Annotated in this window: 46 protein-coding genes, 3 pseudogenes and 1 riboswitch (1 of these 50 running past the window's edge); of the genes and pseudogenes, 23 read left to right on the forward strand and 26 right to left on the reverse strand. The window is 71.1% G+C overall.

The annotated features are described in order from the left end of the window. Window positions 1-316 precede the first annotated feature (316 nt). Entirely contained in the window at window positions 317-661 is a 345-nt protein-coding gene (locus P3T39_RS16320; RefSeq protein WP_280698387.1) for a hypothetical protein, read from the forward strand. A gap of 118 nt (window positions 662-779) precedes the next feature. On the opposite strand, the gene P3T39_RS16325 is transcribed toward P3T39_RS16320, so the two are convergent. The 4 genes from P3T39_RS16325 to P3T39_RS16340 are packed head-to-tail and all read right to left on the reverse strand — an operon-like array spanning window position 780 to window position 5176. After that, window positions 780-1817, reverse strand: coding sequence for a ketoacyl-ACP synthase III family protein (locus P3T39_RS16325; protein ID WP_280698388.1), 1038 nt, complete (start codon window positions 1815-1817; stop codon window positions 780-782). Beyond that, a complete protein-coding gene (locus P3T39_RS16330; protein WP_280698389.1) occupies window positions 1814-2482 on the reverse strand; it encodes an SRPBCC family protein in 669 nt (222 codons plus the stop codon). Before P3T39_RS16330 ends, P3T39_RS16325 begins: the two co-directional genes overlap by 4 nt. Then, window positions 2439-4163 carry a thiamine pyrophosphate-binding protein gene (locus P3T39_RS16335; RefSeq protein WP_280698390.1) on the reverse strand — a complete coding sequence of 575 codons (1725 nt, stop codon included), beginning with the start codon at window positions 4161-4163 and terminating at the stop codon, window positions 2439-2441. The genes P3T39_RS16330 and P3T39_RS16335 overlap by 44 nt, the downstream gene beginning before the upstream one ends. Next, a complete protein-coding gene (locus P3T39_RS16340) occupies window positions 4160-5176 on the reverse strand; it encodes a GlxA family transcriptional regulator (RefSeq protein WP_280698391.1) in 1017 nt (338 codons plus the stop codon). The genes P3T39_RS16335 and P3T39_RS16340 overlap by 4 nt, the downstream gene beginning before the upstream one ends. 658 nt (window positions 5177-5834) lie before the next feature. Here P3T39_RS16340 and P3T39_RS16345 point away from each other — a divergent pair. The 4 genes from P3T39_RS16345 to P3T39_RS16360 all read left to right on the forward strand — a co-directional run bounded on the left by P3T39_RS16345 (window position 5835) and on the right by P3T39_RS16360 (window position 11634). Beyond that, on the forward strand, window positions 5835-7691 hold the full coding sequence (locus tag P3T39_RS16345) for an alkaline phosphatase family protein (RefSeq protein ID WP_280698392.1): 1857 nt from the start codon (window positions 5835-5837) through the stop codon (window positions 7689-7691). A gap of 95 nt (window positions 7692-7786) precedes the next feature. Continuing rightward, window positions 7787-8125, forward strand: coding sequence for a hypothetical protein (locus P3T39_RS16350; RefSeq protein WP_280698393.1), 339 nt, complete (start codon window positions 7787-7789; stop codon window positions 8123-8125). Next, a complete protein-coding gene (locus P3T39_RS16355; RefSeq protein WP_280698394.1) occupies window positions 8122-10392 on the forward strand; it encodes a methyltransferase domain-containing protein in 2271 nt (756 codons plus the stop codon). Before P3T39_RS16350 ends, P3T39_RS16355 begins: the two co-directional genes overlap by 4 nt. A 177-nt stretch (window positions 10393-10569) precedes the next feature. Next, the gene (locus tag P3T39_RS16360; RefSeq protein ID WP_280698395.1) at window positions 10570-11634 is read left to right on the forward strand and encodes a cobalamin-independent methionine synthase II family protein; all 1065 of its coding nucleotides are present in this window, start codon (window positions 10570-10572) and stop codon (window positions 11632-11634) included. 91 nt (window positions 11635-11725) lie between these two features. Here P3T39_RS16360 and P3T39_RS16365 read toward each other — a convergent pair whose 3' ends face one another. From P3T39_RS16365 to P3T39_RS16380, 4 genes are all read right to left on the reverse strand, one after another. After that, a complete protein-coding gene (locus P3T39_RS16365; protein WP_280698396.1) occupies window positions 11726-12514 on the reverse strand; it encodes an HAD family acid phosphatase in 789 nt (262 codons plus the stop codon). A 458-nt stretch (window positions 12515-12972) separates the two neighbouring features. Next, complete coding sequence (locus P3T39_RS16370; protein ID WP_280698397.1) at window positions 12973-13914, reverse strand: NAD-dependent epimerase/dehydratase family protein; 942 nt, start codon at window positions 13912-13914, stop codon at window positions 12973-12975. Between the two features lie 745 nt (window positions 13915-14659). Next, window positions 14660-17011 carry a GH92 family glycosyl hydrolase gene (locus P3T39_RS16375; RefSeq protein WP_280698398.1) on the reverse strand — a complete coding sequence of 784 codons (2352 nt, stop codon included), beginning with the start codon at window positions 17009-17011 and terminating at the stop codon, window positions 14660-14662. A gap of 226 nt (window positions 17012-17237) precedes the next feature. Continuing rightward, window positions 17238-17600: a hypothetical protein gene (locus tag P3T39_RS16380; protein WP_280698399.1), complete on the reverse strand. Its 363-nt coding sequence runs from the start codon at window positions 17598-17600 to the stop codon at window positions 17238-17240. A 546-nt stretch (window positions 17601-18146) separates the two neighbouring features. On the opposite strand from P3T39_RS16380, the gene P3T39_RS16385 reads away from it, so the two are divergent. After that, window positions 18147-19082, forward strand: coding sequence for a universal stress protein (locus tag P3T39_RS16385; RefSeq protein ID WP_280698400.1), 936 nt, complete (start codon window positions 18147-18149; stop codon window positions 19080-19082). 411 nt (window positions 19083-19493) lie between these two features. Next, window positions 19494-20531 (forward strand): YncE family protein, encoded by a 1038-nt coding sequence (locus tag P3T39_RS16390; protein ID WP_280698563.1) that lies wholly within the window; start codon window positions 19494-19496, stop codon window positions 20529-20531. A gap of 64 nt (window positions 20532-20595) precedes the next feature. Here the strand turns inward: P3T39_RS16390 and P3T39_RS16395 are convergent, their stop codons facing one another. After that, window positions 20596-21186, reverse strand: a complete 591-nt coding sequence (locus P3T39_RS16395; protein WP_280698401.1) for a hypothetical protein — start codon at window positions 21184-21186, stop codon at window positions 20596-20598. Next, the gene (locus P3T39_RS16400) at window positions 21183-22619 is read right to left on the reverse strand and encodes an alkaline phosphatase family protein (protein ID WP_280698402.1); all 1437 of its coding nucleotides are present in this window, start codon (window positions 22617-22619) and stop codon (window positions 21183-21185) included. The genes P3T39_RS16395 and P3T39_RS16400 overlap by 4 nt, the downstream gene beginning before the upstream one ends. Before the next feature lie 419 nt (window positions 22620-23038). Here P3T39_RS16400 and P3T39_RS16405 point away from each other — a divergent pair, with 419 nt between their 5' ends. From P3T39_RS16405 to P3T39_RS16435, 7 genes and pseudogenes are all read left to right on the forward strand, one after another. Beyond that, window positions 23039-23251, forward strand: a complete 213-nt coding sequence (locus tag P3T39_RS16405; protein WP_280698403.1) for a hypothetical protein — start codon at window positions 23039-23041, stop codon at window positions 23249-23251. 129 nt (window positions 23252-23380) lie between these two features. Beyond that, window positions 23381-23767, forward strand: a complete 387-nt coding sequence (locus P3T39_RS16410) for an avidin/streptavidin family protein (RefSeq protein ID WP_280698404.1) — start codon at window positions 23381-23383, stop codon at window positions 23765-23767. A gap of 43 nt (window positions 23768-23810) precedes the next feature. Continuing rightward, on the forward strand, window positions 23811-24473 hold the full coding sequence (locus tag P3T39_RS16415; RefSeq protein WP_280698405.1) for a hypothetical protein: 663 nt from the start codon (window positions 23811-23813) through the stop codon (window positions 24471-24473). A 97-nt stretch (window positions 24474-24570) separates the two neighbouring features. Next, window positions 24571-28173 carry a hydantoinase B/oxoprolinase family protein gene (locus P3T39_RS16420; protein WP_280698406.1) on the forward strand — a complete coding sequence of 1201 codons (3603 nt, stop codon included), beginning with the start codon at window positions 24571-24573 and terminating at the stop codon, window positions 28171-28173. A gap of 87 nt (window positions 28174-28260) precedes the next feature. Further along, window positions 28261-28950 carry a response regulator transcription factor gene (locus P3T39_RS16425; RefSeq protein WP_280698407.1) on the forward strand — a complete coding sequence of 230 codons (690 nt, stop codon included), beginning with the start codon at window positions 28261-28263 and terminating at the stop codon, window positions 28948-28950. Window positions 28951-28987: 37 nt separating this feature from the next. Then, window positions 28988-30067 (forward strand): annotated as a pseudogene (locus P3T39_RS16430) (transposase); the annotation flags it as partial. Window positions 30068-30367: 300 nt separating this feature from the next. Beyond that, window positions 30368-30772 (forward strand): nuclear transport factor 2 family protein, encoded by a 405-nt coding sequence (locus P3T39_RS16435; RefSeq protein ID WP_280698564.1) that lies wholly within the window; start codon window positions 30368-30370, stop codon window positions 30770-30772. Between the two features lie 99 nt (window positions 30773-30871). On the opposite strand, the gene P3T39_RS16440 is transcribed toward P3T39_RS16435, so the two are convergent. The 3 genes from P3T39_RS16440 to P3T39_RS16450 all read right to left on the reverse strand — a co-directional run bounded on the left by P3T39_RS16440 (window position 30872) and on the right by P3T39_RS16450 (window position 33233). Then, the gene (locus P3T39_RS16440) at window positions 30872-31750 is read right to left on the reverse strand and encodes an ABC transporter substrate-binding protein (protein ID WP_280698408.1); all 879 of its coding nucleotides are present in this window, start codon (window positions 31748-31750) and stop codon (window positions 30872-30874) included. Window positions 31751-31854: 104 nt separating this feature from the next. Further along, window positions 31855-32610, reverse strand: coding sequence for an SDR family oxidoreductase (locus P3T39_RS16445; protein ID WP_280698409.1), 756 nt, complete (start codon window positions 32608-32610; stop codon window positions 31855-31857). Continuing rightward, on the reverse strand, window positions 32607-33233 hold the full coding sequence (locus P3T39_RS16450) for a TetR/AcrR family transcriptional regulator (RefSeq protein ID WP_280698410.1): 627 nt from the start codon (window positions 33231-33233) through the stop codon (window positions 32607-32609). The genes P3T39_RS16445 and P3T39_RS16450 overlap by 4 nt, the downstream gene beginning before the upstream one ends. 78 nt (window positions 33234-33311) lie before the next feature. Between P3T39_RS16450 and P3T39_RS16455 the strand changes: the two genes are divergently transcribed. Then, entirely contained in the window at window positions 33312-34151 is an 840-nt protein-coding gene (locus tag P3T39_RS16455; protein WP_280698565.1) for an NADP-dependent oxidoreductase, read from the forward strand. Between the two features lie 102 nt (window positions 34152-34253). After that, window positions 34254-34436 (forward strand): annotated as a pseudogene (locus P3T39_RS16460) (hypothetical protein); the annotation flags it as partial. A 202-nt stretch (window positions 34437-34638) separates the two neighbouring features. On the opposite strand, the gene P3T39_RS16465 reads toward P3T39_RS16460, so the two are convergent. Together P3T39_RS16465 and P3T39_RS16470 are read right to left on the reverse strand one after the other, a co-directional pair. Beyond that, window positions 34639-35499: a class I SAM-dependent methyltransferase gene (locus tag P3T39_RS16465; protein WP_280698411.1), complete on the reverse strand. Its 861-nt coding sequence runs from the start codon at window positions 35497-35499 to the stop codon at window positions 34639-34641. 135 nt (window positions 35500-35634) lie between these two features. After that, window positions 35635-36090: pseudogene (locus tag P3T39_RS16470) on the reverse strand (hypothetical protein); the annotation flags it as partial. Window positions 36091-36302: 212 nt separating this feature from the next. Here P3T39_RS16470 and P3T39_RS16475 point away from each other — a divergent pair. Beyond that, window positions 36303-36512: a hypothetical protein gene (locus P3T39_RS16475; RefSeq protein WP_280698412.1), complete on the forward strand. Its 210-nt coding sequence runs from the start codon at window positions 36303-36305 to the stop codon at window positions 36510-36512. A 193-nt stretch (window positions 36513-36705) separates the two neighbouring features. Continuing rightward, window positions 36706-39171, forward strand: coding sequence for a hypothetical protein (locus tag P3T39_RS16480; RefSeq protein ID WP_280698413.1), 2466 nt, complete (start codon window positions 36706-36708; stop codon window positions 39169-39171). 23 nt (window positions 39172-39194) lie between these two features. Here P3T39_RS16480 and P3T39_RS16485 read toward each other — a convergent pair whose 3' ends face one another. The 3 genes from P3T39_RS16485 to P3T39_RS16495 form a co-directional block, all read right to left on the reverse strand. Beyond that, window positions 39195-40418 (reverse strand): MFS transporter, encoded by a 1224-nt coding sequence (locus P3T39_RS16485; RefSeq protein ID WP_280698414.1) that lies wholly within the window; start codon window positions 40416-40418, stop codon window positions 39195-39197. A 419-nt stretch (window positions 40419-40837) separates the two neighbouring features. Continuing rightward, window positions 40838-41470 (reverse strand): DUF4360 domain-containing protein, encoded by a 633-nt coding sequence (locus P3T39_RS16490; RefSeq protein ID WP_280698566.1) that lies wholly within the window; start codon window positions 41468-41470, stop codon window positions 40838-40840. 137 nt (window positions 41471-41607) lie between these two features. After that, on the reverse strand, window positions 41608-42954 hold the full coding sequence (locus P3T39_RS16495; RefSeq protein ID WP_280698415.1) for a M20/M25/M40 family metallo-hydrolase: 1347 nt from the start codon (window positions 42952-42954) through the stop codon (window positions 41608-41610). Between the two features lie 836 nt (window positions 42955-43790). Further along, a riboswitch (cyclic di-AMP (ydaO/yuaA leader) is annotated at window positions 43791-43975 on the forward strand. Window positions 43976-43977: 2 nt separating this feature from the next. Here P3T39_RS16495 and P3T39_RS16500 point away from each other — a divergent pair. Continuing rightward, a complete protein-coding gene (locus tag P3T39_RS16500; RefSeq protein WP_280698416.1) occupies window positions 43978-44856 on the forward strand; it encodes a CAP domain-containing protein in 879 nt (292 codons plus the stop codon). 214 nt (window positions 44857-45070) lie between these two features. On the opposite strand, the gene P3T39_RS16505 is transcribed toward P3T39_RS16500, so the two are convergent. From P3T39_RS16505 to P3T39_RS16525, 5 genes are all read right to left on the reverse strand, one after another. After that, window positions 45071-45730: a hypothetical protein gene (locus tag P3T39_RS16505; RefSeq protein WP_280698417.1), complete on the reverse strand. Its 660-nt coding sequence runs from the start codon at window positions 45728-45730 to the stop codon at window positions 45071-45073. After that, the gene (locus P3T39_RS16510; protein ID WP_280698418.1) at window positions 45727-46932 is read right to left on the reverse strand and encodes a DUF58 domain-containing protein; all 1206 of its coding nucleotides are present in this window, start codon (window positions 46930-46932) and stop codon (window positions 45727-45729) included. The genes P3T39_RS16505 and P3T39_RS16510 overlap by 4 nt, the downstream gene beginning before the upstream one ends. Window positions 46933-47075: 143 nt before the next feature. Beyond that, window positions 47076-48095, reverse strand: coding sequence for a MoxR family ATPase (locus P3T39_RS16515; RefSeq protein WP_280698419.1), 1020 nt, complete (start codon window positions 48093-48095; stop codon window positions 47076-47078). 93 nt (window positions 48096-48188) lie between these two features. After that, complete coding sequence (locus tag P3T39_RS16520) at window positions 48189-48761, reverse strand: hypothetical protein (RefSeq protein ID WP_280698420.1); 573 nt, start codon at window positions 48759-48761, stop codon at window positions 48189-48191. Beyond that, on the reverse strand, window positions 48761-49699 hold the full coding sequence (locus P3T39_RS16525) for a DUF4129 domain-containing protein (protein WP_280698421.1): 939 nt from the start codon (window positions 49697-49699) through the stop codon (window positions 48761-48763). Before P3T39_RS16525 ends, P3T39_RS16520 begins: the two co-directional genes overlap by 1 nt. 497 nt (window positions 49700-50196) lie before the next feature. Between P3T39_RS16525 and P3T39_RS37570 the strand changes: the two genes are divergently transcribed. Further along, window positions 50197-50670 carry a hypothetical protein gene (locus tag P3T39_RS37570; protein ID WP_348534353.1) on the forward strand — a complete coding sequence of 158 codons (474 nt, stop codon included), beginning with the start codon at window positions 50197-50199 and terminating at the stop codon, window positions 50668-50670. A 218-nt stretch (window positions 50671-50888) separates the two neighbouring features. Here the strand turns inward: P3T39_RS37570 and P3T39_RS16535 are convergent, their stop codons facing one another. Beyond that, complete coding sequence (locus tag P3T39_RS16535; RefSeq protein WP_280698422.1) at window positions 50889-52481, reverse strand: DUF2079 domain-containing protein; 1593 nt, start codon at window positions 52479-52481, stop codon at window positions 50889-50891. 177 nt (window positions 52482-52658) lie between these two features. Between P3T39_RS16535 and P3T39_RS16540 the strand changes: the two genes are divergently transcribed. The 3 genes from P3T39_RS16540 (at window position 52659) to P3T39_RS16550 (ending at window position 55258) form a co-directional block, all read left to right on the forward strand. Next, window positions 52659-53060 (forward strand): GntR family transcriptional regulator, encoded by a 402-nt coding sequence (locus P3T39_RS16540; RefSeq protein ID WP_280698423.1) that lies wholly within the window; start codon window positions 52659-52661, stop codon window positions 53058-53060. A gap of 138 nt (window positions 53061-53198) precedes the next feature. Further along, window positions 53199-54155 (forward strand): ABC transporter ATP-binding protein, encoded by a 957-nt coding sequence (locus P3T39_RS16545; RefSeq protein WP_280698567.1) that lies wholly within the window; start codon window positions 53199-53201, stop codon window positions 54153-54155. After that, the gene (locus P3T39_RS16550) at window positions 54155-55258 is read left to right on the forward strand and encodes a hypothetical protein (RefSeq protein ID WP_280698424.1); all 1104 of its coding nucleotides are present in this window, start codon (window positions 54155-54157) and stop codon (window positions 55256-55258) included. Before P3T39_RS16545 ends, P3T39_RS16550 begins: the two co-directional genes overlap by 1 nt. An 81-nt stretch (window positions 55259-55339) precedes the next feature. Here P3T39_RS16550 and P3T39_RS16555 read toward each other — a convergent pair whose 3' ends face one another. Both P3T39_RS16555 and P3T39_RS16560 read right to left on the reverse strand, forming a co-directional pair. Next, window positions 55340-56737 (reverse strand): SufS family cysteine desulfurase, encoded by a 1398-nt coding sequence (locus P3T39_RS16555; protein WP_280698425.1) that lies wholly within the window; start codon window positions 56735-56737, stop codon window positions 55340-55342. Between the two features lie 115 nt (window positions 56738-56852). After that, window positions 56853-57671, reverse strand: partial view of a family 2B encapsulin nanocompartment shell protein gene (locus tag P3T39_RS16560; RefSeq protein WP_280698426.1) — the 3' portion only. It continues 591 nt past the right edge of the window; the window shows 819 of its 1410 coding nt (coding positions 592-1410); its start codon lies beyond the right edge, outside the window — the gene reads right to left on this strand; the stop codon is at window positions 56853-56855.

The following is a 57671-nucleotide window of genomic DNA, read 5'->3' on the forward strand; positions in this document are numbered from 1 at the left end:
TCCGTCGACGGCTTGACCTGCCCAGGGCGTGGCATCCAGGCACCTCCTGGACAGGCAGCCTACCAGCAAAGATCCTTAAGTCACTGGTATTGAGGTTAGGGAACCGGATTTCTAGGGGTGGGCGGGGTGAGAAGAACGATCAGGGAGACTCGGGCGGGACGTCACCTCTTTCCCGGAGCTCCCGGAGCTCCCGGAGTGAGCCGTCAACTTGCTGACACGCGAGGACGGTTGGGCGAATCGTTTCACCGGGTCGGGAGGTTTTACGGTGAACCCATCCGATTTCGGCATTCCTGCCCTGGAGAGGGAACTCCTGATCATGCGTCTTCGCAACGCAGCAGCGGCTGTCACTGCCGCCATCGCGCTCGTCCTGACCATGCCCACCTCGGCCAGCGCGGCCACCGGTGAGTTCACCTACAGGTGGAACGGCCCGACCGGCACGGTCCACCATGGCAAGCTGATCGACCCGGCGAGCCGGGAGTGCATCAACATTCCGGAGGTGGAGGACCCGGCCATCCAGCCCGCCCACACGCCGTGGAACTTCACGGACTCGACCGTCACAGTCTTCACGGACGTCGACTGCGACGGCGACTACTTCAGCCTCAGGCCGAACGGCGGGCACGCCTCCGACCGGTTGAAGTTCCGTTCGGTGGTGTTCTCCTGACCGGGCACTCCTGAGGCCGAACCGGGGTCCTGGGCTCGGCGACCCAGGACCCCGGCGGAGCGGTGCAGGAGGCGGCCGCCTCGGTGCTCGACCCGACAGGCCTGCCAACAGGGGACGTTCACACCGGTATCGGATGCTCCGTCCGCCCCGCGCCCCAGCGGATCGCGGCCGCCCCGGCGAAGTCGCCCGCATGGGCGAAACCGCCCAGCACCACCAGGTCGCCGTCCTTGACCTGTCCCGAGCGGATGGCGCGGTCGAGGACGATGGGGATCGCCGCGCCGAACATGTTCCCGCAGCTGTCGAACGTGTCGGGGTGCCGCTCCTCCGGCAGCCGCAGCGACTCCCGCCAGTTGCGCAGGAAGGTGCGGTTGGGCTGGTTCGTCACGAGCAGGTCGATCTCCGTGGTGGCGACCCCGAGCCGTCGGCACAGGTCCGCGACCACTTCGGGCACCAGGCGGTTGCCGCGCTCCAGGACCTTGGCGACGCTCTCCTCGCTGAAGCCGATCCGAAGCTGGGACTCGCCGGGCTCCCAGTACTTGCGGCCGTCGTCGAGCACCGTGGTCATATCGCCGGCGTAGTCGCCGATATGACGTGTCACCACGTCAAGCACGGGCGCGGCACCCGACGTGGTCACATAGCCCACCCCGCAGCCGTCACCGGGTATCGCGGCCTGGGCGAGCCTGCGTACGTCGGGTTGGGTGAACAGCTGGCCTGCGGCGCTCTGCGCGTTGCAGATGAGGGCGGTTCTGGCGTCGGTGCCGGTGAGGATCTGCCGGGCCAGCTCTAGCATGTGGACGAAGGAGGCGCACCCCGCGTTGGCCACGTCGATCAGCCACTGCGGCTTGAGCCCCAGACGCCGTGCCACCTCGGTACCGGCCCCTACGAACGGTGTGTCCGGCAGCTGGCTGTGCATCAGCAGGACGTCCACGGAGCGGATCTCGTCCGGTCCGTGCCGTTCGATGAGCGGCTGCACGGCGCGCTCGACCATGTCGACGTTGGTCTCGCCCGCCGCCACATGGTGCCGCAGCGGCGGGACCTTGAACATGGGGTTGTCGCGAAGCTTCTCCTCGGCGCCGGGGTACTCGGTGTAGAACTCGGCCGGGACCGGCTCGCCGGGCAGGTAGCCGGCGACATCGGTGAGGCTGACGGTGGTCACTGCGCCGCCGCCGGGCGGGGGGAGGTGCCGACCGGCAGGCCGTGGCGGTGGCGGTGCTCCAGGATCGCCTTCAGGTTCCCCATTTCCACCGTGTGGCCGGCGTAGAACAGGTCCCAGTAGTCGCCCACCCACGGCCGGTCCGGCCGGGGCGCCAGCTCGGGGCGGGGGTTCTCGTCGTAGTACGGGTGGCGGCAGTTCGTCCAGGTGATCACGGAGCCGGGCCGGTCGAACACCAGCTGCGCGGGGACGACCCGCATCAGGTACACCATCCAGAGCTTGTCGCCCTGGTCCCAGGAGCAGTGGAAGTCCACCGTCATGGCTTCCGGGTTGGCCACGACCTTGCAGTAGATGCGGGTCTTCTCCTCCAGCCGGTCGTCTCCGACCCACAGCCCGGGAGTACCGGTCGGGGCGAAGTCCCGCAGGCTGAACGTCCACTCCTCCAGGTGGTGCCCCTGCCGCAGATACTCGTAGGCCAGCTCCGGCGGACAGTCGACGTACTCCTGGATCGTGCAGTACTTCCCGTAGACCTCCTCGTGCGGGTAGGCGCTCCGGGTCAGCTCCGCGCAGCGGGCCACCATGTGTTCCAGTTCGGTGTTCTCCACCCTGGTCAGGCCGGGAATGTCAGCCAACATGTACTGCTCCGCCACGGAATGCTCCGCGCTCATGGGTGCTCTCCTCGCTCTCGGCCGACTCCCGGCCGGGGATGTTCAGGAAGGGAAGGAAGGGGGGTATCTCGGCGGGGTCGAAGTCCAGCGTGACGAAGGCCGGGCCGCTGCCCGCGTTGCTGCGCAGCAGCGCCGCCCGCAGCTGCGCACCGTCGTCGGCCCGGGTCACCTCCAGACCGGGGAACAGACCGGCCACACCCGCCGCGATGTTCGCCGGACGGAACAGATTGCTCGGATGCGGGGCGCCGAGAAACAGCTGCTCGCGGGTGGCGCACATGGCATGGGCGTTGTTGTTGAAGATCACGAAGGTGACGGGTGCGGAGTACTCGAGCGCGGTGTGGACCTCCATGCCGTGCATGAAGAACGCCCCGTCACCGGCGATCACATACGTCCGCTGCCCGGTGGCGAGCGCGGCGCCGATGCCGGCCCCGAAGGTGTAGCCCATGCCGCCCATGCCGACGGCGACGACGAAACGTCCGTGGCGTGGGGCCGGTAGCAGATGGATGGCACTTGCCCCGGCGTTTCCGGCGTCCACGAAGACGTGCGCGTCCGGAGGAAGCGCGGCCTCGACGGCAGCGACCGCCGCGCCGTAGGAGGTGGTGCCGGTGCCGGTGCGCGGGGTCGGCAGGGGCAGCGGGCCCGCGTGCGGTGGAGCCGGACGTGGACCGGGGCCGAGCCGGTTGGCCACCTTGCGCAGGGTGTCCCGCAGATCACCGCGGAGGGCGGTCCCGGGCACGAACGGTGGCTCGGGATCGACGCAGATCACCGGGATGCCGGACAGCGCCTGGTCCAGACCGGCACGGGCCATGGCCGGGAGCCGGGTGCCGACCAGGAGGCAGACGTCGGCCCGCAGCAGGCACTCCGCCACGTTCTGGTGCCCCATCACCCCGGCCACCCCCGCGAACCGGGCATCGCCGTTGTCGAACACGTCCTTGGCGTCCGGGGTGACCGCCACCCAGGCACCGAGTCGCCGCGCCACCTCGTCCAGTTCGGCCCTCGCACCGGACGAGGCCACGCCCTCACCGGCGATGACCAGGACGCGCCCGGCGCCACGAAGGACGTCCACCGCGCCGGCCAGGGCACGGGGTTCCGCTGTCACCACCGGCCGGGCCGGAGCCGGAACGGGAGCCGGGTCCCGGACCTGGAGCAGTGCCTGCTGCACGTCCTTGGGCAGCAGGAGCACCGCCGGTCCCTTGGGGTCGCACTGGGCCGCCGCGATCGCCCGGGACAGCAGCTCCGGGATCGAGTCCGCGTCATCGACCCGGGCACAGAACCGGGTGACCGGCTCGAACAGCTCCCGCGCGTCGAACGAGCCCGCCCTGCCGCTGGAATCCTGGAACGCCCCGCGCCCCTCCAACTGGGTGGGCGGCTGCCCGACGAGGGCCAGCACCGGCACTCGCGAGGCATACGCCTCCGCCAGTCCCGGCACCAGGTTCACCGCGCCGCCTCCCGAGGTGGCCGCGACGACGCCGATGCGTCCGGTGGCCCGAGCCTGCCCGTCCGCCATGGTGACGGCGGAGAACTCGTGCTTGGCCACGACGGTGCGGATCACATCCCCGGTGGTGTGCAGCGCGTCGTACAGGTCCTCGATGTTCGCGCCGCCGACACCGAACACGTGCCGGACGCCGGACCTGGCCAACTCCCTCGCCAGATAGTCGACGAGCCGGACCCCGGTATTCATACGGTGCTCCTGTCCGCCTGGTCGGGCCCCACGATGAGGCCGGACGGCGAGATGGCCTGGAAACGGTGGCGGTACTCGTTCGGGGTCAGCTCCAGCGCTCTGCCGAAGGAGCGGAAGAACGTCTCCGGGGCCGGAAACCCGCAGCGGCGGGCGATTTGGGCGACCGGCAGATCGGTGCTCTCCAGCAGCTTGCGCGCCCGGGCGATCCGCATCTGTTCGATGTACTGGCCGGGCGGCGTACCGACCTCGCGCCGGAAGACCCGGGCGAAGTTCCGCACGCTCATATTGGCCCGCTCGGCGATCTCGGGGACGGGCAGCGGCTGTTCCAGGTTCTCCAGGATCCACTCCTGCGCGGCGCGGATCGGTGCGCGGTCGGCGAGTTGGGCCTCCAGAATCGCGCTGAACTGCGACTGGCCGCCGTTCCGCTTGAAGAAGAGGACCAGGAACCGTGCCACCTCCAGGGCGAACGCCGCACCGTGGTCGGCCTCCACCAGGGCGAGAGCCATGTCTATCCCGGTGGACACCCCGGCCGAGGTCACAAACCGGCCGTCCCAGACGAAGATCGGCTCGCGATCCACGGTCACATCCGGGTACCGCTGGGCCATGTCCGCACAGAACGCCCAGTGGGTGGTGGCGCGCCGCCCCTTGAGCAGACCCGCCTCGGCCAGCAGGAACGCCCCACCGCAGACGGACGCGACCCGGCGCGATCTGGCGGAGGCCCGGCGGATCCACGAGACCAACTCCCGGTTCTCCAAGGCCTCCTTGAGGCTCCAGCCGCCGGGGACGAGCAGGGTGTCGATCGGACCCTCGCCCGCCTCCAGCGGCGCAGCCCCGATCTGCATACCCGAGCACGTCCGCACCAACGGCGCATCGGCCGAGACGAATTCGATCCGGTAGCCGGCATCCGACCCGGGGAGCTGCCGGTTCACGGTGTCGAACACCTCGATCGGCCCCGCTATGTCCAGTGCCTGAGCACCGGGATAGACCACCACCACAACACGTCGCTGAGACACCGTCACAGCCTGTATCCAGTAGGGGATGGCGGCAATGACGGCTTCCTGACGAATTCGGCCATGCATGGTGGCCGAGCGGCGGTGCACCTCGGTTGACCAGGCATGTTCACGGAGAGTCAGGAATGGGTGTGAGATGGGTCATGCCCTTGGCGGCGCCGCCCGGCCAGGGATCCGAACCGCGCCCGCCGAACGGCTCCTGCTCGGGCCCGTCGGCGGCGCGCCCCGTTGACCTGCGAATCCGCAGGTGCTGGCCTGGCCTGACGCCGCGCCGGGCCGACCGGCGCAGCGGCGGGATTCGCGGCGGGCGCGTCGATCGTGCCCCGGTGGGACCACGGCGCTGCACCCCGTGCCGTCCTGCCCGTGAATCGAGATCGAACGTCAAGGACCGGCGAGAGCGGCGAGAGCGGCGAGACCGGCGAGAGCGGGAGTTCGGGGGTGAAGCACGATGCCGTGCTGCGGTGAGATGCGCTACGCGTTCGTTCGTCGGTGCGACGAGTGGCGCGCCCGGCTCACCGAGAGGTGCGCACGGTGGGCCCGCGACGGCTCCAGCCGGTGTTCGCAGTGGAGGCGTGAAGGTTGCGACCGCTGTCGGCAGTGGGCACGCGAGGGCTCCCAGCGGCCCGGCGAGCTGGCGCCGCCGTCGTGGTTCCGGATCGCGATGCCGGCCGGCATCGCCTGGTACCAGGTCGTGGGCGGGGCGTGCCAGGCGTGGTACCGGTTGGCCGGTTGGGCGTGTCGCGGCTTCGCCTGGGCTCTGTACTGCGTGCTCACGGCCGTGTCCGGCGTCCTGTGGTGCGCGCAGCGAATCCGGCGGCGGCACTCCGACGGCCCGGCCGAACCCCAGGGACGGATCAAGCACATCTTCGTACTCGTCCTGGAGAACCGGTCGTTCGACCATATGCTCGGCGTCTCGACGGGGTCGGTCGACGAGGACGGCGGCATCCGTCCCGGAGTCGGCATCGACGCGCTGACCGGTGCACCGACGACGGTCGACGGGCCCCGGAGCCAGAGCAACAGCCATGCCGGCGCCGTCTTCCCGATCCGCGTCGGGGCGCCGTTCGTGATGCCGGTCGATCCACCGCACGAGTTCTGTGACGTGCAGTTGCAGCTCGCTTCGACCGCCATCGCCGGACGCCCTCATGACGACCGGTGCGCCTACTCGGGCGAATATCCGCCGCTCACCGTGGGGGGATTCGTCGAGACCTACGCCAATCAGGCAAGGGTGAAGAACAACGCCGCGGGCCTGGCCGACCTCGGCGCGGTGATGGCCTGCTTCACGCCGCAGCAGGTACCGGTCCTGAGTACGCTCGCCCGCGAGTTCGCCGTCTGCGACCGGTGGTTCTCCGCGCTGCCGGGCCCCACCTGGCCCAACCGCTTCTTCCTGCACGCGGCGACCTCGGGCGGGCTCGACCGCAGCCCCGGCCCCCTGGAGGAGGTCGGCTCCAAACTCGACGGCTACCACTTCGAGAACGGGACCATCTACGACGCGCTGGACGCCAAGGACCTCCCCTGGCGGGTGTACGCGGGGGACGCACTCCCTCAGGTCTCCGCGCTGGCCGGAATGGACCTGCCGACCCTGCTCACCCACTTCCACGGCCTGGACGACCTCGCCGACCACCTGCAGTACGCCGACTTCCCTGCCGCGTACGTGTTCATCGAGCCGAGCTACGGCCATGTGCTCACCCACGGCGCCGACTTCCAGTGCGGCAACAGCCAGCACCCCCTCGACGACGTCACGCGCGGCGAAGCACTCATCAAGTACGTCTACGAGTCGATCCGCCGGTCCCCGCACTGGGAGTCGAGCCTGCTCGTCATCACCTATGACGAGCACGGCGGCTTCTACGACCACGTGCCGCCGCCGGCCGCTGTCCCGCCGGGTGATGTCACCGACCCGGAGAACAACGCCCACGGCTTCCGCTTCGACCGGCAGGGCGTGCGGGTGCCCGCCGTCGTCGTCTCGCCGTGGGTTCCCACCCATCGCATGGCCGGAATCGACGGGCAGAACTGCAACCTCATCGACCACACCCAGTACGACCACGGCTCGCTGCTCGCCACCGTCGAGCAGCTGTACGGTCTGCCGGCGCTCACCCGGCGCGACGGGCTGGCCAACACCTTCGCCCACCTGCTGACCGCCGACGCCCCGCGCGACGCACCCCGCACGCTCCCCGACCCGGCCGTCTCCGGCTTCTCATGCGGGGAGGACGCTCCTGGACCCGGCGGGCCGCCGCTCGGCGGACCACCGCGCGCGGCCGGTGACGCCGCTGGCGCTGCAGCCGCGGAAGCCGCCGATCTGCCGCTCACGGCGACACTGCGCGGATTCGTGCAGACCGCCGCGATCCAGGAGGCACGGCTGCGTCCGGCGGAACGGGAGCAGGTCGGGCAGCGGGCCGGCTCCCTCGGGACCGTCGGGGAGGCGGGGCAGTACCTGGCGGATGTGAGAGGCCAGTTGAGCGGGCGCGGACTTCGCATCGCCGGTCCGCCCGGTGCCCCCGGGCGAGGAGAGCAGCCGAGCTAGACGCACGGTCCCGGGCGGTGTTCTTGGCGAACGCTTTCGCACACAATCCGTCAACAGTGAACACACAGGCCCTCGGAGGGCTTTTGACATGTCGCATGTGCCATTACACTGCGACGGACGGCAACGTACCAGTTCGGGTCTTCATGTCGTCCAGCGGGCTGGTCGCGGCCGGCTACAACACCGTCACCATCGACGACGGCTGGTCGACGATGCACCGGACCGGCCAGTCCGCCAACCCGGTGAAGACCTCGTACGGCTCGCTTCAGCTCTACGACGCCGGAGGCAACCCGGTCAGTGGTACCGACGGCACCGGCATCGACCCCACATCCGGTGACCTGATACCCGCCCCGGCAACTTCCCCTCGCAGACCGTCAATGGACAGACCGTCAACGGGATCCAGTACCTGGCCCGGTACGCCCACGGCAAGGGCATGAAGTTCGGCCTGTACGCCACCGACACGTACACCACCTGCCAGGGGCACCCGGGCAGCCTCGGCCACGAGGCCGCAGACGCGAACGACTTCGTCGCCTGGGGTGTCGACTGCGTCAAGTACGACGACTGCCCCTACGGTCCGCAGATCATCGGCCCCGACGGGCACAACTACTACACGCAGGGCGAGGGGGAGGAACTCACCGAGTCCGTCTACGCCCGGGTGCAGACCTTCCAGAAGGCGCTCGACGCGGCCTCTGCCGCCCAGGGGCGCCCGAAGGTCACCGTCGGCGTCTCCGCCCAGCCCGTGCACACGGGCGTGCCGTACCTGCTCGGTGCCGACGACCCGGCCCGCACCGACCCGGTGATCAAGGCGGCCGGGACGCCCGCCTTCCAGGCCCCCGGCTATGCGCCGACCGGCGTCTGGTGCGGCCAGGTCGCCAACCCGTGCCGGATGGGCGGTGATCGCGACAGCGAGCTGAGCGGCGTCCTCTACAACGGCCAGCTCCAGACCTCGCTGCGGTACCCGGCCAACGTCCGGCCCGGAAGCTGGAACGACATGGACATGATGTTCGCCGGCTGGCAGGACCCCTACGGCCTCTGGGGGACGACGGACACCTGCACCTGCCACAAGCCCTTCACCGACACCGAGTCGCGGACGGAGATGTCGATCCTGTCGATGATGGCCGCCCCGCTGATCTCCGGAGCGGACTTCCGCAACGCGCCCGACTCCGTCCACGGCGACGGTTCCGTGACGTGGTCCACCGGTCTCCCCGTGTCCGGCCTGGCCGTGTACGAGAACCGTGACGTCGTCGCGGTCGATCAGGACAGCCTCGCCAAGCCGGCCACCCTGGTCGGCGGCGCGCCGGGCAGCAGCACCGCACCGGTCGTGCTGAAGCGCCAACTCGTCGGCGGCGACACCGTCGTGCTGCTGGTCAACCAGGACCCGGACAACGCCCGGACCGTCGGCACCAGCCTCGGCGCCCTCGGCCTGACCGGTCCCGGTTACTCCGCCAAGGAGCTCTGGACCGGCACGACCGGTCGGATCACCGGCGACATCAGCGCCTCCGTCGCGCCGCACGGCGTCGCGATGTACCGGCTCACGCCCCTGCCGGCCACCGTGCCGGCGGCGATCGTCGGCGACGGCATGCACCACACCCTCGGCGCCGGCGGCACCGGGGGACAGGTCCTTGAGGTCTCCGGTACGTGCAGCTCCCCGTCGGCCTCCGTCGTGGACATCAACACCTCCGGCGCCTGGGCTCCCGCCCCCGGACGGAACGGGCGCGGGCCGAACCGGCTCCTCCGTCGGCCCGCGCGAGCCTCGACCGGATCCGGACATGAGGTCCACAGGCCTTGCACCGGGTTCTCCTGCGAGTGTTTCATCGGATCCGAATGGTCGCTGTATTCAGCGGAGGTGTCGATGAGTCAGGCCGATGACGGTCAGCAGCGTCCCGGGGGCGATCCGGGTGCCCCCGACACGTACAGCACCGGGGTGCTCAGCCATGAGCGGCCGACCGAGCTGAAGCGCCTGCGGGCGCTGGAACGCATGTCCGATGCCTGGACGCAGCGGGTCTTCGCGGAGCGGGGGCTGCGTGCCGACTGGCGATGCCTGGAGCTGGGAGCCGGCGCGGGAAGCATCGCCCGCTGGCTGTCCGCACAGTGCCCCGACGGCAAGGTCGTGGCGCTGGACATTGATACGCGCTTCCTGGATACGCGCGGCCCGGACGCCGGGCGGGCCCGGAACCTCGACGTCGTGCAGTGCGATCTGCGGGACGTCGCGTTCCCGCCCGCTTCCTTCGATCTCGTCCATGCCCGCGCGCTGATGATGCATCTGCCGCACCCTGAGGAGATCATCGCCAAGGTCGCGCGATGGCTGGCCCCGGGCGGCTGGCTGGTCCTGGAGGATCCCGTCAACTTCGCCACGGACTCCTCTCCGCACCCGGCCTGGCGGCGCATCATGCGCGCTCTGGAGGACACCCTGTCCGCCCAGGGAAGCGATCTGACCTGGGCTCGCCGCCGACAGCCGGCGATCCTGGCGGAGGCCGGACTGGTCGAACTCGGCCTCGCCGTGCAGCCGATGCTCGTCGGAGACGGCGGAGCCGTCGACGACTTCATGCGGCTCTTCTTCGAGCAAGCCGGCCCCGAACTGATCGAACGGAACAGGGTCACCTCGGAGCAACTGGCAGAGGGCTTGGCACTGTTGGACGATCCTCGGTTCCTGGACATCGCCCACTGCTATCTCATCGCATGGGGGCGCCGGCCCTCCGCGTGAGTTCCATGCACCCTCGACCCGGCATCGGAGACCGACGGAACGACCGTTCTTCGAGGTGGTACCCCCCGGGCGCCCGGCGGGCCGAAGTCCCTGCGCAGGATGGCAGACTGCCCGAGGATGGCCGGATGTTGCACTAAGTGATGCGCCGGAGGCGCAGTGTGTCGGTAGTCTCTGGGCATGACGATCGCCACCGAACCCATCGGGAGCCTCCCCCGCACTCCGGAGCTGCTCGCCGCTCTCCAGGAACACGCCGCCGGACGTATCGACGATGCGGCGCTGGCGGACCGGCAGCAGGAGGCTGTCAAGGACACCATCGCCCGTCTGGAGGATCTCGGCTCGCCGGTGGTCACCGACGGCGAGCAGGCCAAGACGAGCTTTGTGACCTACCCGCTGGAGGGGCTGACGAACCTGGACCCGGCAGGGGTCGTCATCCCCTTCGCCGACGGCCACATCAGGCAGCTCCCGCGCCTGACCGCCGGTCCGTTCCGCTACGGCAGGAACGCCGACGCCTATCTGACGACCGCTCAGGCGCATGCGACCGTCCCCGTGAAGCAGGCGGTGATCGCGCCCTCCGCCCTCAGTCTGGTCTATCCGGCCGAGGGCATCGACGGCTACTCCCGTGATCGGTTCCTCGCCGACCTCCTGGACGAGGCGGAGACGGATATCCGCCGCTGCCTGCGGGCCGGGGCCCACCAGGTGCAGATCGACTTCACCGAGGGCCGCCTGGCGCTCAAGCTCGACCCCTCGGGTGGACTGCTGGACTCCTTCGTCCGTCTCAACAACGAACTGCTGGGCCGTTTCTCCGAGGCCGAACGCTCCCGCATCGGCGTGCACACCTGCCCCGGCGGCGACCGGGACTCGACCCACAGCGCCGATGTCGACTACGCCCTGCTGCTGCCGCGGCTGTTCGCCCTGCGAGCCGGTGCCTTCTACCTGGAACTCGCCGCGGAGCCCGACCCGCGCCGGGTGCTGGACTTGGTCGCCAAACACGCGGATGAGGAGAGCAGGATCTACGTCGGCGTCACCGACCCGATCGACCCCCGGATCGAGAGCGCCCAACAGGTCAGGGACCGGGTGCTGCTCGCCGCGCAGTACATCGACCCCGAGCGGCTCGGTACCTGTGACGACTGCGGATTCGCGCCGTTCGCCGACGATGGTTCCACCTCCCGCGAGACCGCCTTCGCCAAGATCGCGGCACGTATCGAGGGCACGGCTCTCGCGGCAGCCGAGCTCGGACGCTAGGACGGACCGAAGCGCCTCACCGTGGCACTTCGGTCCGTCCTGCCCGCAGGCACACGGTGCCGCTGATCTGCGGCACCGTGTGCTCAGCGTGTCAGGGCAGGTAGTACATCGGGTTCGGGATCTTGAAGGTCCTCTCGGCGTGACCGCCCGACAGGTCGCTGTACTGGTCGCCGAAGTTGGCGACGATCTGGTAGCCCAGGCTCTCGATGTGGGCCCTGGTACCGGACTTGTACTGGATGACCGTACAGGTCGCGCCACAGGGCAGGTACGGCGGGGGAGTCGCCGTGTTCTTCAGGAACATGTGGGAGGGGTCCTCCGTGGCCGGGAATCCGACCGCGGCGAGGTTGGCCGTGGTGGCCGCACGCTGCGTCTCGGGACGGCCGGTCACGTAGAAGACCTCGTAACCCTGCTGCTTCGCCCAGCTCGCCAGCGTGTTCATCCCGAACACGGCCGGCATGGTCTTGGTGGCGATGTACTTCGCGTTGCCGGCCGGGTTGTAGACGAACGTCGTCTCCAGCTCGTAGTTGTACGTCGAGAGCGAGGTGTCGTCCACGTCGAGGACGATCGCCTTCTTGCCGCTGCGGTCGTGCCGTATCTTGCTCTCCAGGTACTTGTGTGCCTGGTTCTCGATCGACCTGACCTGCGCGGCGTAGTTGCTGTCCGGCGATGCCCAGTGCTCACCGTTGGCGTCCACCGTGTCGCCGTAGTAGGCCTTGATCTTGCTGACCTCGTCGGTCATGTTGGTGATCTGCCGGTCGGTCCGCGGCGCCGACGAGTCGGCGACCGCGAAGCCGCCGCCGGCCACCGCGCCGCCCACGACCACACCGATGGCGAGGGTGGAGAGCGTCTTGGAGCGGTTTTTGAGGGTCTTTCCGAGCATGAGGATCTGCTCCTTCTACCGCAGGGCGGAGGAGTGTGCTTCACCCGTAGCCGGTCTGGTGGCTACGGCGCCCCAGACCGTACGGGCGAGTAACACGGCTGGTCAAGGGGACTCTATGCGCGTCGTCTACGCGCGGTGCGCAGGGTATCGGAAATTTCCGGCAGTATGCCTCATTCCGCAGCCATCTCCGGCTCCGCCCGCACAGCCTGACGGACCATCAACTCACGCCGCGGGCGCCCACAGCGGCTGTGCGGGAGCAGTGAGCAGTGAGCGGCGAACAGGGCCCCGCGTCCTGGATCGCCTCACGGGCAAGGTCGATCAGAAGCCGGTGCTGAGGATCCGCCGGTACTGGTTCGCATCCCGCGCCCCCGGAAACCGGCAGGCCGTCCCCACGATCGTGACGTCAGCACGCCGCGCTCCTGCTGAACCCGTCATGGAATCCTTGGCCGCCGCAGATGTCATCCCGTGAGGGCCAGCCGCTCACGCCACCAGTCCACCGTCGCCTTGACCTGCTCATCGACGGGGGTGGCTCGTACCGCGAATTCAGCCTCGTAAGCGCTTGAATCGGCTACGAACGGACGGTCGAACTGGTAACGGATCTCCTTCAGTTCGCGGATCAGCGGGGAGAAGACCGACGCGACACCCAGCACGACCGGTGAGAGCCTGCGCACCGCGACCGGCCCCGTTTCCGACTGAGCGGCAAGGCGGTCGACCATCTCCCGGGTGGACAGCGCGGGCTCCGTCGGGACGTGCCAGGCCCGTCCCCAGGCTCGTTCCTCGCCCGCGACCTCGACCAGAGCCCTGGCCACATCAGGGAGATAGCTCCAGCTGTGCGGGGCGTCCGGATCCCCGAGTGTGGAGACCGGCTTGCCGCGCAGCACTCGTGGCACGACCCGCGCGGCCAGGTGCCCGCCATCGGTCACGCCGGGCCCGAAGAAGTCCGAGGCCCGCACCTCGGCCGCCTTGATACGACCCTGCTCGTGCAGTTTCTGCGCCTGCTCCCAGACGGCGGAGCGCACCCTGCCCTTGGGGCCGGTCGCCGCGAGCGGCAGCTTCTCGGTCATGGGACCGTCCACCGGACCGTAGCCGTAGAGGTTGCCCAGCATGACCAGGACGGCCCCGGTCGCCTCGGCCGCCGCGCAGACCGACGAGGCCAGCGGCGGCCATTCACTCGCCCAGCGATGGTAGGGCGGTGCGGCGCAGCTGTAGATCGCGGCCGCGCCCTGCGACGCCTCGATCAGTCGCTTGCTGTCTGTCGCGTCCAACGCGACGTGCTCGATGCCGGGCTCCGGGCTTCGGCCCGACTTGGTGACGACCCGTACCGAGTGACCCTGCTCGGCCAGCAGCCGAGCAGTGGCCGCCCCGGCGGGCCCGAATCCTATGACGACATGAAGGTTCACGCACGCACACTAGCGCGCGAGTGTGTGCTGCTCTTATGTCAGGTGTGCGCACCCCGGAGGCCGGCGACCGCCGGGCCTGACTGATCATCGCCGCCCACGCCCAGCCCCGCCTCGCCCGCCCGCCGAAGACCTCAGACGCCCCTGGGAACGGCCGCTGCCTCAGCGGCAGGCTTCGGAGACACCTTCGAGCCAGTCACGGATCGCGCCTCGCTGCTCCGGTGTGAACGCAGCTTCCAGTTCGGCTTCACGGCGGTCGACGGCGATGCGAGCCGCTGCCAAGCGCGCCCGCCCGGACTCGGTGACATAGATCTGGTGAGTGCGCCGATCGGACGGATTCGGGCGCCGTTCATGCTGATCGCACTCTCCGGAGCAGCCCTGCTGGTGACCGCCTTGCGTCCTACGCGAAAGCCCACGGATCCGGTACCGGAGCCGGCTGACATCCCGGAGTCAGCCGCTCGGTGACCAAGCCCCCCACCCGATCGAGGAGTCCGTTGGCAGGTGGGCGGTCCGAGGTGTGATTACAAATGGGAGAAGTACTCCTGCACTGCAACGATGGGGCTTGTCGAGAGTCCTGTCGGCTGCGCGGAAAGAAGCACTTCTCAGGTCGGCACCCTCGCGGCGAACGGGAAGCGGGCCCTGGCCGCGGGCTCCGCACCGCCCGTGCCGAAGTGCGCGAGTACGTATGGAAGTTGGCTCCATGGTCGCCGTCCCGGGCTCTGGACGCAGGTCCGCGAGCGGTGGTGCTTCAGTTCCCGGGCAGCCTTGCCGGGGCGGTGCCGAAGGACGGCGGCGCGTCCTGGGGTGTGCTGCCCCACGCCGGATTCGGGTCGGCGCTCAGGGCGTACTCCAGCCTGCCGCCGCGCAGGACGAACTCCTCACCCACCCAAGGGCGTTGCGAGCTGTGGCCGTCGGTCTTCAGTGCCTGGACGTACGGGGTGGCGGCAGAGGCGTTCGGTGCGCTGATGTCGAGGGTGGCGCCGTTGCCCCGGTGGATGGTGATGGCGGGGAAGAGGGGGCTGGCGAGGACGAGTTCGGCGCGGCCCGGTGCCTGGGGGTACATTCCGAGGGCTGCCCACACCGCCCAGGAGGACATCTCCCCGAGGTCGTCGTTGCCGACCTCGCCGTCGGGTGCATCGGAGAACAGTGTGGTCAACGCGCGGCGTACGACTCCCTGGGTCCGGTCGGGGCGGCCCGCGTAGTCGTACGCCCACGGGGTGTTGAAGGAGGGCTCGTTGCCCAGGAAGGCGTACGGGGAGGAAGGCCCGTCGTTGAGTTCGGTGAAGAAGCGGTCCAGTCGGGACACCACGGCGTCGTTGCCGCCCATCGCGTCGAACAGAGCGCGGTGGTTGTAGGGGACCATCCAGGTGTACTGCGCGGCGCTGCCCTCGACGAACCCGTTCTGCTGGCTGGGGCTGAACGCGGGCCAGCTGCCGTCCGCATTGCGTGGCTGGAGGTAGTGGCTGTCGCTGTTGAAGAGGTTGCGCCAGTTGTCCGAGCGCCCGAGGAAGGCATGGTGGGTGGCGCTGTCGCCGAGCCGGTGGGCGAGTTGGGCGAGGGCGAAGTCGGCGGTGGTGTACTCGAGTGTGGTGGCCACCGAATCCGGCGCCCGGTAGGTGTCCGCCGGCAGATAGCCCTGCCGGTCGTACAACGCGTGGCCGGGGCGTTCGCGGTCGTCCCTGCTGCCGTTCACGGCGAGCCCGAGCAGGCCCTGGGCGTCGAAGTCGGTGCCGCCGAACGCGTGGATGCCGGCGGCGATGACCGGCAGCGGGTCGCCGACCATGACGCCGGTGCCGCCGTCGGCCAGCGTCCAGCGGTCGAGGTAACCGCTTTGGGTGCCCTGGGCCACGATCGACTGAGCGACGTCCGAGGCCTCCTGCGGGGCCAGCAGGGCGAGCAGTTGTGCCTGCGAGCGGTAGACGTCCCAGCCCGAGAAGTCCGCGTACTGGACGTGCCCGGGGCGGACCCTGTGCATCAGGCCGTCGAATCCCGGGTAGCGGCCGTCGACGTCGCTCAGGACGCTCGGGTGCAGCAGGGAGTGGTAGAGCGCGGTGTAGAAGGTGCGGGTGTCCCCGGTGCTGCCGCCGCCGACGGCGATCCGGCCGAGCAGGCCGTTCCATGCCGTGCGGGCCGCGTCCCTGATCTCGTCGAAGCCGGCCCCGCCCTGCTCGGCGCGCAGGTTGGCCCGGGCGCCCTCGGCGCTGACGAAGGAGATGCCGACCCGGGCCGTGACGGTGCGGCCGGCCGACGTGTCGAAGGAGACCAGGGCCAGTGCGTCGGAGGCGGGCGTCGCGTCGTCCGAGCTCTCCCCGGCCGCGTACTTGCGCGTGGTGTCGAGTCTGCCCGCGGTGACGATGCCCGAGGTGGCGAACGGCCGGTCGAAGACGGCGGTGAAGTAGATCCGGTAGTGGTTGTCGGCACCGCAGAAGCCGCCGCTCTCGGTGTAGCCGGAGAGGGAGTCGGTGCCGATGGACACCGAGCCGCTCGCCTTGTTGAACGCCCTGCCCGCATCGACGGCCAGGGATGCGCGCCGGCCGGCCGGGTAGGTGAAGCGCGCGATACCCGAGCGCTGGGTGGCCGCCAGTTCGGTCTTCAGTCCGTTGCCGAAGGTCACGGTGTACGACCCCGGTGCCGCCGACTCGTCTGCGTGCGAGAAGTCGTAGTGGTCCACCGGATCGCTGCCCGCGATCGGCAGGAAGGGAACGTTTCCGTAGTCCCCGCAGCCCGCCCCCGAGAGGTGGGTGAGGCTGAAGCCCCTGATGCGGTGGTCGTCGTAGAAGTAGCCGCCGGGCTGGTAGGTGACGGTGTCGGGGCTCCACTGGAGCATGCCCAGGGGAGCCGCAGCCCCCGGGAAGGTGTTGCCCGCGCCGCCGCCGGTTCCGAAGTCGGGGCCGCCGGGTCTCGTGCCGACGAACGGATTGACGTACTGCGCCGGATCGCTGACGGTGGTTCGGCCGCTGCTCGGCAGCGGAGCCGCGGCCTCGGCCGGCGCGGCCGGCGCAGCCGTCACGCCTGCCAGCAGCGCCGCGCAGCTCACAAGCGCCAGGACGCCGGATCTCCGGAGCGAGCGGATGGACCACACGGTCCGCGAAACACCCATGCTGCCTCCTGCCGTCGGCCAGCGGTCGCCCTGGCGTGGTGGACGCATTGTGGGTCCGGGATCCGCAACGCCTGGACGGCGACAGGCCACAGGTACCCCGACCGGCCCAACCGGGGCCGGGCGGACGGGGTACGTCAAGCGGCCCGGCGAAGAGCGCGGCAAACCGGCGGAGACAGCCGGTACGGCATGGGTGACGGTCCGTCAGTCCGAAGGTCGCCCCGCCGCATCAGACGCGCTTGAGCTGCCACGCGTTGTTGTTGAAGCTGGGGACGGACGAGTAGCGGCAGCTGCTGCTGTAGTAGGAGCTCACCTGGACCCAGCCTGCGGGCGGGTAGGTGGAGGCGCAGGCGTTCACCACGGTGCCGACCGGGAGGCCGGTGAGCTGCTTGATCTGCTTCATGTTCGGGTCGAAGCTCGAACCGCAGCTGAAACTGTTCCACCACTGGACGTCGACGAAGCCGCTCGGGGTGAGCGTGCTTGCGCAGACGTTGGCCACGTCGCCGGGAGCGGCCTGGGCGGGGGACATGGTCAGGGCGAGCGTGGCGGTGGCGAAGCCGACGGCCAGACAGGCGGTACGCAGGCGGGTCATGGGTGGGGACTCCTTCTCGGGGCATCGCGCCGGTGGGTGCAGAAGCATTCCTAACGTGTCATGAGCATCACCGGCAGTAGCTTTCCGGCCCATGTCGACGTCGTGGGCGGGAAACCGCCGTCCCGCAGGGCTGCTGACGCGAGTCGTCCTTCCCCCTTTGCAGGACGCGGCGGGCGGATCCATAGTGGAGAGAGCTGATCAGCACGCTCCGCTCAGATGGAGCCGTCCCGGCGGCGAACACGTGCAGGCCGCCGAGACCAGTCGCTCCGCACAGACCGGAGCCACGCCGGCACGAGGGCGGGAGCCCAGTGGAAGCCGGCCGGGACCGCTGTCACGGCCCCGTGAATTTCTCTCCCCTCAAGCGGAGAGCAGAAGGCCCGGCCGTCAGAGCCGGGCCTTCGCCGTGAGAGCCGGGCCTCCGCCGTCCCGGGGACACTGGTTGAGCCTGCGGCACCGGGGTAGGCGATCAGGAGAGAAGGCCGATGGGCGCGTCATGCGGCGATGCCGCGTGCTCCTGCGTGTGTCCGGAGGTCGACGGGAGCGGTGATGACGTACTCGGGTGCCGAGATCCGGCCGGTTCTGGTGGGTGTGGGCGACCGTGAGGATGAGGAGTACGTCGTCCGCCAGGCGGCCGAGGAGGCCGTACGCCGCGGTACCGGCGTCCGGCTCCTGCACGTGGTGGACTGGCCGCCGCCGGCCGGCGCGGCGCTGTCTCCGCAGGTGGTGGCCCAGACCGTCACCGCACCGTACGTGCTGCTGTTGCAGGCCGAGTACCCTCGGGTTCCGGTGTGGCAGACCTGGGGATCGGGCTCTCCCGCGCCCCTGCTGGTCGAGAATGCCGAGGACGCCGTGCTGTGCGTACTGGGCCACCGCGGACATCGGGGCCCGGCCCGGCTCACCGCGGGTTCGGTGGCCCTGCACGTGGCCGGGCAGGCAAGCTGCCCGGTCCTGGTGGTGAAGCCCGAACGCGAGGCCGAGCACGCCGGAAAGGCCGGCGGGCCGGTGATCGAGCAGGCGGGACGCCGCACCGGGGTGGTCGCCGGTGTCGAGGGAACGGACCCGGCCGAGCAGGTCCTCGACTTCGCGTTCGCCGAGGCGCAACTGCGCGGCACAACCCTGGAGATCGTCCACGCCGACCACCGTCCGCAGGTGCTCCCGCCAGGGCTCGCGCCGCCCGAACAGAGCGACCTGGCCGGTATCACGAATGCCGAGATCCGAGTACTGGAGACCCGGATCGGTCCGCTGCGGGACCGGTACCGCGATGTGCAGGTATCGGTCAGGATCGAGCACACCGGCCCGGTGCCTGCGCTACTCGACGCGGGCCTCGGCGCCGCCGTGGTCGTGGTCGGCTCCCACGGCCGGACCGGAATCCGCAGGCTGATCATCGGATCGGTCAGCAGTGAGATCCTGCACCGGGCCGCCTGCCCGGTCATGGTGGTCCCCGCCGCAGGCCCGCCGGCCGGACACGGAGCCGACGGCTAGCGGACCTCACGGTTCCACCGGCCACTGCCTCGGCGCACCCGAACCACCCGGCCCGGTCTTCGGGGGAATCGCGCGCATGCCCGGCTACCCTTGCACAACGCGAGGGTTACTTGGACGGACCGACGCTTCACCCGCGGTGTCCCAGGCACCTGGCCGCGCCGCCCGCACCGTCGACGGCCTGCAAGCCCGCGCGCCGCGGCCGGTCATGATGTCGGAGCTCACTGCCTGATGAACACTCATATGCCTGCCCGTCGGCGCTGTCCGGCCGTGCTGTCCCTCCTGCTGGTCCTGTCCTTCCTGCCGGTCTCCACCGCCTGCTCCACCTCGACCCGCAGTGCGGCCCCTTCGCCCGCGGTCACCGCACCGGCCCCCGGGACCGTCCCTCCCGGCTCGCCGACCGCTCCCGGGGCCATGGCGAACCTGCTGCCCGGTATGCCGGAGCCGCTGGACCCGCACGACCTCTACGCCGCCGACCGGCCCGGCCAACTGGCGGACACCGTCCGGCAGTTCCCCTCCCGCGTGTATGTTCCCAACACGCGGTCCGACACCGTGAGCGTGATCGACCCCGCCACCTACCAGGTCGTCGACACCCTTCACGTCGGCCGTCAGCCGCAGCACGTGGTCCCCTCCTGGGACCTGAAGACCCTGTGGGTCAACAACGACCTCGGCAACAGCCTCACCCCGATCGACCCGGCGACCGGCAAGACCGGTGAGCCGGTCGACGTGCACGACCCCTACAACCTCTACTTCACGCCCGACGGCAAGTACGCGATCGTGATGGCCTCCGCCGACCGGCAACTGGTCTTCCGCGACGCGCACACGATGGCGGTCGCCAAGTCCGTTCCGGCCGACTGCGCCGGCGTCAACCACGCCGACTTCTCCCCGGACGGCTTGTACTTCATCGTCTCCTGCGAGTTCTCCGGCGAACTCCTCAAGGTCGACACCGCCGCCATGACCGTGCTCGGCAAGCAGAAGCTCCCCTTCAACGGGGCGATGCCCCAGGACGTCAAGATCTCCCCCGACGGACGCACCTGGTACATCGCAGACATGGCGGCCAACGGCCTGTGGGTGCTCGACGGAGACACCTTCGCCGCCCCCACCCTGCTGCCCACCGGCAAGGGCGCGCACGGCCTGTACGTCGGCCGCGACTCCAGGAGCCTCTACATCTCCAACCGCGGCGAAGGCTCCGTCTCCGTCCTCGACCTCGCCACCGGCAGACTTTCCGCCAAGTGGCACATCCCCGGCGGCGGCAGCCCGGACATGGGAGGCGTCTCCGCCGACGGGGCGGTCCTGTGGCTCAGCGGCCGGTACAACTCGGAGGTCTACGCCATCTCCACCGGCGACGGACGCCTGCTGGCCCGGATCAAGGTAGGAGCCGGACCGCACGGCCTGTGCGTCTACCCGCAACCCGGCCGGTACTCCCTCGGCCATACCGGCATCTTCCGCTGACCGCCTTTTCGCCACTCGGCGGGCGGGCCGCAGCCGTGGCGAAGCCGGCACCACGACGGGCGACTCAGTCGAGTTCGACCTCGAAGTCCCAGGTGGTCAGGGGCTTTCCGGCTTTGCCCCAGGTCAGCGTGGAGTGGCCGGCGGCGAAGGTCCCGGCCAGCCGGAGGACGGCGCTGTGCCCGGGGGTGGCCGTGGCCGAGGCCGTGTCGGCGGTGAGCGGGACGGTGCGGCCGAGTTCATCGGTGGCCGTCAGCGCGTCCGCGCTGAGAACGTCACTGCCCGCCGGGACCTGGAGCGTCACCGTGATGGTGCCCCTGGACTGCGTCGGCGGGGCCTTCCCCGGCGCGGGGGCGGGCAGTTCGAGGTCGGGGCCGGTTGCGGTGATCTGCCCCTGCTGCGGCCCGAGGTCCAGCCGGACGGCGTCGCCCATGGCAACCAGCTGGGCGTGGCCCGGGGAGGCGGTGGGCACGATCGGGGAGGCCGGAGGGGTGGGGATCGGCACCCTTCCCAGGTCCGACGCGGTGTTCTGCGTCGAGGAGCACGCGGTGCCCCCGGCCAGCAGGACGGCCAGCAGGACGGCAGCGGCGGCGGGACGGCGGCGGCCGAGGCCGCGCCCATCACGGGCGCGGCCTCGGCCGGTGGAGCGGTGGATCACTTGCCGGCTCCGATTCGCAGGCTGTCGTTCATGGCATTGGCACCGGTGAAGTCGGGCTCCAGCGCCGCGGGTTGGTCCTGCGCCTGCGCGGTGGTGGCGGAGTAGACGCCGTTGCTGCCCATGGCGGCGGGCTGCATCGCCCGGCCGCTCGGGTTGTTGTAGACGTCGGGGCCGAACGGGCGCAGGCCCGGGGCGGCGGCGTACCCGAGGTGGCCGTGGCCGTCGGTGCCGCCGTGGCCGATGTGGAAGAGGTCTTCCATGCTGCGCAGCCACGAGTAGTGGTTGTACGGCTGGTCGCTGATCGTGCCCGGCTTGATGTAGCGGGAGATCAGCACCGAGCCGGTGATGCCGCCGCCGGGGGTGGTGTCCTGGCCGAACGCCTGGTCACCGGGCTGACTGGTGTTGGGGCCCGGCAGCTCGTTGCAGCAGGCGACCACGGACTGGGCGGTGTCGGTGGGGGTGTTGAGCTTCGGGTCGCTGTTGCCGGTGTAGTCGGCGGTGGAGTTGCCGTAGAGCTTGTACGGCGGGAAGGCCTCGTCGAAGGTGATGTCGATCAGGCCGCCGTCCTGGAAGGCGGGGGAGGCCATGATCTGCGGGATCCACTTCTGCAGGAACAGGTCCGAGGCGTACAGGCCGCCCTGGTGGTTGTTCGGGTCGCCCGAGCCGTTGTCGCCCTTGCAGGTGGAGTCGTGCGCGTCGGCGCAGTTGTTCGGCGTGATCCAGGAGAACGAGGGGGTGGTGGACTCGTTCTTGAGGTCCTCGGCCAGGCCGCTCAGCGCCGGGTGCCCTGCCTCGGCGGAACGGCCGTCGAGCGGGGCGACCCTGGCGCAGTCCTTCGGGTGGTCGATCAGCGAGTGGAACCAGGCGGTGGGGTTGTGCTTGGCCACGTACTGGTCCTGCGCGGTGGAACCGGCCGGGTCCGGGACGCCCGCGCCCGACGGGTCTCCCGGGATGCCGCAGCGGTACGGGTCCTCGCGGCCGGGGGTGCTGCCCATGTCCTGCATGTAGGCCTTCCAGGCGACCTTCTTCTGGTCGAGCTGGTTGAACAGGGTGGGCACCGAACTCGGGTAGACGCAGCCGGAGGTGGCGTGGACCTGGCCGTCGGGGGCCGGGGTGCCGGGGGAGACGTTCTTGTACTGCGCGCAGTCCGCCTGGTTGTCCGGTGCGGGGGCCTGGCCGCTGGCCAGGCTGATGTAGTTGTCGAGGCTGTAGTGCCCGGTGCCGTAGTACTGGCGCAGCAGTTCGCCGTACTGGGGAAGGGTCTTCCAGAGATAGCTGTTCTGGTTCAGCCCGCTGAACGAGGCCTCGTAGGACTTGTTCTCCAGGACGATCAGCCAGACGTGCTTGATTTTCGGCGGATGGAATGACTCGGCGTGCGCGTCGGCGCTGCCCGCCCCGGTACTGCCGACCAGCCCGACGGTGGCCAGTGCCACAGCTGCCAGTGTCGCCGCCGTGCGCGACCGTCGGCCCGTGCTTGCCCGGCCAGGCCGGACTCCCCTTATTCTCATGACCACATGCTGGCGTGCACTCTACGCGCGTGCAGCCACCTCGGAGTAAAACTTGTATGAACCTCCGGATTGGGTGGGATCAACTGCCTGGCTCCGGGCACTGGTTGGATCCGGACTGCCTGCGTGAGAAAGTCGTGCCCGTGAAGGCGGCAAAGGGTGGGCGGGACGTGAGGGTTGTGTCGGTACGGTGTGCGTCAGAACCTGGATGCGGCAGGGTGGATGGCCAACGGTTTTCCCGGACGACGAGTTGACTCCGGGGGCGAACCGGGACGGGCTCAGTGAGAGGAGCACGTGGATATATGGACCATCAGGAGCTTCGGCGGCGGTTTTGCGACGCTGACGGCGTGCTCTCTGGGCCGGCCGCCCGCGCCGGGGACGTCTTCACGCTCGCGGAGACGATCCGCGACACCGAGCGACGCCAGGCCGAAGGGATCCGCGCGGGTGTCCCGCTGCGCGGCCAGGTGCAGTTCGACACCCACCTCGCCCAGCGCCGGCAGACGCCCTCCCCGACGTTCCGCGATCATCTGCGAGCCGTGGGCGGCGCCATCGAGGAGTGACCCGGCAGCCCCGGCCGGTCCTGGGCCCGGGGGTGCCGAGCCCCCGGTTCCTTCGCGGTGCGAAGCCCGTCCCAGAGGCCGATCATGGGATCGGAAGCTGCGCCGGGACCCCGTCGAGGGAGGCGACCAATGAGCATCGCCGGAGACTGGTACAACGAGTTCGGATCGCACATGCACCTTACGGCGGAGCCGTCCGGTGGCATCAGCGGCACCTACACCTCCGGTACCGGGCACGCGGTCGGTCGGTACGTGGTCACCGGGCGCTACCACGCGTCCGGCCAGACGGGCCAGGGGGCGGCGGTCGGCTGGACGGTCGCGTGGCACAACCAGCAGAGCGACGCGGGATCCGTGACCAGCTGGACCGGTCAGTACTTCGAGAACGAGGAGCGGATCCTGGCGACCTGGCTGCTCACCAGGCCTGCGACCGCGGCGGACGTGTGGGAAGCGACCACGGTCGGTCAGGACGTGTTCACCAGGGAGCGGCCGGCAGCCGAGGACCCCACGGGCATTGCGTGAGCCGTTGCGAGCTGCACGGCCGTCCGAGGACGGGAGCCGGCGGATGCCGCACACCCCCACCGCCACCATCGAACGGCTGGTCCACCTGGTCCAGTTGGCGGCGACGGCCCTGAGCCGGGTGTCGAAGGCGGCGCTCGACGCGGAGGGCAGCAGGGCCGAGCAGGAACTGGCGGCTGCCGAGTCGGTGCTTGTGCCGCTCCACGAGGAGATCGAGGACGGCGCCTCCGTCCTGCTGGCAGGTCGGGGGCCGGTGCCGGAGGACCTGCGGGAGGTCGTGGCGGACGCCCATGTCGGGGGTGATGTGCAGCAACTGACCGATCTCGCCCGCCGGGTGGGCGAGATCGCCTGGGCCCGTCGCTCCAGGGGGCCGTTCCCGGACCCGGTGCGCCAGCCGCTGCGCGGGATGAGCTCGCTGGCCGTGGAGATGGTCGCGAAGGCCGGTGGCGCACTGCAGCAAGCGGCTCCCGAGACCATCGCCGACCTGCACGGCGGACTCAACGAGATCGGCCAGCGACAGCGGCTGCTGTACGGGCAACTGCTCGCGGCAGAGCCGCCGTTCGACCGGGTGGACGTGGTCGACGCGGTACTGCTGGGCTGCTGCTTCGAATGCTGCGCGGGCCACGCGCTGTCGGTGGCCAGACACGCGGTGCTGTTCACCGCGAGGCCCTGGGCCCTGTCCGGGCAACGGTCTTCCGGCAGACGGTGACCGTGCGCAGTCATGTCGTGTTTGCGGCATCTGTCGGACGGGCCGGATACTCGAAGCCGCGGCATCTGCCGCGCGTGTTCCCTCGCGGGAGGCAGCTGTGGCAGCACCGGGCTGGCAGTTCTGGGTGGACCGCGGAGGCACCTTCACCGACATCGTCGCCCTGCGCCCCGACGGCCGCCTCGTCACGCACAAGCTGCTCTCGGAGAACCGCCGGCGCTACCGTGACCCGGCCGTGGCCGGCATCCGCGCGCTGCTCGGCCTCCCTCCCGACCGGCCGCTCGTCGACGCCGCCATCGAGGCGGTACGGATGGGGACCACCGTCGCCACCAACGCCCTGCTGGAGCGCACCGGCGAGCGGACGGTACTGGTGATCACCGGCGGGTTCAGGGACGCCCTGCGGATCGGCTACCAGAACCGTCCGCAGATCTTCGCCCGCGAGATCACCCTCCCCGAGCTGCTGTACGAGCGGGTGATCGAGGCGGACGGGCGGATCACCGCCGACGGCACCGAGCTGCGACCGCCCGACCTCGACCGACTCGCCGGGCAACTGCGGAGCGCGTACGACGACGGCGTGCGATCCGTCGCCGTGGCCTGTCTGCACAGTCACCTCCACCCGGCGCACGAGCGGGCGATCGGCGAGCTCGCCCGCCGGATCGGCTTCCCGCAGGTGTCGCTGTCCAGCGAGGTCAGCCCGCTGATGAAGCTGGTGCCTCGCGGGGACACCACGGTGGTGGACGCGTACCTCTCACCGGTGCTGCGCCGCTATGTCGAGGAGGTCGCCGAGGAGCTGCACGGGGTGCGGCTGATGTTCATGCAGTCCAACGGCGGGCTGGCCGAGGCGGGGCACTTCCGGGGCAAGGACGCGATCCTGTCCGGACCGGCCGGGGGCATCGTCGGTATGGCTCGGATGTCGGAACTGGCCGGCTACCGGCGGGTGATCGGCTTCGACATGGGCGGCACCTCCACCGACGTGTCGCACTACGCGGGCCGGTACGAGCGGGTGCTCGCCACTCAGGTCGCCGGAGTGCGGCTGCGGGCGCCGATGCTGGCGATCCACACGGTGGCCGCGGGCGGCGGCTCGGTGCTGCACTTCGACGGCAGCCGCTACCGGGTGGGCCCCGACTCGGCCGGGGCCGACCCCGGCCCGGCCTGCTACCGGGGTGGCGGCCCGCTCACCCTCACCGACGCCAACCTGATGCTCGGCCGGATCCAGCCCGCCCACTTCCCCCAGGTCTTCGGCCCCGACGGGGACCAGCCGCTCGACCTCGACACCGTCCGGCGGGCCTTCGCCGAGCTGGGCGAGCGGATCCGGGAGCAGAGCGGCGACGACCGCTCGCCCGAACAGGTCGCCGAAGGCTTCCTGCAGATCGCCGTGGCCAACATCGCCAACGCGGTGAAGCGGGTCTCGGTCCAGCAGGGGCACGATGTCACCCGGTACGCGCTGACCACCTTCGGCGGCGCCGGGGGCCAGCACGCCTGTGCGGTCGCGGACGCGCTGGGCATCCGCACCGTGCTGGTGCCGCCGATGGCCGGCGTGCTCTCCGCACTCGGCATCGGACTGGCGGACACCACGGTGATGCGCGAACAGTCGGTGGAGGTCCCGCTGGGGCCCGGGGCGATGACACGGATCCGGACGGTCGCCCGGGAGCTGACGGCTGCGGCCCGCACGGAGGTGCTGGCGCAGGGCGTGCCCGAGGAACGTGTCCGGGTCGTGTGCAGAGCGCAACTGCGCTACGACGGCACCGACACCGTGGTCCCGGTGGACCTGGCGGAGCCGGACGCGATGGCCGAAGCCTTCGAGGCGAGCCACCGGGCGCTGTACTCGTTCCTGATGGACCGTCGGATCATCGTCGAGGCACTGTCGGTGGAGGTGACCGGACTCAGCGAGCAGCCCGACCTGAGCGGGCTCGGCGAGGCCGGTGCAGGACCGGCCGGTCCGCCCGGGCAGGTGCGGCTCCACGCGGACGGCGCCTGGCGGCCCGCCGGGCTGCACCGGCGGGAGGCGCTGCGGCCGGGTGACCTGGTGACCGGCCCTGCGGTCGTCACCGAGGCCGGCTCCACCACGGTGGTGGACGACGGCTGGCGGGCGACGGTGAGCGGACTCGGCCATCTGCTGCTGGAGCGGGTGAGCGCCCCGGCCGACAGCGCGGTCTCCACCGAGGCCGACCCGGTGCTGCTGGAGATCTTCAACAACCTCTTCATGTCCATCGCCCAGCAGATGGGTGTGCGACTGGAGTCCACCGCGCAGTCGGTCAACATCAAGGAACGGCTTGACTTCTCCTGCGCGCTCTTCGACCCGGACGGGAACCTGGTGGCCAATGCCCCGCACATTCCCGTCCACCTCGGTTCGATGGGGACCGCGGTCAAGGAGACCATCCGGCGCCGGGGCAGCTCGATGCGCCCCGGCGACGCCTACGCCGTCAACGACCCGTACCACGGCGGCACCCACCTGCCGGACATCACCGTGGTCACACCGGTCTTCGGCACCGGCGGCCGGGGCGGGATCCTGTTCTTCGTCGCCTCACGCGGACACCACGCGGAGATCGGCGGACTCACCCCGGGCTCGATGCCGGCCGCCAGCCGCCGGATCGAGGAGGAGGGCGTACTGTTCGACAACTGGCTGCTGGTCCAGGCCGGCCGACTGCGCGAGGCCGAGACGCTGCGACTGCTCGCCGAGGCGCCGTACCCCTCGCGCAACCCCGCCACCAACCTCGCCGACCTGCGGGCGCAGATCGCCGCGAACCACAAGGGCGTCGAGGAGCTGGGCGCGATGATCGACCACTTCGGACTGGACGTGGTGCAGGCCTACATGCGGCACGTCCAGGACAACGCCGAGGAGGCCGTACGCCGGGTGATCGACCAACTCCACGACGGCGCATACCGATACGAGACCGACTCCGGCGCGGTGATCAGCGTCAGCGTCACCGTGGACCGTGAACACCGCTCGGCCACGGTGGACTTCACCGGAAGCTCGCCGCAGCTGGACAGCAACCTCAACGCGCCCTCCTCGGTCGCCACCGCCGCCGTGCTCTATGTCTTCCGCACCCTCGTCGCCGACGACATCCCGCTCAACGACGGCTGCCTGCGGCCGCTGCGCATCGTCGTCCCACCGGGGTCGATGCTGGCGCCCAGCTACCCGGCCGCCGTGGTGGCCGGCAATGTCGAGACCTCACAGGCCATCGTCGGCGCCCTCTACGCGGCCCTGGGCGTCCAGGCCGAGGGCTCGGGAACGATGAACAACGTCAGCTTCGGCAACCAGGAGTATCAGTACTACGAAACCCTCGGGTCGGGCTCCGGAGCGGGTGACGGCTTCGACGGGACCTCGGTGGTGCAGACCCATATGACCAACTCCCGGCTGACCGATCCCGAGGTGCTGGAATGGCGGCTGCCGGTGCTGCTGGAGGAGTTCGCCATCCGGCACGGAAGCGGTGGCGAGGGCCGCTGGCGAGGCGGTGACGGAGCGGTACGGCGGCTGCGGTTCCGTGAGCCGATGACCGTCAGCGTGGTGTCCAGCCACCGCAGGGTTCCGCCGTACGGGATGGCGGGCGGGGCGCCGGGAGCGCTCGGCAGCAACCGGGTGGAACGCGCGGACGGCTCCGTGGCGCGGCTGGCGGGCTGTGACTGGGCCGAGGTGGCTGCCGGGGACGTCCTGGTGGTCGAGACGCCCGGGGGCGGCGGCTACGGGCCTCGGGGAGGCTGAGCGGCCCGCACGAGTTCCGCCCGGAGGGCGCGCAGAATCGAGGCAGGGATCCGCCGTCCGATTCATCTGCAGCGCAGGAGGGCAGTGATGGATGCGACCGAGCTCCGCGAGTCCGAGCAGCCCGTACGGGTCTTCCTGCTGGACGATCACGAGGTGGTTCGGCGCGGGGTCCGTGACCTGCTGGAGGCCGAGCCGGACATCGAGGTGGTCGGTGAGGCGGGGACCTGTGCGCAGGCCCTGGCCCGGGTGCCGGCGCTGCGCCCGCAGGTGGCCGTGCTCGACGTACGGCTGCCGGACGGCGACGGGGTCGGTGTCTGCCGCGAGCTGCGCGACCGGTTGCCGGAGCTGGTCTGCCTGATGCTGACCTCCTTCGACGACGACGACGCGCTGCTGGACGCGATCATGGCGGGTGCCGCCGGATATGTGCTGAAGCAGGTCAAGGGCAGCGACCTGGTCAGCGCCGTGCGGACGGTCGCCTCGGGCCGGTCGATGCTGGACCCGGCCACGACCCGCAAGCTGATGGAGAACCTGCGCCACCGCGACGAGGGCGACAGCGACTCCGCCCTCGCCCGGCTGACCCCGCGCGAGCGCGAGATCCTGGCCCTGGTCGGCGAGGGCAAGACCAACCGGCAGATCGGCCAGGAGCTCTACCTCGCCGAGAAGACCGTCAAGAACCACGTCTCCCGGATGCTCGCCAAACTGGGGGTCGAACGCCGCCTCCAGGCCGCCGTCATCGCCGCCCACGCCGAGGCGGCGCACCCCGAGCACCCCCGCTGAGTCTGCCCGCCCGGAGCGCGGGCGAGGGCAGACTCGTTCTCCGCAGCCGAAGAGGAACCTGATCGCCTGCCTGATCGGGCTCTCCACGAATCTGGGGCTGCACGGGATGGCCGCGTCCTGTGGCATCCCGTACGACGTGCTGGCGTGGACCGCGGAGTGGTACATCCGCGAGGAGACGCTGCGCGAGGCGAACATCTGCCTGGTCAACTACCACCATCAGCTGCCCATGACGGCGATGTTCGGGTCGGGCACGCTGTCGTCGTCGGACGGGCAGCGGTTCCCCACCCGGGGCAAGTCGATCACCGTGCGGCACCTGAACAAGTACTTCGTCGCCGAGGGCATCTCCACCTACACGCACGTGTCGGACCAGCACTCGACGTTCGGCACGAAGGTGATCGTGGCTATGCACCGGGAGGCGCACTACGTGTTGGACGAGATCCTGGGCAACGCCACCGACCTGCCGATCACCGAGCACGCCACGGACACGCATGGCGTGACCCTGGTCAACTTCTCTCTGTTCGACCTGGTGGGCAAGCAGCTCTCTCCGCGTATCCGCGACCTGGGCGAGATCACGCTGTACAGGACGGGCGCCAAGGCCGACTACGAGGACCGCTTCCCCACCGCAGGGCCGCTGTTGACGAAGAAGGCCAACCTCGACCTGGTCGCCGACCACTGGGACGACCTGTTGCGCCTCGCGGGATCGCTGAAGTACGGGCACGCCACCGCCTCCCTGATCGTCGGCAAGCTCTCCTCCTCCTCCCGGCGGAACGCGCTTACCGCCGCGCTGAAGGAGTACGGGGCTATTTGCCGCACGATCTACGCGGCGAAGTACCTGTCGGACGAGGGCTACCGGCGCAAGATCGCCCGGCAGCTGAACAAGGGCGAATCCATCCACGCCCTGCGCCGCCAGCTCCACTACGCCCGCGAGGGCAAGATCACCCGCCGTCAGCCCGAGCAACAAAACGAGCAGGCGTGGTGCCTGACCGTCGTGACGAATGCCGTCATCTGCTGGCACACGGAGTACATGGGACTGGCCGTGAACGAGCTACGCGGCGCGGGACGCGAGGTGGACGCCGAGGTGCTGGCGCACATCTCCCCGGCCCGCAGCTCGGCGGTCAACTACTACGGCTCCATCACCGTCGACTACGACCGCGAACTCGCCCAGCTCGACGAACGCGGTCACCGGCCGCTGCGAACCGTGACCACCGACGATCCCGTCGCCGGCCTGGGCTGGGCACCAAGGATTCCACGCATCACGAGTTGTCCGATCTTGATCCGCAGTGTCCTAAAGCCGAGTCGCTGCCTTGGCGATCTACGCTGTCACCGTTGCCCATTACGTTCAACGGCCCGGCGTCCTGGGGGAAGCCTCGAAGTGTTTCCCCGGATCGATCCCGCCGCCTGCAGAGGGGACAGTGCGATGGATGCTGACATCCGGACCAGAGCCGCAGTCGAGGAACACTGGCGGGCATCGGAAGGTGGGGATACCGAAGCCGAGCACGCCATCTACGCGGCGGACGCGATCCTCGACTACCCCCAGTCAGGTGAACGATTCCGGGGCCGCGCGACGATTTCGGCGCAACGTGGCGGACACCCTGCCAGTCGGCACTTCACTGTCCACCGGATCGTTGGCAGCGGGGATCTGTGGGTGAGCGAGTGCGTCATCATGTACGACGGGGTGCCCACCTGCTCAGTGAGCATCATGGAATTTGCCCACGGGCATGTGGTGCACGAGACGCAGTACTTCGCGGACGCCTTCGGTGCGCCTGAATGGCGGACAGCACTCGCGGAGCCGATGCCGGGCAGGAATATCGCCAAGGCCTGACCCAGGGCTAGCTTCGATCGTTCTTCGGCCGCGGGAGTCTCTGCGTGGGTGGTCTTGAGGTACTGCCCGCGCTTTGGCAGCGCCGGCGTCGCCGGGTTTCTAGGGTGTGGTGGTTGCGGTGCGGTAGAACTTGGCTGCGGTGACGGTGGCGGGGACGCCGAGTTCGGTGGCGACCGCGCTGATCGCGCTGTCGCCGACGGTGAGGTCGGCTTGGCCGTCGGTGGTGAAGTACGGTGCGATGAACCTCTCGTGGTGGGCTCGGACTTCATCCTCGGTCTGTCCGCCGAGGAACGTCCGCATGTGCCGCACCGTGGTGTCGGGGTCGTTGTGGATCACCTGCAGGGCGCGCCGGTGGGCTCGTACGACGGCCTGGACCGCGGGGTCGTCCGGGGAGATGTAGGTGGGGTCAACGGCCACACCCACGGTGGGGATCTGGAAGTGGTCGCCGACCCAGGCCAGCACCTGCCAGCCGTGCTCGGCGGCGACCGCCTCAGGTGCCATGGTGCTGCCGACGTAGGCGGCGTCGATGCTGCCGTCGTGCAGGTGGCGCAGGTCCATGCCGTAGTCGCCGGGATAGCGGACAACGGTGTGGACGTCGCGGTCCGGGTCGAGGCCGGCCTGACGCAGCACGATCCGGGCGAAGCACCCGGGTGGGGTGTGGGGGGCGTGGACCGCGAGCCGTTGACCGGCCAGGTCGGCCAGGGAGGTCAGGCCGGGGCGGGCGAGGAACCAGAACAGCGGGCGGTGGGTGTTGACATTGAGTGCGACCCACGGGGTGCCGTCGGTCAGCCGGGACAGCAGTGCCCTGCCGAGCCCGATGGTGGCGCAGCGGCGCAGGCGCTCAACGTCCCAGGAGCAGCCGTCGCGCAGCGCGACGTGGACGCCCTCGTCGGCGTAGAAGTCCTCCTGGTCGGCGATGTAGGCGGCCAGTTCCTCGTGCAGGCCCCGCCCGACATACGCGAGATCGATCGTGTACATGAAGCTCTTCCTTGATCGTGTCATCGCCGCGCCGTCCCGCGCGGGCGCGGTACGGCGCGGCGTATGGTGCTGAGGTGACCGTGCGGCAGATACCGGTCGGGCTGTCAGTCCATCGACATTCCGCCGTTGACCGCGGCCGTGGTGCCGGTCATGAAGGCGTTGTCCTCGCCGGCGTAGAAGGCGACCGCTTGGGCGACATCGGTCGGGCGTGCCAGGCGGCCCATGGGGGTGAGGGCCACCTGCCGCTGCTTGATCTTCTCGTCGAGCGCGGACCCCATGCGGGTGTCCTCCACCGGGCCGGCTGCGACGATGTTGACCGTGATGCCCTGCGGGCCCAGTTCCTGGGCGAGGTAGCGGGCGAACTGCTCCAGGGCGGCCTTGGCCGCGCCCAGTGCGATCATGCCCTGGCGGGGCCGGCGGCTGAGGCCGGTGCTGATGTAGATGATGCGTCCCCAGCCCTGTTCGCTCATGGCGGGCAAGACGGCCTTGGTAACCGCGAACGCCGCATGCATCTCTGCGTCGATCTTGCCGCCCAGTTCTTCCCACGTCATGTCCTGGAACGACTTGACCGCATACGGGATGAGCGCGTTGTGCACCAGCACGTCGATGCCGCCCCAAGCCGCCTGGACCCGCTCAATCATGCCCTCGATCGCCGCCGGCTCGCGCACGTCGGCCTGCACGGCCATGGCCTGGCCGCCTGCCGCCTCGATGTCGGCCACGACCTCCTCGGCCGCCTTGGTGTTGCGGAGGTAGTTGACCACCACGCGCATCCCTCGCGCGGCCAGAAGGCGCGCGGTGGCCGCGCCGATTCCGCTGCTGGCCCCTGTCACCAATGCCACTCCGCCGGTTGCCCCGGTCATGAGCCCACCTCCTGTTCGTCGTCGCGTGCCGTCGGAATGACCGCCCGGAGTCCTTCGCCGTCGGTGCCGGGGTCTGCTGAGCGGATCGCCCCGTGGAGCACGGTGTCGACGGTCGCCCGCAGCAGATCGGCCGCGGTCCAGTCGAGTTCGTGCGGCAACTGCGAGTTGAGCAGCCGCTCCAGCGCGCCGCGGGTGATCTCACTCAGCAGCTCGGGCGGTGCCGACAGCAGTCCCTGCCGGTGCCCGTCCCGGAACAGCTCGTCGAGCCTCCGGTAGACCATCGCATCCGCACGCTGCTCCACGTACCGGCGTAGCATCGCATCACCCCGCCCCGTCGCGAGCTGAGCTGCGCCGATGCGCCCGAGCTCGCTGCCTGCGGCGATCAGGAAGCGCTGTACCCGCACATCGAAGGGCTGCCCTTCCGCGCCCTCGGCCGCTGCCACCAGCGTGCGCTCTACCGCCGCGAACTGCCGATCCAGCACCGCGGCCAGCAGGCTGCGCTTGTCTGGGAAGTGACGGTAGAGCGTCTTCTTGCTCATCCGGAGCTCACGGGCGAGATCGTCCATGCTGACCCGCCCGGAACCCGGGGCGAGGAACAGTCGGCCGGCCGCCTCCACGATCACGTCAGCGCGCTGCTCGCCACCGTCGAAAACTTGAGAAACTGATTTAGTTTCCATAGTTTCCACGGTGGCTCCCCATCCCTGCGCTGTCAAGACGCACCTTCTGGGCAGGTGGGGTTACGTGACCGAATGCCCTGGCCGGGAACGTGGACGGATCGCGCCGGGCGCGACCGGACGCCGAGCGTGCCTGGACACGAGCTGTCGGGCGTCGTTGCCGAACTCGGGTACGGCACCACCGGTCTCTCGGTGGGCCAGCGGGTGTTCGGGCTGGCCCACTGGACCCAGGACGGCTCGCTGGCCGAGTACACCGCGGTGGAGGCTCGCAATCTGGCCCCGCTTCCGGCGGACGTCGACCACACGGCGGCCGCCGCACTGCCGATCTCGGGGCTGACCGCCTGGCAGGCCCTGTTCGACCACGGCAGGCTTACCGCGGGGCAGACCGTCCTGGTCCACGGGGTCGCGGGCGGTGTGGGGTCGATCGCGGTGCAGCTCGCGCGTGAGGCGGGGGCGCGGGTGATCGGCACGGGCCGGGCCGGCGACCGGGGCACCGCTGTCGGGCTGGGCGTGGATGCCTTCGTGGATCTGCAGGCCGATCGGCTGGAGGGCGTCGGGGAGGTCGATCTGGTCCTCGACGTGATCGGCGGCGAGGTCCAGGAGCGCTCGGCCCCGTTGGTGCGGGCCGGGGGCACGCTGGTCACCATCGCCTCGCCGCCCGAGGTCCGTCCGCGGGACGGGCGGGCCGTCTTCTTCGTCGTCGAGCCCGATCGTGCCCGGCTCGCGGACCTGGTCCAGCGGCTCAGGGACGGACGGCTCAAGCCGATCGTCGGCGAGGTCAGGGCGCTGGCCGAGGCGCCCGCCGCGTTCGCCCCCGGCCGCCACGCCCGTGGCAAGACCATCATCCGGGTCATGGAGGGCGGATAACCGGCGGCAGAGCGCGCGGACGCCTGCCCCCCCAGGCCTCCTTCACGGCCCGAAGCCCGCGCCGTACTTGCGCTGCTATGCCCGGTTCATCATCCCGGGCCGCACTCGGCGGCCGCCGCGGTCGTCGGCGAGGTCCCGCTCAAGCGACTCAGGCACGCCATCGCCTGTTTTCCGACCGTCAGCGAGATCTGGCCCTTTTCCTCGCCGCCTGCCAACGCAACCGCACCTGAGCACTCTCTGTGCGGCTCCTACTCGACCGCCGTGTTCATAGGTGTTCGCTCGTGAAACACGGCGACGGTCGCCGGTCATGCTGCGGGTTCCATGTTTCATGAGTTGTTGCAAACGGCTGGACGGCTGAAACACCCTCATGAAACAGTCAGGGCTTTTCCTCGCCCCGGGCGTGGCCAGCGTGCCGGCCTAGCGGACCGCAGGGACGGACAGTCGAAGGCCAGCCCCCGCCACACGCGGGGGCTGGCCTTCGTCGTGCTCAGTGCGCCGCGCGCACCGCCGAGACCAGTCCGCCGGCGCCCTCGTCCTGCTGCGGCGGGGTGAGCACCGGACGGCCGTAGGCCTCGGCGCGCTCACGCAGGGTGAAGGTCTCCGCCTCCCAGCCGAGGCCGTCCAGCCAGCCGACCGGGTCCTCCGGCATCTCCCAGACCCACATCGACGCTGCCGATCCCGGAGCGGCGTCCCCGCGGAAGCGTTCGACCACACCGCGCGAGCCCAGTGTCAGGCCGATCCTGCTGCCTGCAGCGGACAGCGCGCCGACCCGTTCGAGCAGCGACTGCACCACGTCCTCGGGCAGATAGATCAGCAGTCCCTCGGCGATCCACACCGTCGGCTGCGCCGGATCGTGCCCGGCCGCGGCCAGGGCGCCGGGCCAGTCCTCGCGCAGGTCGACCGGGACGGTGATCCGCTCGCAGCGCGGAACGGCCCGCTCCTGACGCAGCACCGAGGCCTTGAAGCCCAGCGGTTCGGCTGTGTCGACCTCGAACAGCCGGGTCCCCGCAGGCCAGTCCATCCGGAAGGCCCTGCTGTCCATCCCGGCTCCGAGCAGCACGACCTGCCGGACGCCGGACGCGACCGCCCGGTCCAGCAGGTCGTCCAGGAACTTCGTCCGGATGACGATCGAGAAGGCCACACCGAGCCAGCGGCGCCGCGCCGCCTCGTCCGCGCGCGGGGGCGGCGGCGTCCCGGGGCCTCTCCCGCCGGCCGTGGCGAAGGCCAGCGCCAGCGGGTCCCGGAACAGCGGCTGCTCGCGTGCCGTCTCCATCGCCCTCACCCGGGCCACGCCCACGGCTGTGGCCCACACCCCGGACGGCTCGACCCGTCCCGCCGCATCAGTCATGCGTTCAGCCTAGCTAGGCCGCCGGGGCGTCACACCGGCGCGGTGGGAAACAGCGCTCCGGGGGCCAGGTCCAACCTGGTCGACCAGCGGTGAAACAAGGACGTGGCACGTTTCGCTCGTATTCCGGCCCCACCCCTACTCCGAGTCGGCCGCGTCGCTAGGGCTGCTGTCCTTGATCCCGAGCTTCGATTCTGCGGTCGTCCAGTCCGTGGCGATGGCCTGCTGCGCAGCAGCGAGGGTGGTCTTCCCCTTGCAGATCGCGGTGTGTAGGTGCGTCTCGACGCTGTCCTTGGGGTTGTTCGGGCCCTTGCCCGGAACATGACCCGGCGACGGCGGCTCCACCCACAGGTTCCGCGGGTCGTTCGGGTCACCGCCCAACTGCAAGCTGATCAGGTGGTCGTACTCACCATCACCCATCGGACCCGTGTACCCGTACGAGGCGGCGTTGGCCGTCTTCTCCTTTCCGGTGATGTTCACCGGCGGGCGGATCGTGGAGGTGTACCCGCCCGGCTTGCAGATCGTGTCCTTGATGTTGGCCTGGGTGACCGCCGGGCTGACCGCACCCGGCGTACAGGTCGGATCAGGCAGCGGCGGCACCGACGTCGTCGGCCGGTCTCCCGACCCGAGCGATGGGGGTATCCGGCCGGTCAACCGGGCAGACGGACGGTGCTGGAGGTGATTGTGATGATTGCGGCACTGGGCCGGTACCTCGCCCGTCTGTCGGCAGGTCCGCCTGTCCGTGCGGCTGAGCAGGCCGGGGCGGGGCCCGGAAGCAGTCGGCGGCTCCGGCCGAGGGCTGGACGGTGGCCGCGCGTGAGCATGCCGAGCAGGTGTTCGCCGTCACCCTCTTCGTCGCGCTGGACCACGGCTCGGCACTGCGCAGCCTCGAGGTGCGGCGGACAGAGTTCCTCCTCCCCGTCATGAGCGCTTCCGCAGGGGTGGTGGCGGACGTACTCGGGAGGCAGCAAGCCCGCAGGGCGGGCGCCGACGCACCCCGCCACGTCTCCGTCTGACGGTGCGCGAGGCAGCGGGAGCGGGCGGGGACGGCGAGTCGACCGGCCACCACGGAGACGAGCGCACGACCTGCCGTACCGGCCCGGTGGACCGCAGCCGGCCGACCGGCTGCGGTCGGGGAACCCCGATGCCCGGACTGTCGTACCCACCGGCTAGCTTCCGTTCAGACGAAGAGAAGTGAGGAGTCGGCACGTGGGGGACATCGAACGCACCGCGATCGCGGCCGCGTACCAACTGGCGGAGCCGTCGATGATCGGCGTGCTGATGGGGCGGTCGCGCGGCGGGACGGTGGAGCTGCTGCGTCACGAGTACGAGCTGCCGCGGCGCCTCACGGACGCGGTCATCGCCTCCGGCGACCAGGAGTTGCAGGTCGCGCTGGCAAGCAACCACTCGGGCGCGGCCGGCATGCGCAAGGCGCACCTGCGCCTGGCTCGGCTGGGCGACCCCGAGGTGGGGCGCGCACTGTACAAGGCGCAGTGGTGGGCCGACAGTTCGGACGAGATACGGGCCGCCGTGCTGGCCGGCGCCGATCCGGCGGACCCGGCGTGGCGGTCGCCGGGCGGGCTGGTCGACGAGGTGCTCGACGCGTCCGGTCGGAACGTCCGGCTGCCGGCGCTCCGGGCGCCGTTTCCCGAGCTGGTCGCATGCGCCCTGCACCAGCACGGCGAGATCCTGCCGCCGTCGATGGTGGTCGCGGCGTGCCGGGCCGTGCTCGTCCACGGTGGCCGGGACTCGCTCTCGGCGCTCGCCGATCTCGTCCCCGACTGGAACGAGTTGGGCCACCCGGGGCTGGCCGCACTGCTGCGCCGAGCCGTGGCCGACCCCGACCCGGCCGCCGTCCTGCACGGTGAGCCCTCGGCCACCGACGAGATCATGTACCTGGCACGCACGCACGCAGGCTGGAGGCTTCCCCAGGGCGTCCCGGTGGCCTGGGACGAGGTGTGCGCCGAGCACCGCCGCCGGCCCTTCTCACCTGACGCGATCATGGCTCTCAACCGGTTCCCCGGCTGCCCGCAGGACTTGGCCGTGGCGGGCTTCCGCGCCGACCCGGCCGGTACGATGGCGCGAGGCGGGGGGCCGCTGCCGCCGTCGGTGCTGATCGAACCCGACCTCGCCCTCGACCCCTACCTCGCCTCGTACCGCCTCAGTCAGGCCCTCCGAGGCGGCTTCGCCGAAGGCTGGCTGTCCGCCGGGTGGATGCTGGCCGAGGTCCGGCCCGCCGCTCTCGCACTGGAGTGCCTGCCGGAGGTCACGACGGCCGACGAGGGCGTGCGCAAGGCGGTCGGGGAGCTGGTCGCCCCGCTGGGCGCGGACCCGGCCGCCTGGATCGCCCTCTACCGCCTGGTCGGCCGGTTCCAGGGCCCGGCCGAGGCTCTGGTGGCGGCAGCCTGCGCCGAGGCCGAGCGCGGTGCGGCCGCGTCGTGGCCCCGCCCGCTCGCCGCCGCGTTCCCGTCCCGCGAGCCGGAGTCCGCCCGCAGGATCTTCCAGGTTCTCCTCGAGCACGCCGAGCAGCACGTGCAGGAGGCCCTGGTCCCGTACCTCGACGGCCGTGCGATCCAGCATCTGCTGGTCTTCGGGCACCCCTCGCGGCGGGTGCGCGACCGCATCACGGCTGTCCACGGCAGGCCGTCGCAGATCGGGCACGCCTCCCGCTGGGACCTGCCCGCCGAGGCGGTGGAGGAGCTGCTGGATCTGGACGACCCCGAGGTCAACGCGAAGCTCTACATCTACGGCGCGATCGCCCAGCAGGAGCGCATGCGGATACTCGCAGGCCGGGGCCGTCGGGGTGACAGTGTCCCGGTTGCCCCCGGGTTGCTCGACGACCTCCTCGAGGTCAAGGCGGCCCACCGCCGCGACTGGCTCACGGCCGGCCATCTCTCCGGGGACCCTCGGGTACTGAGGGTGACGCTCAGCAGGTGCAGGCTGCACACGGAGGGCGGCCGGCTGCGCACCCTGATCCGGCTGTGGGAACGGCACGGCCCGCAGGAGGTCGAGTCCTTCCTGGACGAGCAGCGGTTCCCCGGCCGCAGCAACCCCAAGCACCCGCTGCCCGCCACCACGCACAAGACCGTACGGCAGGCCCTGGCCGCGCCCGACGGGCTGGCTGTGCTCCGGTCCCGGCTCGCCGCGGAGGAGGCCCCCGAACGGCTGGTGGCACTGCTGCGCAAGGCAGCCGCCGGTTCCGTCGCCGACCGGGTACGGCACCTGGTGGCGGAGGGCACCGTCCTGCCCTGGCCGCAGCTGACGCAGGCTCACACCGCCGAACCGTTCTCGGCGAGCCTGCTCGCCGCCCTCGGTGCGGTGCGGGACTGCCCCCGGATCCTCCTCCTGGCGGCGCTGCGCGCGCAGGTGCTGCAACCTCGCGCCGAAGGCATGGACTGGCTGTCCCAGGCCCTGGACGACGGCCGGCTGACCACCGCCGACGTCCTCCAGCACGCCCGCCCGGCCCCCACCGTCCTTGCCTTCCTCACCGCAACGGACATCAACTACCGCCCGGCCGTCCCCCGTTGGCGGCCGCCCCACCGCGAGGCGGCCGAGCTGCTCCGGGAGCACCTGGGTGCCGACCCCGAGGCATGGGCAGCCGCCCTCCACCTGCTCCCGGGCTTCACCGGCTCACTCCCGGAGCTGCTCGCCACCACGGCGGCCGCCGGTGCCTGAACCGTCGCCCTCGGGTCATCGGGTCAGGCGGGGCGGTGATCGCGGGGAAGGCTCGTCAGGACGCTCAGCGCAAGAACGGCGACCGCGGCGGCGAAGACCGTTCCGGCGGTGCGCAGCCCGGTGTCCACGATGAGCACACCCACGCCGATCGCCGGCAGTGCCAGCATGACGTAGAGCACCGCGAACAGCGCCGAGAACGCCTGGCCGCGCACCGCTGCCTCGACCCGCCCGGTGATCAGCGCGATCCCGTCGCCGAGCGCGAGGCCGCCGGCGAGTCCGACGATCACCGCGGCGGCGACCAGCGGGGCGAGTGCCGCGGTGAGCATCGCGGCCGCGATCAGCGCGGCGGCGGCGACCAGTCCCAGGCAGGCGATCGGCAGCACCGCCCGGGGTGCCAGCACCCGGGCCAGGAGCTGGCCGGCGCCCGCGCCCAGGAAGGCGAGGGCCATCGTGGCCCCGGACAGTGCCGGGGTGTTCAGCTTCAGGACGGTGGCGAAGAAGAGGCCCGCGGTGGCGGTGAGAACACCGAGCACCGCGAAGCCCGCCCCCGCCGCGAGGGCGCAGCGGATGAACGGCGCGCGGATCCCGGCGGGGATCCTGGGCAGCGAGAGGGCGAACAGGTGCCCGCTCGTGCGGCGGGGGACGGTCTCCGGCACCCAGGCCAGGAGCAGCAGGGTGAGCACGACGAGGGCGGCGTCGACGTACCAGACCAGTCGCAGGGGTTCGGGGGCCCACTCCGCCATGATCCCGGCGAGCAGTGGGCCGCCGGCCAGGCCGCCCATATTGGCGGCCAGCGCGATCCGGCCCGCCCTGACCTGTTCGCCGGGCGCGGCGAGTTCCGTGAGGTGGGCGGTGGCCGCCCCGGTGACCAGGGCGGCGGAGAGCCCGGAGAGCACCCGGCCGAGAAGGAGGATCGCCAGGCTGTCCGCCGCCAGGAAGACGCTCGCGGCCGCACCGGCCAGCACCAGTGCGGCGGCGGTCACCGGTCGGCGGCCCAGCCGGTCGGAGAGCGAACCGAAGCAGAGCAGACCCGCGACGACGCCGAGCGCGTAGACCGCGAAGGCGACCGTGACCATCAGCGAGGAGAAGCCGAAGGCCTGCTCGTACCGGGGGTAGAGCGGGGTGGGGACGGTCGTGCCGACCATGGTTGCCCAGAAGGCGGCGGCTACGGCTGCGGTCGCCGCACCCCCGTGGATCCGGGGTCGGCGGGTGCGGAGGCGGGAGGTCGTGTTGTCGAACGTGGTCATCTGGTCTCCGGGGGACGGAGTGCCGCGTCGCGCGGACGAGGTGTCCCCGAGCCGGAACCCGAACGGCCCGCCACGCCCGGTAACGCCAATCCGTCTCGATCCGGCACGCCGCCCGAACCACGGAATTCCTCTCCGGACTCGCCCACTCGCCCAGTGTGGCACCTCGCGGAGGCCGTTGGCACCGGGTTCGGCACAAGCTCTGCCGTACCCGGTGCCGACGTGTGGGACTCGAACTGTCCGGCTGGGCCTGCCAGTAGCTTCCGTGCGAGCCGCCGCTGCCGAATCAACCCCCACCTCACCGAACCGCCCCCCACCGGCGGCGCCGGCAGGGTGCGGGGGACGGTGACGGTGCCGGTGGGGTCATCGGGTCATGCCCGGTGTGGATCCCGCTGTCGCGTGGGACTTTGGGGTGCCGGTGCTCAGGGGCACTGCTTCCAGGCGAGGTGGTAGGTGGTGTTGATGTTGCCGTCGGTGGAGTCCATGGTCATGAAGCTGGTGGTCCTGGTCGGGTCGGAGGTGCCCGCGCTCACCCGCAGCTCGGTGTTGATGTTGAAGTTGCGTTCCTCTCCGCAGGGTGCGAAGACGAGGGAGGCGACGTCGACCGAGTCGGTGGCCTGCCAGTTGTTGTCGAGTCCTCCGTTGAACTGGTGGCTGAGCGAGCTGGTCTGGGGGTCGCCCTGGAAGTAGTAGTTGGCCTTCTCGGTGCCGGTCGCGCCGGGCTCCAGGTGGGCGAAGCCGCGGTAGTCGGCGGAGGCGATGGCGTAGGTGAAGCCCTGGGGGACGTGGACGTTGAGGTCGAGCTGGCAGTTCTTGCGGAAGTCGGTCCGTTTGGCGCCGAGGCCGACCTGGGCGAGGTAGTTGCTGTAGGTCACGGTGAAGGCGGTGTTGTCCGGGGAGACGGCGACGGCGGCCGTCCCGGCGGGACAGCCGGAGCCGTTGACCGTTGCCACGTCGATCACGATCCTGTCCGGCGGCGGAGTCATCGACCAGGTGAAGCCCGTTGAGCCGAGCAGCGATACGGCGGCACCGGCGACGGCCAGGGCGCGTAACATCATGGCTCTTCCTTCCGCTCGTGCATGGATTTCGGGCGCACGGTGAGGATTTGAGGCGCCGAAATTTGGCGTGTCCATGGCACCATGGCTCGGCGTCGGCGTCCATAGGCGTGGCAGGACTGCACGGTGACGTTCCGTCAGTACGTCCCGAGGAACCGGTCGAGGACGCGTACGCCGAAGCCGAGCCCGGCCACCGGGACGCGTTCGTCGACGCCGTGGAACATGCGCTGGTAGTGCAGACCGGGATCGAGCAGCAGCGGCGCGAACCCGTAGCAGGCGATACCCAGGCGGGCGAAGGTCTTGGCGTCCGTTCCGCCGGACATCAGATACGGGACGGGATGCCCGGCAGGGTCCTCGGCCCGCAGTGCGGCGGTCATCGCCTCGAACGCCGGGCCGGAGTGGTCGCCGGACGGGGCCTCCTCCAGATTGATGAACTCCCGTACCACGCCGGGCCCGAGAAGGCGCTCCACCGTCGTCAGGTACTCCTCCCGGGTGCCGGGCAGGAAGCGGCCGTCCACCTGAGCATGCGCACTGCACGGCACGACGTTGACCTTGCGTCCGGCCTGCAGGACGGTGGGGGTCGCGGAGTTGCGGACGGTGGTGGCGAACAGCTCGCCGACCCGGCCCAGACGGACGGCCTCCGCCTCCAGTCGGTCGCGGTCGATGACGGTGCCGAGGATGCGTTCGAGCTCCGCGATCAGGGCCTCCACCGGCGGCGTCAGCCGGGTGGGCCAGGAGTGGGCGGCCAGCGCGGACAGGGCGTGGACGAGGGTGGAGACGGCATTGTCCGTGCCGCTCCTGGAGCCGTGCCCGGCGGTGCCGGTCGTGGTCAGGTTCATCCATGCGGTGCCGCGTTCGCCCACGGCGACCGGATAGACCCGCGCCCCGTCGCCGTCCGCTCCCGCCCCCGGGCGGGCCGGGACGGAGAACCCCCCGGACTCGCCGATCGCCTCGCGGCAGTCCGCGAAGTGCTCCCGATGGCGGGAGGCCACGAAGCGTGCGCCGAACTCACCGGTGGACTCCTCGTCCGCGAGGAAGGCGAGCACGATGTCCCGGCGTGGACGGCGACCCGTGCGGGCCCAGGAGCGGACGAGGGCGAGCGTCGTGGCGACGGCGCCCTTCATGTCCACCGCGCCCCTGCCCCACAGGCAGCCGTCATACAGGTCTCCGGAGAGCGGATGCCGGGACCAGTCGGCGGCATCGAAGGGAACGGTGTCCAGATGGCCGTGGACGAGCAGCGGCGCGCGGACGGGATCGGTGCCCGCGACGCGCGCGAGCACACTGGTCCGTCGCGGAGCGGCCTCCACGACCAGGGGCTCGATCCCGGCCTCCGCCAGCTGTGCCGCCACGTACTCCGCGGCAGGGCGTTCGCCCGGTCCCGTACCGTCGCCCGGGTTGGTGGTGTCGATGCGCAGCAGGTCCTGGCAGATGCGGACCGCCTCGGTGTCGGCCTGCCCGTCGGGCGGCTGAGGGGAGAGGGTCATCGGCTGTCCTTCCGGTCGCGGAGGCCGGCCGGCCGAAGTGCTCCTCGGCCGACGTGTCGGCAACGATGGTGCGGATCTCGAAGGTGGCGGCGGTCCGGGTTGCGCCGGGTGCCGTGCAGCCGACCGTACAGCGACGGGTCGGCTCGACCGCGCGGATCGCGGCGACGGTCCCGGCGAGGCGGGCGACACGGGTTGACGTGGCCGACGTGGGTGGCGTGGGCAGCCGGACTCGAAGCGGTGCGGTTCCGATGGCCGGGCGGGCGTCACCGCCCGTTGCCCGTGGGCGGGAGCATCGTTGACAGAGCGTGCATGAACGAGAGGCAGCCACCGGCAGCGACCGAACCGCCCCGGCGGGCAGCCCGGTCTCGAAAGCCCGGGCCGTGCAGGCCGGACCAGTGGACGACATGACGGCCCGTCCGTACATCGGGATCAGGGTTCCATCGTGGTGACAAAAACCGAATGACGCGGTGATCGGGTGGCTGAAAAACTTGCTGGGAGAGGCGACAGTTCGGGCATCGTGCCCGCTTCCGCTGGACCAGGAACCTCCCCGTCGGCGGACACGCCGGCAAGGACAACCGGATCACCGGCGCACGTGCCCTGTTCGTATGCAAGAGCCCGGGCTGCGGCCGGACCGGCCTCCGGCCCGGACCACCGGAACGGGTATCCGATTAGGTCGTTTATGGCACGTTATGTTCGTGAATATGGCGATCTGTCAGTTCCCCTGCCCGCAGTGTGATGTGCGCTATAGGGGCTTGTGTCCTCCGGGTCGATCTGCCTAGCGTTCGGTCTGTTCGCATCTGCGGACCCTGCTGCCGGACGCCGAGTCCTGTCCACCGGTCGGCGGGACGCCGAACAGTGCACTGGGCAGGAGCGGGGGAACCAGGTGGTTGCCGTACCCCGCTCTGCCCTCCTACGGGCTTGCCGGGGCTGCGGCTTGGGGTGAAGCCGTCCTTCTGGGCGGCCGGGCTACCTCACGGCCCGAACCCGACAGCTCACCTCGTAGGCGTCGCAGAGGAACGTCCTATGCCGAGTTCAAGTACCGGCCGCCATCGCCGTCCGCGCCGGAAGTACGCCCCGCGCCTTGCCGCTACCGCGGGGGTCGCCGGCGCCGGGCTCATGCTGCCGCTGGTGAGCGCGAGCGGAGCCTCCGCGGCTCCCGGCGCCCACTCGTACGGTTCCCACGCGCAGTGGCGGGAGCACCACTGGGACCACCAGCACCACCACCAGGACGACTCCCACGAGGTCACGCCGGCCGGAGCGTCCCATGCGCCTTCGTCCCCGTCGGCGTCCGCCACCCACGCCCACGCCCCCGCCCCCACGCGCCCGGCGGCCGGCTCCCACAGCGCACATCCTGTGGCCACGCCGACCAGGGCGTCCTCGCCCTCGGCCGCCCCGTCCCACGCTCCGGCCCCCTCGCACGCGTCCGCCCCCGCTCCGGCTCCGGCTCCGGCTCCCGCGACCGCGCAACCCAGTAGCGACTCGGACGCCGTGCAGCAGGTGCTCGCCCTGATCAACCAGGCGCGGGCCGCCCAGGGCCTGCCCGCCTACACCATCACGACGGGGCTGACCCACAGCGCCGAGGCCCACAACCAGCTGATGGCCGGCGGGTGCGGCATGTCCCACCAGTGCCCGGGCGAGGCCGAGTTGGGGGACCGCGAAACGGCTCAGGGCATCCAGTGGAACGCCGTCGGGGAGAACATAGGCGAGGGCGGCCCGGTCGCCTCCGCCACCCAGGACATCGCCTCCATGGCCGTCAGCCTGACGCAGGACATGCTGAACGAGACGCCGCCGGACGACGGCCACCGCAAGAACATCCTCAGCTCGGAGTTCACCCACATAGGCATCGCCGTCCACCGGGACAGCCAGGGAACCGTCTGGCTCACCCAGGACTTCTCCAACTGAGCCGTGCCCTGCGGCTGTGACCCGGGCGCCTCGGACCGGCACCGCGAACGGCGTTGCCCGGCAGCCTGCCGGGACGCGCCGGGAGCCCGGTGAAAGTCCGTGAGCGCGTGGGACGAGTGTGCGCGGACGAGTGTGCGTGACATCCGCTCCCACCCGGCCTCGCTCCTCGGAGCCGACGCAGGGTGGGAGCGGATCTTGCCGGCCGGACCGGGTTTCAAGGCCGGCGACAGCCGGGCCCGTCCGCCGGTGGGTCCTCGGCAGGCCGGGTCCACAGGGCGGCCCCCACGCCGAAGGCGGCGACGGCCACCCCGAGCACCGCGAGCGGACGCGCCCAGTCGACGGCTCCGGTCGGTACGAGGGCGGCCGAAAGTACCAGGCCGGCCGCGGCGAAGGCGGCAAACGCGGGCAGCGGGCCGCTCGGACTGCGGCCGGGTCCTGACCTGTCGACGAACAGCAGGTAGCCGACCAGGAGGGCGGTGACGGCGGCTGCCAGCCAGGCCGGGGGTGTGTTGAGAGCGGCGAGAACCACGCAGCCGGCGGCGAGCACGGTGTTGCGGTGCCGGGCCAGCCGGGCGAGCCAGGTGGACCACCGGTCGAACCGGGAGCGGGTGGGCGGCGGAGCGGCCCACCACGCGAAGCCGGCCGCGGCGAGCGGCAGTACGACGTCGGTGAGGAGACTGTCCCCGGCGCCCGGCCTGACCTTGTGCCCGCCGGGGTTGCAGGCGGTGACGGCCAGCGCGACGCCCAGGCAGCGCGCGGCGGAGCGCTCCAGTCCTCGGGGTCTCGTCCCGGCGCCGCCGCCGGACATGGGACCGGAACCGGCAGTGCGGGCCGTACCGCCGACGGCCTCCGACAGGGGACGGGTGTCGCTCATCGGGTCCTCCCGTGGATCCGGCTGCGCAGTAGCGGGGCGAGCGCCAGGTCGAGGGCCTCGCCCGGGGTGTGACGGACCAGCGGGATGCCCCGGTTCTGCAGCGCGAAGCGCATCGCCCGCCGGTCCGCGCGCCACAGCCGCAGCGCCAGCCGGCCGGTGCGGTCGTCCGGTTCGACCTGGGGTTCGCCGGTCGGGATCTCCACCACGACCAGTGGGTTGCCGCGGTCGACCAGGTGGCTCAGCACGTCCAGGATGCGCTGGTCGGCGAGCGGCGTGAACACGTACACCACCGCGTGCCCGGGCAGTGCGGGCGGCGGCAGCCGGTGCAGCTCGGGGGTGGCGTAGCCGAGGTCCTTGCGGACGTCGAGCACGCTCTCCACGATCCGGTAGAACTGCCGGTCCCCGGTGCCCGCCCGGAGCCAGCGCAGTGTGCCGCCGACCGAGACGAGACCGACCCGGTCGTGTCGGCGCAGATAGGCGCGGGTGAGCCCGGCGGCGGCGCGCAGCGTCTCGTCCAGGGTGGACACTCCGCTCACCGGGTCGCGGAAGTCGTGCAGTGCGTCCAGCAGGACGACGGTGTCGGCTGCCCGCTCGGCGGCGAACTGGTTGACCTGGACGGCGCCCCGACGGGTGGTCGAAGGCCAGTGGATGCGCCGCTGACGCTCTCCCCAGACGTACGGGCGCACGCCGACGACCTCCACGCCCTCGCCGTTCTGCCGGGTGGTGTGCTCGCCGAGCCGCTCGGGCAGCCGGACCGGGATCGGGGTGAGCCCGGAGCGGGTCGGCACCGGGAAGACCTCCACCTCGCCGAGGTCGATCCGGACGGTGCGCCGGGCCAGGCCCCCGGCGTCGTAGACGTCCAGGTCCACGGTGCCCAGTGTCCAGCGGCCCCAGCGGGTGACCAGCAGCACCAGGTCGACCGTCGGTCCTGTGGTCTCCAGCGACTCCGGCTCCACCCCGGGGCCCGGGGTCAGCGCGGGGTCGAGCAGGCCGATCTCGCCGTCGTGGCTGAGCGTGATCCGGGCCGTCATCCGCTCGCCCTCGAAGCAGCGGCGCGGTCCGGTGGTGAGCCGGACGGACAGCTGGTGCGGGCGGCCCCGACCGGGCGTGGCCAGGGCCAGCAGCACGGCAGGACCGGCCGCCAGCGCGAACAGCCAGGGCCGGCCGGTGACCAGCGCGGCCACCGCCGCGACGGTGGCCACGGTGAGCAGGCGAAGGGCGCGCTCTCCGGTACGCCAGTCCGGCGGTGGTGTCCGGGGTTCCCCGGCGCCCACCTCGACGGGGCGGTCGGTGGGCTGCCCCGGTGACCTCGGCCGGCGCGGCTGATCGGCACTCGGCTCGGCGGTCACCGCTGCTCGGCCCGCTGTCCGCCCGATCGGGGCAGTGTCCGGGGAGTGGGCACCGACTCCACCAACCGGGCCAGCACATCGTCGGTTTCGATCTGGCGGACCCACAACTCCGGCTTGAGGGTGACCCGGTGGGCCAGCGCGGGGACGGCAACCGCCTTGACGTCCTCCGGGGTCAGGAAGTCGCGGCCGTCCAGCACCGCACGGGCGCGGGCGAGTTGGACCAGTGCCAGGCCTCCGCGGGGTGAGGCGCCGACCTGGATCTGCGGGTCGTTCCGGGTGGCATCGACCAGCGCGATGATGTACTCGACCAGGTCGTCCTCGACCTCGACCTGCTCCAGGCCGGCCCGCATGGCGAGCAGTTCGGCGGGGCTGCTCAGGGTCTGCAGTACCGCCTCGGGGGCGGCCCGGTCGATCCGGGCCCGGAGCATCGAGGCCTCGAGTCCGGTGGGCAGGTAGCCCATCCGGACCCGGAGCAGGAAGCGGTCGAGCTGGGCCTCGGGCAGCGTGTAGGTGCCCTCGTACTCGATCGGGTTGGCGGTCGCGATCACCATGAACGGCTGCGGCAGCCGCCGAGTGGTGCCGTCGACGGAGACCTGCGACTCGGCCATCGCCTCCAGCAGCGCGGCCTGGGTCTTGGGCGGAGTGCGGTTGATCTCGTCGGCGAGCAGCAGCTGGGTGAAGAGAGGTCCCGGGCGGAACACCATCTCGCCGCTGCGCTGGTCGTAGAAGGGCGCGCCGGAGACGTCGGAGGGCAGCAGGTCGGGGGTGAACTGGATGCGCCGGAAGTCCAGGCCCAGGGTGGTCGCGAAGGAGCGGGCCAGCAGGGTCTTGCCGAGGCCCGGCAGGTCCTCGATCAGCACATGGCCGCCGGCCAGCACGCCGAGCATCACCAGGTCGAGCGCCTCGGGTTTGCCGACCACGGCCCGCCCGATCTCGTCGAGCACCTCACGGGCGCGCTTGCCGGCCTGCTGCGGGGTCAGGGCAGCCGGAGCGTCGGTGGCCTGGTGGATGGTCATGGTTCTCCTGGGAAGCGAACGGGAAACGAACGTGAGGAACGAGTGGTGAAAGGCGAAGCCGGAAGGGGCCGGGAAGGCGGGCGGCGCGTCGGACTACAGCGCGTCGAGCCGCTCGACCAGGGCGGTGAGCACCGGCTCCGGGACGGTGTCCTGCGGGGCGGACCGCTCGGGATCGAGCCAGGGCCAGAGCTCCGGGCCGACCAGCGCGGCGGCCCGGTCCGGTTCGGTGAACAGGGAGACGCCGTGGGACTCGGAGAGCCGGGAGGCGAAGAGCCGCTGGAGATGCGGACGCAGTGGGTGGGCGTAGCCGGCCTGGTCGAGTCCGCTGCGGACCGTCCAGTACCAGTCGCCGAGCCCCGGCTCCCGGCTGTCCATCAGCCGCGGCCTGCGGCGCAGGCCGCTGTTCTCGGAGCCGGCGCCGCCCACGTACCGGGCGGTGAGCAGCGCCGTGGCGGTCAGCAGCACGGCTCCGCCGCCGACCGCGGGCACGCCGCCGACCAGGGCGAACAGGATTTCGGCGGCAACGGCGGTGCCCCCCAACCCGATCAGGGTGTGCCGGACCGAGCCAGGCTCGACGCGGTCGCGGGCCGTGGCGGGGCCGATGGCGGCCGCCGAGGCGGCGGCAGAGGGGGCGGCAGCAGCGGTGGTGGCGCGTTCGGTGGCCATCAGCGGTCCTGGGCCCGGTCGGCGAAGTCGGCGGTGGTGTCGGCGTTCTGGGCCGCTGCCTCGGCACGCTCGGCCAGCCGGGCCGCGATCGCGTCGAGCGCTGCCCTGGCCTTCTGCACCTGGGTGTCGTCCATCGGGTGGCTGGAGTACCGGGCCTCCCGGAACAGGCCGGTGAGGGCGCGGGCGTGGACGCCCGGTACGGCGCCGTCGGCCACCGCGCGCTCCAGCAGATCGGTCGGACTGTCGGAGATCCGCCGGGTGACCCCGGACGCGCCCAGCGAGCGTTCCATCGCGGCGTAGCAGGCGATCACCGCCGTCCGCGCGTCGTCGCCCCGCAGGGCCCGCAGGCCGGACTCCACAGCCTCGGCCAGCGCCTCTTCGGCCGTCGCGGTGTCAGATGACGCCGTGACCGCCGGACGCCGCCGTGCGGACCGCATCCGCAGCCACACCAGAACCGCCCCGACCACCGCAACGACGACCAGGGCGGCGACCCCGAAGTGGGCGAAGGAGGAGGCCGGCTCCGAGCGCTGCGGGCTCTCGCCGGGCATCGGAACGACCTGCTGGATCGGCTGGCCGGGGTTGGGCGAGGGCGACTGGCTGGGGGGCGGTGGATCGACCTCCGGAAGCGGACCGGTGCTGGTCTGGCTGTAGAAGACGAACATCAGCAGCGGTACCGCGAACGCCCCGCCGGTCAGCAGAACGGCGGCGGCCGAGCGCAGCCGCTCGGCCCGGGGGCTCGGTCCGACGAGTCGGTCGGCCGCCTCGCGGTAGCGAGCGGCGAAGCGAGCGGCGCCGGCCAGCCAGCCGACGGCCAGCAGCCCGACGAGGCCGAGAGTGCTGATCGGCGGGGTGGTGCTGCCGGTCAGCAGGCCGCGCTGGGGCCGGAGCACCAGCGCGGCCAGCAGCAGGCCGCTCACGGTGACCAGAGCGGGCACCATCCGTCCGGCCCGGGGCGGCGGGACCGGTCCCCTCGGCCGGTCCTCTCGGCCCCTTCGACCGGCGGCCGACAAGTCCCCGCGCACGGCGGCGGTCCGTTGCCGACCCGCCGGTTGCCGTGGTTCCGTCATGCAGTTGCCCCCAGACGCACGAATGTGCGGCAGACCGCACATTCGTGCAGCTTCGCACAGCATCTGTCGCCTTGTCAGCCCGGGTCCTGCCGCTCCCGAGAAGGTGCTCGGCACCCCACCGACCCGCTGTCCGAAGTGGTTTGACACACCGACAGCACCGACACCCCGCCGTCGGCGGGGGAGCAGGCCGACAGCCGGGTGAACGACTCGACCGCCACGAAGAGCGGACTGGGTCGGATATCGACCGCCACCAACTCGCCGACGAGGACACAGATTTACCCGGTTCGAGTGAGGGCGGTCGGGACACGCCGAGCGACACCGTGAGCCGCTGCCAGGATCGTTGGCGCACCGGCACCCGATCGTCTCGGGTGCGCTTCACCCAGCGCGCTCGCCACCTCCGTACGCCCACCGGCGATTCCGGCGACCGGGGCGACTTAGTGGCCTTCGTGGACGAGGCCAGCGGCTTCGCGATGCGGCGCGGCAACGTCGAGCCGAGCGCGCCGAGGACCATCGAGGTACGGAACGTCTCCTACACCTACCACCGGACCGCCCTCAACCCCGGCCTGCTGATCCTCGACGAACCCACGTCGGACCTCGACCCCCGTGCCGAGCACCGCATCTTCCACAACCTCCGCGTGATGGCGAAGGGCCGTGCCGTCCTCCTCGTCACCCACAACATCGCCAACACCGCTCTCGCGGACCGGGTGATCGTGATGGAGGGCGGCAGCATCCTCCAGCGCGGGACCTGGGCCTCGCTGCAGAAGGAGCCGGGCCTGTTCCGGGAACTCCTCGAACTCCAGCGGGACCGGAGGATGCCCGGCCAACGCCCCGCCACCTCATGACCTTCCCGTGACCCCTTGAGCCGAGCGCCGGTCCGCACACGGGCAGCCAGGCCGGCGCTCCCACTCGGAGTGTCCGCCAGTAGGCAGTTACGGGAGTCGGTTGCACCGTCCGGAGCCTCCCGCCCCCGGCTGCCCCATCCTGACGGGTTGCCTACTGGCGGACACTCTTGGACAGGGGAGGACGGCATGGCCGCCGATCAGTTGACCCCTTGGCCGGCTCACTCGTCGGCCTGCGGCAGGGCCGGACTCCGCAGCACGAGGATGCCGTCCTCGTCGGCCGCCGTCCGGTAGCCGACGGCGCGGTAGGCGTCGAGCATCCTCGAGGTCAGCGCGCTGGCGCAGGGGACGTGGACGGTGGGGTCGGTGCGGTCCGCGACCACCCAGTCCGGCGGTGCGGCCGCGTCGGGCCCCGGGACCTGGCAGACCAGGCTGACGGTGGTTCGGCTGACGAGCAGCGGGGCAAGCCGGTTGCTGGCGGCGACACGTGCGCCGTCGGGTATTCGGGCCAGCAGCCGGTGCGCGGTGTGCACATGGGCGGAGGTGCGGTAGGTCGAGGGCAGGACCAGGTCGTGCAGGGGGTAGATCGCGGTGGTCAGCACCGCGAACGCCGCGCAGCAGCCGAGGATGCGCTTCAGCCGGGCCGGCGCGAGCAGGTGGGGGCGGCGGCCGAGGGCGTCGACGAGGCCGGCGAAGAGGACCGGCATGAGGACCGCGCTGTAGTGGTAGTTCGGCTCCCAGTAGTGGACGTTGTCGGCGAGCAGGCGCCAGGCCAGGGTGGGAACGCAGAGCAGGACCAGTGGGGAGCGCAGCCCGACGCAGGCGGTCGGCGCGGCCAGCATGGCGAGCAGCAGCCATTTGAGCGGGGGCCAGAGCAGCCGCAGCGGCAGGAGCAGCGCGCTGCCGGCCGGTGCGCCCGCGCCGGACCCGTCCGTCATCTGGTGCCAGTAGTCGAAGGTGCCGTGCGGACTGACGGCCGGCAGCAGGACCGCCGTCTCGACGACCGTCCCGGTCACCCCGAGGACGATCACGGCGAGGCCGAGACGCAGGGCGCGTCGGCGCTCGGCGGGCGTCGGAGCGTTGTCGGTGCCGTGGGTGCCTTGGGAGTTGCGGATGCCACCGGTGCCTCGGGAGCCGTGCCAGGCGATGTAGGCGCCGATGGCGGCGAGGGTCAGGCCGAGGTCCTCCTTGACCAGCAGCAGCGGCAGCGACAGCAGTGCGGCGGTCCGCCAGCGCCTTCGGCCGAGCGCCTCCGCGGCGAAGGCGAGCAGGGGTACCGCGAAGCAGATCTCGTGGAAGTCGTACCCGATCGCGGCAGCGATGCCCCAGGACGCGCCGACCGAGCCGCCGACCACCAGACCCGCGACGGGACCGGCCGTCCGGTGGGCCCACCGGGTGAGCGGCAGGCAGGCGAGCGCCATCAGGGCGGCCTGTCCGACCAGCAGGGTCAGCGGTGTGGGGAAGAGCCGGTAGACGGGGGCGAGCAGAGCCAGCACCGGATGGAAGTGGTCGCCCAGCAGGTTGAACCCCGGGCCCTTCAACTCCGCGATCGGCGCCGAGCCGTGCGCGTAGCCGCGGACGCCCTGTTCGAAGATCCCCAGGTCGTACGCGGCGGACAGCATCCGCTGGTGCCGCCGGACCGAGACCAGGACGTACAGCGCGAAGAACACACCGGTCACGGCCACCGCCATGGCCTGCGGGCCCGGGTAGGCCCAGCGGCGCGGCAGGGTCGGTAGGCCCGGCCTGGTCCGCAGGGAGTGGAGCGCGCCGGCCGGTAGCGCCACCGGGGGCTGCTCGATCCGGTTGTCGATCATCTGCTCACCACTTCACTAGTTAACTAGTGGAATGGTGATCATCATGTTGAGAAGCTGTCAAGTACCCTCTCGATGACCAGGTGTGATGCCGAACCGGTCCGGAGCGAGCGTCGCGCTTGACGCGGAGTGACAGAGCTGGGCACCATTCCCCCAGATAGCTAGTGAAATGGTGGTCAGGTGGTCGAGTACCTCATCGACCGGCACAGTGGTCTCTCGCCCTACCTGCAGATCGTCGAGCAGACCAAGCGCGCCCTGCGTCTGGGCGTGCTGCTGCCGGGGGATCAACTCCCCACCGCGCGCGAGGTCGTGGAAGCCACCGCGATCAACCCCAACACCGTGCTCAAGGCGTACCGCGAGCTGGAGCGGGAGGGGCTGGTCGACAGCCGGCGGGGCGTGGGCACGTTCGTCCGGCGTTCGCTGGCCAAACCGCAGACCGCCGCGGACTCCGCCCTGCGCGCGGAGCTGGCGGCGTGGATGCTGCGCGCCCGCGAGGCCGGTCTTGAGCGGGAGGACGCGGCGGCGTTGATCTCGGACGCGCTGGACAGCGGCTTCCCGGAGACCACCACCGGCGGGCCGTGAAGACACCACGGGCGGCACGTTCCGCACCGCCGACACCATCAAGGCCGACGAGGAGCTTGGGTGAGCCACCCGATACCGACCCCTGACGAACTGCCGGGTGACCTTCCGGACGAGGACGAGCCCGGCACCGCGTCGCCCTTGGCGGCCGATGCCGACGCCGGGGCTTTCCCGGCCGGCCCGCCGGCGCTGGAGGCCACCGGCCTGGGGCTGCGGTATCGCGGGGGCTGGGCACTCCAGGGCTGCGACTTCAGGCTCCCCGCAGGCCGGATCTGCGGCCTGGTCGGCCCCAACGGCGCGGGCAAGAGCACGCTGATGTCCCTCGCCGCGCATCTGATGACGCCCGATGCCGGAGCCGTCGAGGTCTTCGGCGCCAGGCCCGGCGCCCCCGAGAGCCGGCGCCGGATCGCCTTTCTCGGTCAGGACAAGCCGCTCTTCCCACGACTGACCATCGCCGAGACGCTGCGCGCCGGCTACGAGCTGAACCCCGGCTGGGACCAGCAACTCGCCGAGCGGATCGTGGCGCAGGGAAACCTCTCGATGTCCGCCCGGGTCGGCCGCCTGACGGGTGGTCAGCGTACCCGGGTCGCCCTTGCGCTCGCCCTGGGCAAGCGGCCCGACCTGCTGATGCTGGACGAGCCGATGTCCGACGTGGACCCGGTCTCCCGTCAGGAGCTGACCGGCCTGCTGATGGCCGAGGCTGTCGAGCACGGCACCACCGTACTGATCTCCTCGCACGTCCTGGCCGAACTCGACGGCGTCTGTGACTACGTCCTGGTGCTCGCCTCCGGGCGGGTCCGGCTGGCCGGCGAGGTGGACGAGCTGCTCGACTCCCACCGCCTCGTCGTCGGCGCGCACGAAGGGACGGGACCGGTCCCCTCGCTCGCCGGGCACCAGGTGGTCGAACTCCGGCGCACAGGCCGTCAGGTGACCGCGCTGATCCGTCCCGAGGGGGAACTCGGCTCCGGCTGGGACGTCCTGGAACCGACGCTCGAGGACCTGTTGATGGCCTACCTCCGCTCGCCCGAGGCCACGGCACTGCTCACCCCGAGCGCCCGACCCGGCGCGGACCGCCGCCTTCCGGGGGTGTCCGCCTGATGGCCACCGACCTGCCCGGCCGAGTCCGGCCGACCTCTCCGGGACCGCGACGCGCCTCGGTGCTGACGGGCGCCGCCTGGCTCAGCGCCCGTCAGGAGCGGACGGCGTTCGCCGTCGCCGCGGCCGTCCTGGTCGCCGTCTGCGGATGGCTGCTCTTCCTGGGGCACGGCATCGACGGCTACATCGCCGCGAACCACCTCCAAGGGTGCAACATCGTCTACTTCCCACCCGAGTGCCAGGGCACAGGCGAACTCGTGGGAGCGCTCGACATGGAGTACGGGCCCGCCGTACTGGCCACCGGCTGGGTGCTGCTGGCACTCCCGCCCACGCTCGGGCTCTTCCTCGGAGCCCCTCTGCTGGCACGGGAGTTCGAGAACGGGGCGTACCGCCTCTGGTGGACGCAGTCCGTCTCGCGGCGCCGCTGGCTGGCCGCCAGGCTCGGAGTGCCGCTGGCCGTGACGCTGGTCGGCTCGACGATCCTGGCCGTGGTCTCCACCTGGTGGGTCAGGGTGGTCGAGGGCCGTTTCGCGGTGCCCGGGTACTACCACTGGTTCACCTGGCTGACCCGGAACACCGTCGGCCCCGCCGTCGTCGGCTTCTGCCTGGTCGGTGTGGCACTGGGGGCCGCCGTGGGCCTGATCGTCCGCCGCACAGTGGCCTCGATCGTCGTCACCGCGGTGGCCACGCTGCTCCTGCGCCTGCTGGTGGACCGGCTGCGGCTGGTCCTGGAGACCTCGCAGCAGGCCGTGGCGAACGTCCGGATGGCGGTCGTGACACCCGGGGACCGTGTGCTCTCCACCTCCGGCCATCTGGTGCAGAACGTGCCGCACGAGGCGTACGAGCTGGCCAACGGCTTCCTGACCTCGGACGGACTGCGTATCCCGCAGCAGGGCGACTGGAACGCCATGGTGGACGGTCGCCCGTACTGTCCGTCCGACAGCGCGCTGTGCCTGGCCCACCAGCACGACATCGTCCAGGCGTACGTCGTGTACCACCCCGCTTCGGCCGAGTGGCCGATGCTGTGGACGGAGACCGGGATCTGCCTGCTCGTCACGGTGGTCCTGGTGGCGTTCTGCTTCCTCCGTGTCGGCCGCCTGCGCTAGGGCCTGCCTGCCGGTTCCGGGACGCGGCTTCGCCCGGCGCGGGATGCGCCGGGCGAAGCCGCGTCAGCTCGCGGGGTCGAACTACCCGTCTGCGGTTGCCGATTGGGCCTGGATGCCCTGGAGCGCGGCCACCAGGGCATCCACGTCCTGCACGGTGTTGTACAGGGCCAGCGAGGCCCGGACGGCGCTCTGCAGACCGAAGGCGGCCAGCGCCGGCTGCGCGCAGTGGTGTCCGGCGCGCACCGCGATGCCCTGCTGGTCGAGTGCCCCGGCCAGCGCGATCGGGTCGGTCCCGGCGAGCATGAAGGTCAGCACCCCGATCTTCCCCGGCGCGTTGCCGATCAGCTGCAGCCCGGGGACGGCTGCCAGCGCACCCATCGCGTACGCGGTGAGCTGCTCCTCGTATGCGGCGGCGGCCTCCCGGTCCAGCCCGGCGAGGTAGTGCAGGGCCGCCCGCAGCCCGGCGACCCCGGCGATATGGCCGGTGCCCGCTTCGAGCCGGTGCGGGATCGGGGCGTACGTGGTCTCCTCGAAACTCACCGAGTCGATCATGTTGCCGCCGCCCTGCCAGGGAGGCATGGCCTCCAGCAGTTCGCGCTTGCCGAACAGTACCCCGATCCCGGTCGGGGCGAAGATCTTGTGCCCCGAGAAGGCGTAGAAGTCGGCGTCCAGCGCGGTGACGTCCACCGGGAAGTGACTCACCGCCTGCGCGCCGTCGACCAGTACCCTGGCGCCGTACCGATGGGCGAGCGCGGTCATCTCGGCCACCGGCGGGACGGTTCCCAGCACGTTGGAGGCATGGGTCAGGGCGACCAGCTTGGTCCGGGAGCCGAGCAGGTCCCGGTACGCGTCCTGGTCCAGCTGTCCGTCGGGGAGCAGCGGGATCGGCCGGATCCTCGCCCGGCGCTCCTCGGCGATCAGCTGCCAGGGCACCAGGTTGGAGTGGTGCTCGGCCGCCGAGACGAGGATCTCGTCGCCCACGCCCAGGTTGGCGCGACCCCAGCTCTGCGCCACCAGGTTGACGGCCTCGGTCGTCCCCCGGACGAAGACGATCTCGCCCTGGTCCCGGGTGCCGAGCAGGTCGGCCGCCGCCTGACGCCCCTCCTCGTACACCTGGGTGGCCTGCTTGGCCAGGCTGTGCGCACCGCGGTGGACATTGGAGGTGCCCATCGAGTAGTGCTCGGCGACGGCCTCGGTCACCTGGCGGGGCTTGAGCGTGGTGGCGCCGTTGTCCAGCCATACCAGCGGGCGGCCGTTCACCTCCCGGTGCAGCTGGGGGAAGTCCCGCCGGACGGCCTCGACATCGAAGCCGCTCGGCGGTGCCGACGGTGGAGCCGAGGGCGGCGTCACCGTGGGCGTCTCGGCAGGCTGCTGCGGCAGCCAGTACCGGGGTGCGCCCGCCGCATGGGCGAGCGCCGCAGGCAGCGGGCAGGAGTCCGGGGTCAGAAGCGCCCCCGGCTGCGGGAGTCCCTGTGGCATACCTGCCTCCGCCGGCGCGCCGGTGGTCGGCACAGCTCGCTGCGCCGGGACTCCGCCGGTCAAACCGGCCGGAACAGCCGCGAGTTGACCCGCCCCGGTGCCGCGCCCGAATCCGTCAGGAGTAGTCATAGTAGTTCGACACCTCGACGTTCTGGAGCACCGCGATGGCGTCGTCCACCAGCGCGGCGGTCGAGAAGTAGCTGGTCACCAGGTACGAGGTGATGGCCTGGCGGTCGACACCCATCGGACGCACCGACAGGCCCGGCTCCACCTCGTCCGGAACCTTCGCCGGACGCAGGCCCACCACACCCTGCTCGGCCTCGCCGACCCGCATCAGCAGGATGTTGGTGGTGCCGGGCGCCGAGTTGCCCGAGCCCTTGAGGTCCAGCTTGTCGGAGGGCAGCAGCGGCACGCCGCGCCAGGTCAGGAACGGGCTGCCGAAGAGCTCCACGATCTGCGGCGGCACCCCGCGCCGGGTGCACTCGCGCCCGAACGCGGCGATCGCCCTGGGGTGGGCCAGGAAGAACGCGGGCTGCTTCCAGACCCGGGCGAGCAGCTCGTCCATGTCGTCCGGCGTCGGCGCGCCCTTGCGAGTGTGCACCCGCTGGCCGGGCACGACGTTGTTGAGCAGCCCGTACTCGGGGTGGTTGAGCATCTCCCACTCCTGGCGCTCGCGCAGCGCCTCGGCGGTCAGCCGCAGCTGCGCCTGGACCTGGTCGATCGAGGAGTTGTAGATGTCGGAGACCCGGGTGTGCACCTTCAGGACGGTCTGAGCGATGCTCAGCTCGTACTCGCGGGGGCTCTCCTCGTAGTCCACGAAGGTCTGAGGCAGCTCGGGCTCGCCGTTGTGGCCGGAGGTCAGGTCGATCGGGTGCTCCCGGTCGGCCGGGCCCTGGCCGTTGGCGGCGTACGCCTCCAGCTGGGTGCGCAACGC

The organism is Kitasatospora sp. GP82, assembly GCF_029892105.1.
Classification (GTDB): Bacteria; Actinomycetota; Actinomycetes; order Streptomycetales; family Streptomycetaceae; genus Kitasatospora.

What these genes read in the sequence shown, in the direction of transcription:
- P3T39_RS16485 (WP_280698414.1), bottom strand. Translation starts at nt 40,418, where the DNA reads ATGACCACGTTCGACAACACGACCTCCCGCCTCCGCACCCGCCGACCC.
- P3T39_RS16500 (WP_280698416.1), top strand. Translation starts at nt 43,978, where the DNA reads ATGCCGAGTTCAAGTACCGGCCGCCATCGCCGTCCGCGCCGGAAGTAC.
- P3T39_RS16375 (WP_280698398.1), bottom strand. Translation starts at nt 17,011, where the DNA reads ATGGGTGTTTCGCGGACCGTGTGGTCCATCCGCTCGCTCCGGAGATCC.
- P3T39_RS16550 (WP_280698424.1), top strand. Translation starts at nt 54,155, where the DNA reads ATGGCCACCGACCTGCCCGGCCGAGTCCGGCCGACCTCTCCGGGACCG.
- P3T39_RS16520 (WP_280698420.1), bottom strand. Translation starts at nt 48,761, where the DNA reads ATGGCCACCGAACGCGCCACCACCGCTGCTGCCGCCCCCTCTGCCGCC.
- P3T39_RS16555 (WP_280698425.1), bottom strand. Translation starts at nt 56,737, where the DNA reads ATGCCACAGGGACTCCCGCAGCCGGGGGCGCTTCTGACCCCGGACTCC.
- P3T39_RS16415 (WP_280698405.1), top strand. Translation starts at nt 23,811, where the DNA reads ATGCCGCACACCCCCACCGCCACCATCGAACGGCTGGTCCACCTGGTC.
- P3T39_RS16365 (WP_280698396.1), bottom strand. Translation starts at nt 12,514, where the DNA reads ATGCTCGGAAAGACCCTCAAAAACCGCTCCAAGACGCTCTCCACCCTC.
- P3T39_RS16535 (WP_280698422.1), bottom strand. Translation starts at nt 52,481, where the DNA reads ATGATCGACAACCGGATCGAGCAGCCCCCGGTGGCGCTACCGGCCGGC.
- P3T39_RS16425 (WP_280698407.1), top strand. Translation starts at nt 28,261, where the DNA reads ATGGATGCGACCGAGCTCCGCGAGTCCGAGCAGCCCGTACGGGTCTTC.
- P3T39_RS16440 (WP_280698408.1), bottom strand. Translation starts at nt 31,750, where the DNA reads ATGTACACGATCGATCTCGCGTATGTCGGGCGGGGCCTGCACGAGGAA.
- P3T39_RS16385 (WP_280698400.1), top strand. Translation starts at nt 18,147, where the DNA reads ATGACGTACTCGGGTGCCGAGATCCGGCCGGTTCTGGTGGGTGTGGGC.
- P3T39_RS16345 (WP_280698392.1), top strand. Translation starts at nt 5,835, where the DNA reads ATGCCGGCCGGCATCGCCTGGTACCAGGTCGTGGGCGGGGCGTGCCAG.
- P3T39_RS16445 (WP_280698409.1), bottom strand. Translation starts at nt 32,610, where the DNA reads ATGACCGGGGCAACCGGCGGAGTGGCATTGGTGACAGGGGCCAGCAGC.
- P3T39_RS16505 (WP_280698417.1), bottom strand. Translation starts at nt 45,730, where the DNA reads ATGAGCGACACCCGTCCCCTGTCGGAGGCCGTCGGCGGTACGGCCCGC.
- P3T39_RS16465 (WP_280698411.1), bottom strand. Translation starts at nt 35,499, where the DNA reads ATGACTGATGCGGCGGGACGGGTCGAGCCGTCCGGGGTGTGGGCCACA.
- P3T39_RS16515 (WP_280698419.1), bottom strand. Translation starts at nt 48,095, where the DNA reads ATGACCATCCACCAGGCCACCGACGCTCCGGCTGCCCTGACCCCGCAG.
- P3T39_RS16435 (WP_280698564.1), top strand. Translation starts at nt 30,368, where the DNA reads ATGGATGCTGACATCCGGACCAGAGCCGCAGTCGAGGAACACTGGCGG.
- P3T39_RS16330 (WP_280698389.1), bottom strand. Translation starts at nt 2,482, where the DNA reads ATGAGCGCGGAGCATTCCGTGGCGGAGCAGTACATGTTGGCTGACATT.
- P3T39_RS16350 (WP_280698393.1), top strand. Translation starts at nt 7,787, where the DNA reads ATGTGCCATTACACTGCGACGGACGGCAACGTACCAGTTCGGGTCTTC.
- P3T39_RS16360 (WP_280698395.1), top strand. Translation starts at nt 10,570, where the DNA reads ATGACGATCGCCACCGAACCCATCGGGAGCCTCCCCCGCACTCCGGAG.
- P3T39_RS16525 (WP_280698421.1), bottom strand. Translation starts at nt 49,699, where the DNA reads ATGGTGCCCGCTCTGGTCACCGTGAGCGGCCTGCTGCTGGCCGCGCTG.
- P3T39_RS16355 (WP_280698394.1), top strand. Translation starts at nt 8,122, where the DNA reads ATGAAGTTCGGCCTGTACGCCACCGACACGTACACCACCTGCCAGGGG.
- P3T39_RS16320 (WP_280698387.1), top strand. Translation starts at nt 317, where the DNA reads ATGCGTCTTCGCAACGCAGCAGCGGCTGTCACTGCCGCCATCGCGCTC.
- P3T39_RS16410 (WP_280698404.1), top strand. Translation starts at nt 23,381, where the DNA reads ATGAGCATCGCCGGAGACTGGTACAACGAGTTCGGATCGCACATGCAC.
- P3T39_RS16380 (WP_280698399.1), bottom strand. Translation starts at nt 17,600, where the DNA reads ATGACCCGCCTGCGTACCGCCTGTCTGGCCGTCGGCTTCGCCACCGCC.
- P3T39_RS16335 (WP_280698390.1), bottom strand. Translation starts at nt 4,163, where the DNA reads ATGAATACCGGGGTCCGGCTCGTCGACTATCTGGCGAGGGAGTTGGCC.
- P3T39_RS16495 (WP_280698415.1), bottom strand. Translation starts at nt 42,954, where the DNA reads ATGACCCTCTCCCCTCAGCCGCCCGACGGGCAGGCCGACACCGAGGCG.
- P3T39_RS16490 (WP_280698566.1), bottom strand. Translation starts at nt 41,470, where the DNA reads ATGTTACGCGCCCTGGCCGTCGCCGGTGCCGCCGTATCGCTGCTCGGC.
- P3T39_RS16390 (WP_280698563.1), top strand. Translation starts at nt 19,494, where the DNA reads ATGGCGAACCTGCTGCCCGGTATGCCGGAGCCGCTGGACCCGCACGAC.